Annotated in this window: 44 protein-coding genes (2 of these 44 only partly in view); 3 read left to right on the top strand and 41 right to left on the bottom strand. The window is 40.1% G+C overall.

What is annotated here, in order from left to right:
- The 10 genes from I2I04_RS02915 to I2I04_RS02870 all read right to left on the bottom strand — a co-directional run.
- Nucleotides 1-142 carry the 5' portion of a Fur family transcriptional regulator gene (locus I2I04_RS02915; protein ID WP_195470858.1) on the bottom strand. 287 nt of this gene lie to the left of the window's left edge, so only the first 142 of its 429 coding nucleotides appear in the window; it begins with the start codon at nucleotides 140-142; its stop codon lies off the left edge, out of view.
- 199 nt (nucleotides 143-341) lie between these two features.
- The gene (locus I2I04_RS02910) at nucleotides 342-836 is read right to left on the bottom strand and encodes a lipocalin family protein (RefSeq protein ID WP_143257325.1); all 495 of its coding nucleotides are present in this window, start codon (nucleotides 834-836) and stop codon (nucleotides 342-344) included.
- Between the two features lie 27 nt (nucleotides 837-863).
- Nucleotides 864-1,670 (bottom strand): DUF1573 domain-containing protein, encoded by an 807-nt coding sequence (locus I2I04_RS02905; RefSeq protein ID WP_195654250.1) that lies wholly within the window; start codon nucleotides 1,668-1,670, stop codon nucleotides 864-866.
- A 19-nt stretch (nucleotides 1,671-1,689) separates the two neighbouring features.
- A complete protein-coding gene (locus I2I04_RS02900) occupies nucleotides 1,690-3,774 on the bottom strand; it encodes a S8 family peptidase (RefSeq protein ID WP_195654249.1) in 2,085 nt (694 codons plus the stop codon).
- A gap of 2 nt (nucleotides 3,775-3,776) precedes the next feature.
- Complete coding sequence (locus tag I2I04_RS02895; protein ID WP_195654248.1) at nucleotides 3,777-5,549, bottom strand: hypothetical protein; 1,773 nt, start codon at nucleotides 5,547-5,549, stop codon at nucleotides 3,777-3,779.
- Nucleotides 5,550-5,580: 31 nt separating this feature from the next.
- A complete protein-coding gene (locus I2I04_RS02890; RefSeq protein WP_195654247.1) occupies nucleotides 5,581-8,283 on the bottom strand; it encodes a DUF4458 domain-containing protein in 2,703 nt (900 codons plus the stop codon).
- A 43-nt stretch (nucleotides 8,284-8,326) separates the two neighbouring features.
- A complete protein-coding gene (locus I2I04_RS02885; RefSeq protein ID WP_195654246.1) occupies nucleotides 8,327-9,808 on the bottom strand; it encodes a DUF5003 domain-containing protein in 1,482 nt (493 codons plus the stop codon).
- 30 nt (nucleotides 9,809-9,838) lie between these two features.
- Nucleotides 9,839-10,726 carry a DUF4984 domain-containing protein gene (locus tag I2I04_RS02880; protein WP_143257319.1) on the bottom strand — a complete coding sequence of 296 codons (888 nt, stop codon included), beginning with the start codon at nucleotides 10,724-10,726 and terminating at the stop codon, nucleotides 9,839-9,841.
- A 23-nt stretch (nucleotides 10,727-10,749) separates the two neighbouring features.
- Complete coding sequence (locus tag I2I04_RS02875; RefSeq protein ID WP_143257318.1) at nucleotides 10,750-12,270, bottom strand: RagB/SusD family nutrient uptake outer membrane protein; 1,521 nt, start codon at nucleotides 12,268-12,270, stop codon at nucleotides 10,750-10,752.
- A gap of 11 nt (nucleotides 12,271-12,281) precedes the next feature.
- On the bottom strand, nucleotides 12,282-15,215 hold the full coding sequence (locus I2I04_RS02870) for a SusC/RagA family TonB-linked outer membrane protein (protein WP_143257317.1): 2,934 nt from the start codon (nucleotides 15,213-15,215) through the stop codon (nucleotides 12,282-12,284).
- A 649-nt stretch (nucleotides 15,216-15,864) separates the two neighbouring features.
- Here I2I04_RS02870 and I2I04_RS02865 point away from each other — a divergent pair.
- Nucleotides 15,865-17,790: an NAD(+) synthase gene (locus tag I2I04_RS02865; RefSeq protein ID WP_195654245.1), complete on the top strand. Its 1,926-nt coding sequence runs from the start codon at nucleotides 15,865-15,867 to the stop codon at nucleotides 17,788-17,790.
- Nucleotides 17,791-17,906: 116 nt separating this feature from the next.
- Here the strand turns inward: I2I04_RS02865 and I2I04_RS02860 are convergent, their stop codons facing one another.
- From I2I04_RS02860 to I2I04_RS02770, 19 genes are all read right to left on the bottom strand, one after another.
- On the bottom strand, nucleotides 17,907-18,467 hold the full coding sequence (locus I2I04_RS02860) for a dual specificity protein phosphatase family protein (protein ID WP_143257315.1): 561 nt from the start codon (nucleotides 18,465-18,467) through the stop codon (nucleotides 17,907-17,909).
- A 29-nt stretch (nucleotides 18,468-18,496) separates the two neighbouring features.
- Complete coding sequence (gene hisB, locus I2I04_RS02855) at nucleotides 18,497-19,621, bottom strand: bifunctional histidinol-phosphatase/imidazoleglycerol-phosphate dehydratase HisB (RefSeq protein ID WP_143257314.1); 1,125 nt, start codon at nucleotides 19,619-19,621, stop codon at nucleotides 18,497-18,499.
- A 3-nt stretch (nucleotides 19,622-19,624) separates the two neighbouring features.
- Complete coding sequence (gene hisC / locus I2I04_RS02850) at nucleotides 19,625-20,689, bottom strand: histidinol-phosphate transaminase (protein WP_317190149.1); 1,065 nt, start codon at nucleotides 20,687-20,689, stop codon at nucleotides 19,625-19,627.
- Entirely contained in the window at nucleotides 20,682-21,971 is a 1,290-nt protein-coding gene (gene hisD / locus I2I04_RS02845) for a histidinol dehydrogenase (protein ID WP_195654244.1), read from the bottom strand. Before hisD ends, hisC begins: the two co-directional genes overlap by 8 nt.
- Before the next feature lie 82 nt (nucleotides 21,972-22,053).
- Nucleotides 22,054-22,905, bottom strand: coding sequence for an ATP phosphoribosyltransferase (hisG, locus tag I2I04_RS02840; protein WP_195654243.1), 852 nt, complete (start codon nucleotides 22,903-22,905; stop codon nucleotides 22,054-22,056).
- A 245-nt stretch (nucleotides 22,906-23,150) separates the two neighbouring features.
- The gene (locus I2I04_RS02835) at nucleotides 23,151-23,642 is read right to left on the bottom strand and encodes a PaaI family thioesterase (protein WP_143257310.1); all 492 of its coding nucleotides are present in this window, start codon (nucleotides 23,640-23,642) and stop codon (nucleotides 23,151-23,153) included.
- 73 nt (nucleotides 23,643-23,715) lie between these two features.
- Nucleotides 23,716-25,620: a fimbrillin family protein gene (locus I2I04_RS02830; RefSeq protein WP_195654242.1), complete on the bottom strand. Its 1,905-nt coding sequence runs from the start codon at nucleotides 25,618-25,620 to the stop codon at nucleotides 23,716-23,718.
- Nucleotides 25,621-25,945: 325 nt separating this feature from the next.
- Entirely contained in the window at nucleotides 25,946-26,599 is a 654-nt protein-coding gene (locus I2I04_RS02825) for a DUF2490 domain-containing protein (protein WP_143257308.1), read from the bottom strand.
- A 360-nt stretch (nucleotides 26,600-26,959) separates the two neighbouring features.
- Entirely contained in the window at nucleotides 26,960-28,336 is a 1,377-nt protein-coding gene (locus I2I04_RS02820) for an MFS transporter (RefSeq protein ID WP_143257307.1), read from the bottom strand.
- 12 nt (nucleotides 28,337-28,348) lie between these two features.
- Nucleotides 28,349-29,248, bottom strand: a complete 900-nt coding sequence (locus tag I2I04_RS02815) for a glycerophosphodiester phosphodiesterase family protein (RefSeq protein ID WP_143257306.1) — start codon at nucleotides 29,246-29,248, stop codon at nucleotides 28,349-28,351.
- A gap of 21 nt (nucleotides 29,249-29,269) precedes the next feature.
- Nucleotides 29,270-30,328 (bottom strand): MBL fold metallo-hydrolase, encoded by a 1,059-nt coding sequence (locus I2I04_RS02810; protein WP_195654241.1) that lies wholly within the window; start codon nucleotides 30,326-30,328, stop codon nucleotides 29,270-29,272.
- Nucleotide 30,329: 1 nt separating this feature from the next.
- Nucleotides 30,330-31,211, bottom strand: coding sequence for a sugar phosphate isomerase/epimerase family protein (locus tag I2I04_RS02805; RefSeq protein ID WP_195654240.1), 882 nt, complete (start codon nucleotides 31,209-31,211; stop codon nucleotides 30,330-30,332).
- A gap of 6 nt (nucleotides 31,212-31,217) precedes the next feature.
- The gene (locus I2I04_RS02800; protein WP_195654239.1) at nucleotides 31,218-33,191 is read right to left on the bottom strand and encodes a PQQ-binding-like beta-propeller repeat protein; all 1,974 of its coding nucleotides are present in this window, start codon (nucleotides 33,189-33,191) and stop codon (nucleotides 31,218-31,220) included.
- Between the two features lie 27 nt (nucleotides 33,192-33,218).
- Nucleotides 33,219-34,610: a RagB/SusD family nutrient uptake outer membrane protein gene (locus tag I2I04_RS02795; protein ID WP_143257302.1), complete on the bottom strand. Its 1,392-nt coding sequence runs from the start codon at nucleotides 34,608-34,610 to the stop codon at nucleotides 33,219-33,221.
- 23 nt (nucleotides 34,611-34,633) lie between these two features.
- A complete protein-coding gene (locus tag I2I04_RS02790; protein WP_195654238.1) occupies nucleotides 34,634-38,077 on the bottom strand; it encodes a TonB-dependent receptor in 3,444 nt (1,147 codons plus the stop codon).
- A 208-nt stretch (nucleotides 38,078-38,285) separates the two neighbouring features.
- Nucleotides 38,286-39,275 carry a FecR family protein gene (locus I2I04_RS02785; protein WP_195654237.1) on the bottom strand — a complete coding sequence of 330 codons (990 nt, stop codon included), beginning with the start codon at nucleotides 39,273-39,275 and terminating at the stop codon, nucleotides 38,286-38,288.
- Nucleotides 39,276-39,361: 86 nt separating this feature from the next.
- Nucleotides 39,362-39,964 (bottom strand): RNA polymerase sigma-70 factor, encoded by a 603-nt coding sequence (locus I2I04_RS02780; protein WP_143257299.1) that lies wholly within the window; start codon nucleotides 39,962-39,964, stop codon nucleotides 39,362-39,364.
- Between the two features lie 149 nt (nucleotides 39,965-40,113).
- A complete protein-coding gene (locus tag I2I04_RS02775; RefSeq protein WP_195654236.1) occupies nucleotides 40,114-42,168 on the bottom strand; it encodes a protein-disulfide reductase DsbD family protein in 2,055 nt (684 codons plus the stop codon).
- A gap of 15 nt (nucleotides 42,169-42,183) precedes the next feature.
- On the bottom strand, nucleotides 42,184-42,483 hold the full coding sequence (locus tag I2I04_RS02770; RefSeq protein ID WP_008021731.1) for a Dabb family protein: 300 nt from the start codon (nucleotides 42,481-42,483) through the stop codon (nucleotides 42,184-42,186).
- Between the two features lie 107 nt (nucleotides 42,484-42,590).
- On the opposite strand from I2I04_RS02770, the gene udk reads away from it, so the two are divergent.
- Together udk and I2I04_RS02760 are read left to right on the top strand one after the other, a co-directional pair.
- The gene (udk, locus tag I2I04_RS02765; RefSeq protein WP_032811829.1) at nucleotides 42,591-43,202 is read left to right on the top strand and encodes a uridine kinase; all 612 of its coding nucleotides are present in this window, start codon (nucleotides 42,591-42,593) and stop codon (nucleotides 43,200-43,202) included.
- A 44-nt stretch (nucleotides 43,203-43,246) separates the two neighbouring features.
- Nucleotides 43,247-44,638 carry a transglycosylase SLT domain-containing protein gene (locus I2I04_RS02760; RefSeq protein ID WP_143257297.1) on the top strand — a complete coding sequence of 464 codons (1,392 nt, stop codon included), beginning with the start codon at nucleotides 43,247-43,249 and terminating at the stop codon, nucleotides 44,636-44,638.
- Between the two features lie 57 nt (nucleotides 44,639-44,695).
- Here the strand turns inward: I2I04_RS02760 and I2I04_RS02755 are convergent, their stop codons facing one another.
- The 12 genes from I2I04_RS02755 to I2I04_RS02705 form a co-directional block, all read right to left on the bottom strand.
- A complete protein-coding gene (locus tag I2I04_RS02755) occupies nucleotides 44,696-46,249 on the bottom strand; it encodes a sodium:solute symporter (RefSeq protein WP_143257296.1) in 1,554 nt (517 codons plus the stop codon).
- Nucleotides 46,246-46,371 (bottom strand): symporter small accessory protein, encoded by a 126-nt coding sequence (locus I2I04_RS23610; RefSeq protein WP_004296931.1) that lies wholly within the window; start codon nucleotides 46,369-46,371, stop codon nucleotides 46,246-46,248. Before I2I04_RS23610 ends, I2I04_RS02755 begins: the two co-directional genes overlap by 4 nt.
- Before the next feature lie 68 nt (nucleotides 46,372-46,439).
- A complete protein-coding gene (locus I2I04_RS02750) occupies nucleotides 46,440-47,042 on the bottom strand; it encodes a nitroreductase family protein (protein WP_195470772.1) in 603 nt (200 codons plus the stop codon).
- Nucleotides 47,043-47,054: 12 nt separating this feature from the next.
- Entirely contained in the window at nucleotides 47,055-49,802 is a 2,748-nt protein-coding gene (metH, locus tag I2I04_RS02745) for a methionine synthase (RefSeq protein WP_195470771.1), read from the bottom strand.
- An 86-nt stretch (nucleotides 49,803-49,888) separates the two neighbouring features.
- Nucleotides 49,889-50,341 (bottom strand): SsrA-binding protein, encoded by a 453-nt coding sequence (gene smpB, locus I2I04_RS02740; protein ID WP_004310798.1) that lies wholly within the window; start codon nucleotides 50,339-50,341, stop codon nucleotides 49,889-49,891.
- Between the two features lie 9 nt (nucleotides 50,342-50,350).
- Complete coding sequence (locus I2I04_RS02735) at nucleotides 50,351-50,896, bottom strand: Yip1 family protein (protein WP_143257293.1); 546 nt, start codon at nucleotides 50,894-50,896, stop codon at nucleotides 50,351-50,353.
- A gap of 32 nt (nucleotides 50,897-50,928) precedes the next feature.
- Nucleotides 50,929-51,693, bottom strand: a complete 765-nt coding sequence (locus I2I04_RS02730; protein ID WP_143257292.1) for a hypothetical protein — start codon at nucleotides 51,691-51,693, stop codon at nucleotides 50,929-50,931.
- A gap of 82 nt (nucleotides 51,694-51,775) precedes the next feature.
- Entirely contained in the window at nucleotides 51,776-52,276 is a 501-nt protein-coding gene (locus I2I04_RS02725; protein ID WP_008021714.1) for a DMP19 family protein, read from the bottom strand.
- Nucleotides 52,277-52,751: 475 nt separating this feature from the next.
- A complete protein-coding gene (locus I2I04_RS02720) occupies nucleotides 52,752-52,907 on the bottom strand; it encodes a hypothetical protein (RefSeq protein WP_229126908.1) in 156 nt (51 codons plus the stop codon).
- 147 nt (nucleotides 52,908-53,054) lie between these two features.
- A complete protein-coding gene (locus tag I2I04_RS02715; RefSeq protein WP_143257284.1) occupies nucleotides 53,055-55,331 on the bottom strand; it encodes a GH92 family glycosyl hydrolase in 2,277 nt (758 codons plus the stop codon).
- 101 nt (nucleotides 55,332-55,432) lie between these two features.
- Entirely contained in the window at nucleotides 55,433-57,337 is a 1,905-nt protein-coding gene (locus I2I04_RS02710) for a GxGYxYP domain-containing protein (protein ID WP_195654235.1), read from the bottom strand.
- Between the two features lie 18 nt (nucleotides 57,338-57,355).
- On the bottom strand, nucleotides 57,356-57,671 hold the 3' end of the coding sequence (locus tag I2I04_RS02705) for a RagB/SusD family nutrient uptake outer membrane protein (RefSeq protein ID WP_195654234.1). The gene runs 1,328 nt beyond the window's last position; only the last 316 of its 1,644 coding nucleotides appear in the window; its start codon lies beyond the right edge, outside the window; the stop codon is at nucleotides 57,356-57,358.

Raw genomic sequence — 57,671 nt, 5'->3', positions numbered from 1 at the left:
GTGTCGGCATTGAAGGAGACAATGCTGTGTAAATATCATCAGCCGATGGATGAATCGGATGCCCCATCAAATATTCCATGATAGCGATACGTTGCATGGAAGGCTTGATATTATGCTCTAATAATCGATCGTATGGTTTCATCATCTTTCCTTTTTCAAAGTTGTATTCATTACAATTATAAATCCAATGCAAAGATAAGAAGTTCTTTAGAATAAACAAACAAATTATGAGAAAAAATTATCTAAATAAGTAATCATCGTTAGAATGATATACATAAAAAAAATCGGATGACAAACTCTATTCAGCTTATCACCCGAGTTTCTATAATACAATCCGATGCTTATTGAAATAAAGCCCGAGTTCCAGCTACAATATCAGCCGGCACCTCACTACAACGAGTGTAGATACGTACTTCTTCAACATCATCTTCAGCAATCCAAGTCATCGATTTATCATCCAATCCAGTAATCACATATACATGTTCCCACTCATCATCCGTGCTCAAGGTATAATCGTATGTTCCACTGATAATATCTTTTGAATCATCATTAATAGCTAAATCGAAAGCACCACTGACGCGTTCTGACACAGCACTGTTTAAATTGGTATACATCATGAACGCACGTTTTCCATCTTCCGCTTTACGACTAAACGTAATATACGAATAACGTGGTTCATCTATTTTCTCACCATTCCATTCGGTAAGACGCCATGTTCCTGCTATATTAGCATAATTCACTTCCATTGATTCAATAGTTATTTCATCATCATCCCCACAAGAGGACATGCAAAATAGAAGTGTAAAAAGCGCCATCATTCTGAAAAGAGTTTTCATATTCTTCTTTTTTATTAGTTCATTATATCATTCATTTTGTAAGGAGACCTTCACATAAATAGTACGTTCCGAAGGTTTAGAATCAATACCTTTTATAATAACAGGAAATGTAAATTCATTTTTCACCACAGGAGGTAGTAGCCTGCTATCTATTGTAATGACAATATCAGCCTCTTTACCCGGTTCAATTATTTCTGGTTCCGTACGAAACATTGCATATCGAGGAATAATCATAGCTGAAAGGTGCAAAGAAGTCCGACTACTATTAACACAAACTAAACGCTCAACACGGGTAGCGTTGCGTGGTAGTTCATTAAAAGCAACAGTCGATTGCCTCAATCTCAATACATTTCCCATTGAATAAGGATATTCCCTCCACTCATTAGAGGTAGGAGTTACCTCCCCAGACAATGTGATTTTCTCTGTAGGATATCTTTCTGAAAGATTGGTGTAAAGAAATGCTCTTTTATTCAATTTTCCAACCTGTTCGAACGGATTAAAGGTCAATTCTATTATTCCTTTTTCTCCCGGTTTTACAGGCTTTTTAGTAAATGAAGCCGTTGTGCATCCACATGAAGTGGAAACTCTTGTCAATACAATCGTTTCTTTACTTGTATTACGGAAATAAAAACGGTAACTGACAGGCTTATCATCTTCAGACAAACGTCCAATATTAATTGTTGTCGTCTCAAAGCATAAAGCGCCTTTCCCATCTAATAAAGGCGGGTTCATTATCGAATCTATTTCTGCACGGGATGCTAACCTCCCCTGTGCCGTCACTGACACAGGGATTGTTAGTAGCATCAAGCTATATATCCACATTACTGCTTCCATAATATCCATTTACTATATTCTACATCCAACTACTATTTTTGCGTACCGTGATATAGAATTCCTTTGTTTTTCCTCCTCCTGTTACAGTTGCCTTCGTTGAACCAGCTTTCAAACCTGTTATAACGAATGTTTTACCATCCGTACTCTCCATAGTTGCTACTGTTTTATCGGCCACATCACTAGTAAATGAAAGACTCTCCCCATTTTCAAAGAAACGAATATAATTTACTGTAGCTGTACTATTTATCAGGACAAAAGTATTAGGAACTTTCTGATTCATATCAATTCCGGCACCACCAGCAATGGCATTCAGCAACTTGGCAGCACTAATTAACCCGGAGCCCATTTTACCAATATATGCACCCCGTTCCATCTGCATCTGCGACATAGAACCAGCTGCAGAGTAATTCATCCAGAATGTTTTTGTTTCTTCAGTAAAATAGTCCTCTATTTTTGCACTTACAGATTTATACACTAAGTCACGAAAATCCTCTGCACGGAAATGACGATGTTGTTGAGCAGCATACGAAAGCCCTAACGCAATAACACCAGAAACATGAGGACAGGCCATAGAAGTACCTTCCATATATCCGTATCCTTCTTTTTCTCCATCCGAATCATGCTTATCTCTGTCAACTGCTAATGGAGGTAAAGTCGAATAGATCTTACCAAAATCACTTCTATGATATTCACTATCTCCACCAGGAGCTGAAATGTTAATTGCATCTCCATAGTTTGTATATGCAGAAGGGGTACCATCAGCGGCTATAGCAGCTACAGAAACATAATCAGAATAAGCCCCCGGATATCCCGGCATCGCAGCATACTCATTACCACCGGCAAAAACAGCAATACCACCATCAATTACTCCATTGGGAGAACCTGCATTGTGAATAAAATAATCCAATGCTTCCTTTTCAAGCGGACAAGCAGTTAGCCATTGTTTATCAGTTGTATATCCGGGAGAGTAATTCAACGGATTGGATAATCCTGAATTATATCCCCAGCTACACTGCAACACTACCGCACCATTATCAGCAGCATATTTAATGGCTTTCGCTTCCTGATACAAGGTAGAACCTGCGTCTCCGGCAAACACTTGGCATGACATGATTTTCACCCCGCTATCAGGAGTCCCGTCACCACCTGCGATACCACAAACACCTATACCGTTATTATTCACTGCGGCAATTGTTCCAGCTACATGTGTTCCATGTCCGGTATCATTTACATCATCATAGGAAATGAATCCCATATCGTTCACAAAGTTATAACCATATTTATCACCATTATAACCATTATTATCAGCGTCAGTCCGTGCCCCAAATGTTTCTCTCGGATTCTCCCACATATTAGCATGTAAGTCAGCATGATCCCACATTACACCTTCATCCAATACAGCAACAATAATTGATGGATCACCAGTACATTTTGCCCATGCATCTTTGCAACCGACGTCTACCCCCTGTTTAGCTTGAGCTACAAGATCACCATTATCAGCTTCCACTCCTTCAAGAATCTTTCCATCATTAATGTAGCCCCATTGTAAATCCAGATAAGTATCAGAAAAAGTTCCATTTGAAGCAACAGCGCGTGTCATTGCTCTCTTTCTAAGTACATCAGCTGTCAAAAACGTAGGTTTATCCGCAGGATCATAAGCTCTCTTAATGCAATGGCTATATTCTATTTTTGACACTTCATTCAACTTTGACAGACTCTGAGCGACCTTTTCTATGTCAACAGCTTTGTCAAAATGAATCACATACCAAAGATGTAAGCCGGATTCACGAGTAAGATCCTCTTTCCGGTTATCCACCGGAAAGATTCTTTCAAATTTATAAGTACCGATATTATCAAGTACATTGTCTATTGAGGAAATACCGGAGCGAGTTACCACCCCAGCCCGCATAGCAGATTGATCTAACGTGGTAGTTACTTCCTGTTTAAATTTCACCATAATCTCGCCTACATTGGCACCATCAGAAGAATTGATAACCGGAGCCTCCGGTCCTTCGAGAGTAGCATCTCCTACAAGACCGTTGTCCGTACATGCACCAAATGTTACTGCAAATGCAGCCATTAAAATCAAATATATCTTCTTCATACTTATTCTACTTTTTCCGGTCTACGCATAGGATACCACTCATAATATTTATCCAGATTCGCAGGAATAGCATCCGAATCAAATCCGACAACCTTTCCTGTCTTATCTATTTTTCCATCTTCTTGAGTATAAATGAAAGTAAAAGGATCCCATTTTGAATAATAAGGATGGTTTTTAATCCAATCAGGCACAGTTCCACTCAAGAAATTCAGGTTAATTGCAAATACTTTAGTATTAGGCAACACTCTTGGAGTCTTTGCCAAAATACCCATCTCACCTGTCGCATCCTCAAAGCCCAGTTCTCCTCCCCAAGCAACTTTCAACGTATCGCCTAGAGCAGATGCTGTAACATCATTCAAAGTATAACAAGGAACATCTTTCATATCAGGCAATTGTCCATAAATCAAGTTACCTGTCAATCTGAGTTTTTCCAAATTATTCCATCTTAATAAATTCTTAAATGCAATAGCATTTCTATCATAACTACTATTCAGATTAATCACCAATCCTAAATGCTCCCTCGTATCAGTCTGCAAATTAGTAGTAACAGAATAACGTTGCATATTAGTAAAACTTAATGATTTTAAGTTCGGGAAGTTTTCAGGATTCAACACTGTTGGTATCTCCTCAAAATTATTACTACTCAAATCCAGCTTCTCTAACGATTCCAGATTTTTAAATTCAACCGGTAATTTAGATATACCGTAAGCCGCCACCGTCAAATTCTTCAGATACTTCAAATCACACACCGAAGAACCTAACTCCAAATCATATAATAACATCGTATTCTCATTACCATAGAAAGTCAATGACTCTACATAAGTCAATTTGGCAACTTCTGCCGGAAGACTTTCTTTAGTTGCCAGCATTCGGAATTCTGCAGAACGTACACGACCAAGCAATTCCGGTTTCGTTTTCACTTCCGGATCTTTCTTCTCCCATAATTTGACACCCGTCCAATAATCCAGCTTTTCACTTGTATCCCAAGTTGTCATACTGCGTACCTTTTCACGAATAATGATCAATGCTATTGAATCTCCCTCGCGAGTATCCTTGATTTCAGGAGAAGCTTCCTGTCTAACCAACAATTCTGCTGTTTGCGTTTTCTCCTTGTCCTCCTCGTTCAATGGCAGGAATTTAACCTTCATATTTCTTTTTTGAGGATCCGTATTCATATTCCAGGTAAAACGAACCTTAGTGGTACGAGGACGGGCACCGGCAGTCAAATTTTGCTCATAGTTATCATTCTGGACCCATGTCTTAGCGGTAGCATTCAATGCAAATGTATTCACTCCTCCTTCTATATCTTCTTCATACTCAATCTTGAAAGGAACATTTGCTGTAACAGATACATAGAAAACACGTTTGTCTAATGCCGCCATATTTGGAATTTCGACTTCCTCTTTACTAACGCCAATCATTTTTCCGTAACCAGTCTGGTGTACCTCTAATTTCTGAGCAGCAGCACCTTCCGGCATAAATGTTATTGCAGCATGCCGCACTTTGTTGCTTAGTGTTGTGTCTACCACAATTGTACATTCAGCAGCCCCCACTCCGTTTGCCGGCATAACTTGTACCCAAGGCTGATCCACCTTAGCAACCCATTTTGTCCCTGCAGCGACATTTACTTTTTCAGTTCCTCCTTCAGCACCCAAAGTTATTTCTTCGGTGTCAATTGATAAACCGGAAACAGTATTATCGTCAGAGTCATCGCAAGCAGCAAATATACACATACTGGCAAAAATGCTGAAAGCTATCTTTAATAACGATTTCATATTCAAATTTCTTTTTATTATCATAAATTTATCATTCTAAATCCAAAGCATCGCAACCACGAATAGCCTGTGTACGATCATAGATCAATAATAAATAACCAGCCTTGATATAATTACAAGCAGCTGATACGTCGATCATTATGTTCGGGTTATCTTTGATTTCAACGATTCTAAACCCAGTCAGACTTTCTTCCACCTTCCGGAAATCATTACCACCTAAATACACCGCAAGCAAACTCGGACATTGAGATATACCTGACGGCCAATCAGAGACAGTACGATTACCTTGTTCATCACGTTGATTCCTAAATGCATATACATTCAAATGATCTATATTCAACGGACCTGTAGCAACTTTTTCAAAATGATTATTACTCAAATCAATACCATAGAGATAAGGCACCTTTGTCGCATCAAAATCTTCGGGTAACTTTTTTAATTTATTATAGCTTAAATCCAAACTTTGTAAATAATTAGTATACTTTCCATCTAAAGCTCCCTTGGGAAAATCTGTAATACCATTACCGGCTAAGGCCAATGTAGATATCTGCGAATTTGTCTTGAACAAAATGCCGGGGAAAGTCTTTAGTTTATTATAAGCTAAAGATAAAGTCGATGCATTGATTCCCTTAAAGGCATTATCCCCAGTCTCATTTTCTCCTGCAAATTCTGTAATTTCGTTGTATGAGAAGTCTACTGAAGACATAACATATACAGATTTTGCATTGAAAATATTCGGGAATTTCGTTATCTTATTGTGAGCAAACGAGAAAGATTCGACATCCTCATATCCACAAAAATCATTCGGAACCTCCGTTATCTGGTTATAGTCCATTGTTAACTGAACCAGATTCACATCCTTACCCAATGGATGTACCTTGGAAATTTTATTGTTATTGCAATCCAATTTACCGAGTTTCTTCAGGTTTTTAAACTCTTTCGGAATTTCAGTTAAATTGTTATTACCCAGATAGAGCATCTGAACAGTCTTTGCAGTAGCAGACTTTTCATCAGCCAATCCTTTCAATCCATTCAATAATACATCTGATTCGAGTTGAGGATTATTAGCCAAATTTAAAAGTTCCAAATTCGGTAATCTACAGATCTCTTTCGGAAACTCCTTCATTGAAGGACAGTTATAGATCTCAACATCTGTCAAAGATTCGAGTTTAGATAAATCTGTTCCTTCCTCAAAACCTTCAAATTTACCATTAGCAATAAAGAACTGACGTAAATTAGTTAATTTCCCAATTGCTGCCGATATTTTGCGAATACCATTCGTTAGTCTTCCCGGAGAAACATCTTTCAAAGAAATACCGGAACGATTCAGAATCTGACTGTTAGTTGCCTGGACCGGATATCTAAGGTTGGGTTTCTGCTCTGTATTCACTTTATCGATAACCTGTAACAAAGGTTCCGAGAAGCCCATTTTTTTCCAATCTCTCTTCAAGTCCTTTCTTAAGAATGTTTCATAATAATCAGCACGAACCGCCTTTTTCTCTTCAACACTCATATATGCCTTCAAACTCTTTTCCAAATACCCACCCACTTGATCCGAATGAGTACCAAATGTCAGAACCTGTAATTTTTCCAAGTCACCGATTTCATCAGGGATATCTCCTTCAGGACCAAATGAACCTAAATTCAAAGATACAACACGACCTTCCGTATCTAATTCCACACCCGGTTGATCACCCCACAGATCCATATCCTTATCAAAATTCCAATTGCACCCAACAGTATGAGAAATACCGGTATAGCTCCAGTGCTCTCCATCCAAGGCATCCCAGATAGCTTTCAAAGCTTTATAATCCTTCAACTTTGGTGAATTAGTCCGCATATAGACAGGAACTTCAACTTCTATTGTTTGATTATCTTTCACAACAAACTGGTTTTCCCTGATATTAGTCACATTCACTTCTATCGTTTTTTTATTTCTATCCAGTAAGGTGTATTTTGAAATCTTGTAGGTCCCGGCCTTCAAATAAAGCAAAGAATCACTTACAGAAACCGAGTAAATATATGTTTTTTTCTCACCATCTGCCGTGGTAATCTCCTTCCCTTTCTCTTGATAAGTAACAGGAATCTCTTTTAAAGGAGGAATAATTTTCCCTGTCAGATACAGATCTTTGACCTCTATCGTCACATATTTGACATTCTCCAACAAATAAGCAGCATCACCAGCAGCACGAGTCGCATTAGCAATATCCTTCACTAAAGTAAATTTCACACTACCGCGTTCTACTGCATTCACTGTGATATCCTGTAAAGACAATCCACCATCAACTACCCGAATAACTGTTTCTTTTTCTGGTTCGCCAGAAATAACAGGTACTAATTCTTGTCCTTCTATTTTATAAAGATAAAAACCTACAACTGTATATTCTCCTGCCAACATTTGCATTTTCTCACTACGCATACCAAATTCTGCGTCTTGATCATTAATGGCATCCAAACCTACAGTTTGTGAAATCTCCGTTCCATCTTCATTGTTTATAAGAACAATTTTCATTTTTTGCGCCTCACGCAAATATTCCAATTCATTGGTTCCAGCACGAGTTTTTCCTGACTCACCGTTTCCGTACGATGCGCTCTTATATAGTCTGAATTGAGCGTAACCGTAGCCAGATTGCAATTCATCGTCATCATCAGAACATCCGGTTACAGATATTCCCATAGCCATAAGCAGGCATGAAATGAAAAGCATCTTTGTGAATAATATTGTATATTTCATAAGTTGAAAATATTTTTATCTTCCTGATTATATTGATCTATTCTTATTCCAATGGCCGTTCTACCAAAAGTACACCTATTGTCTCTCCTGAACGAGAATATAAATAAATTGTTATTGCATCACCACCTGGTTCCATCAAATACGCTTGGTATATCATAATCGTACTTCCTTCTGTCTCAACGACTACACTTTCTCCTTCACCTTCATATGGATTTTGGGGAACAACAATAGCATTCGCAAATTTACCATTCATGTTTACGGTTACAGTACCATACAGATGCATACCTTCCAGACTAATTTGATAAACCTGATCCGTATTGTATTCTCCCCACAAAATATCAGGATCCTCCACAACCGTTTTCATATCTATTATTTCTAGTTTTCCGCCATATTCGCTACTAGCCGTAAATCCATCTTCAGCACCTCCAATTCCACTCTGCTTAAACGTTATGATATAATCATCATATTTAGAAGCAACCTCTCCATCAGGAAGTACCAAGTCATCAAAGTTATTTTTCACTTCATTCCAAACATCCATTGGAAATACGATCACAGCTCCCCCTCTTTCTATACCATCATTATTATCGACTAATAATTCTATTGTTTCATTTTCTTTTTTCACATGAAACCAATTTGATTCAATATTTTCATCCTCTACACGAGAATAAGTATATTCTGTTTCATTAATGAGACAAACTACTTTATATTGATCATCTTTAGCTATTACATTAAATGTAAATGGCGCCTCTTGCTCTTCTCCCGAAGATGACGAATAAGTTGATCCATCTGATGAAAAAGTCCAATTCCATTGAGATGAAATTATAATCTCAATCGCATTACTTGGTATTCCTTCATACTTCACCGGAACCGTAGCCACCTTATCACCAGCCTGATTCATAAAAGTAAGAAAACCGTCATTAGCATTCTTCGTATGTCCAGACTGTATGTTTATATAAAGTTTATTAGTGCTTTGCTCACCTGCTTCACCGGAAGTTTTATCAGCATCAATCCAATCAGGCCACTCAGTTAATTGCCAGTCAAAATTAGCACGTATATAAAAAGAAGAAGATTTATAAGCAATAGTTGCCGGATTATTTTCGGTATAAGGATTACCATTTTCATCTAATAAAGAAACTTCATATCCGGTAGATGGACGAGTAATCTCATAAACAACCTTTTTATCCCCGCCCATCCATAAATAGATTTCCGCTTTATAAGATTTATTCAAAGCAGTAGCATCATCTCCTATGCTGACCGTTATTGTCTGTTCACCGGCCTCACCGGAACAAGAATTACCTTGTCCGCCATCAACGACAAACTTACACCAAAGAGCGGACGAACTCAATTTCCAATTCATATTTGCATTGAAGGTAAGCGTCGCTGTTTCTCCAACCGCACAAGATATTTTTTGCACTTCAGGAAATACAGGATTACCTTGTCCCTTGTCATCGTCATCCGAACATGATGCAAAGGCAAGACAGAATACCAACACCAAAAATTTTAAATAATATATTTTATCTTTCATATAATCAACATTTTAAATTCTCAAAAGATATCAGTTCTGACCCGCTAGCAAACGTTCTGCTTCTTCATCACTAATCCACTCAAGAATATTAATATAGGTACCAACAGTATCTACATCCTTCACATAAACAGTGATATACTGCAAAACAAAAGTCTGACAAACATTGTAATAGGAAGTATAAATCGATGGTTGTTTTACCATTAACTTCCCATTCCCGTAAATAGTGCCAAAAGCCTCAGAAGTACTACCCAATACTTGTTCATCCATTTCTACAAAAGGTTCCATTGGATCAGACGGATCAAATTTTAATTTTAAATCATACCCTTTATAAAAGAAGTCATGCATGATAATCGTATTTTCTTCTTTCTTATCTATTTCAGTCTGTATAAGACGAAAGTCGATATTATTCATATAATCCTGATAAAAAGATGAAGTCACTTTACACCATCCAGTAAAGACATTCAAATCGAACGGACAAGATTTCATCATTTCTATACGTGTCTTCGTTCCATACAAATCCCACCGTGTTTCATCATTAGAAACAAGACGTAATGTAATCGAAAGTGAATCTGTTTTTCCAATATTCTCATAAATACCCCGGATCTTCAAATCTGCCGCACGTTCACCAGCCTTAATAGTCACTGTATTTGATTCAATGACATAATGCTTCTTTTCAATTGCATTACTTGCTTTTTCGTCTACTTCAACAGCAAACGTACGGTCATAATCGCAAGCTACAGTAGATGCCACAGGTACTGTAAAATAGTCTTGACTATTCTGTACCGGAAAAAGCGACATCGTATCGGCGAACATTACATAGTCGGGACCATTATACGTAGTTTTAGCAGCATCACCACAACCGGATAAACCAACTGTGAGCGCCATCACTACACCCATTCCTATAAATAATCGTTTCATTATCGTATTTTTTTCTTTATACATTATTTATTGCTATCATTTGGTTCGATATCAGCTCCCGGAGCTTCTAATTCATGCTGTGGGATAGGCCATACAAAATATGGGGCATCCTTGTCGACTTTCAATTTATTACCCGGTGATACGGTGAGTTTCTGCTCCTTACGCTCAAATCCTTCATGCCAACGTTTCAAGTCGTTAAGCCTGAATCCTTCCATATAAAGTTCTTTCACACGTTCTTCACTGATTGTTTTCAACCAATTATCTTTAGTGATATTTGTAGCACCGCCATAAGAAGAATAACGAGATATCCTCAAAGTAGAAATATCTTTCCCGGCTTTTCCATAATAAGCAGCTCCCATCTGACAATAAGCCTCAGCACGGATTAAATATTGCTCAGCCAAACGGAAAGGTTTCGGCATATTAACAAACAGAATCTGTTTTGCTATAAAATTCTGATTTCCTGCATATTTTATCAGAAGCGGGCAAGTCAGTCCATGACTATAACCAGTAGTAGCATTAGCAAAATAAGCATTATAACGCAAATCTGCTGATGCATAGGCATTAAGCACCCATTGAGCAGGTACATAATCCGGTCTATAAGAGGTATAGTCATAATTAAGGAATATAGAACCCAATGCACCACCATAAGAAGTTACTTCAAATTTGACTTTCCAGATAATTTCTGTTGCATCATCATATTGCCACATATATTGGAAATCATTATAAGTAGTTGAATAGTTCTTTTTTGTCGCATCTGCCAGATAATACTTCTTACTATCAATCACTTTACTAGAGTATTCAACAGCTTTATCCCATTTCCGCATATACAAATACAAACGAGCATAAAGAGAGTTAACAGTACCGATAGAAAAATATCCAGCATTATAAAGTGTAGTATTATCATCTTCATCCAATGCCAAATACTCGGTAGCCTTTTCCAAGTCATTCATCACAAACTGATAGGAATCTTTCAGAGACGCACGTTTTAATGGTTGCGGATTAACATAGCTGGACTTCAAAACCAATCCCAATTCATTGGCAGCTTGTTCATCACTCTCATACGCTTTGCAAAAACACTTCAGTAATTCAGAATAAGCCAAAGCACGAGCAAAATAAACTTCTCCCTTGTAGTTTTCCAACCTTTCCAACTTCGTGTCATCAGTAGTTCCCGCCTCCACTTGATCAACATTATCAAGTATGAAATTACAGCGACCAATGATGGTATACAAAGTACCATAGACATCTTCAATCTCTGGGTTTGTCGCCAATATTTCATTACGCCATATATTGCCATATACATTTGTATATCCTTGAACAGCATATACTAAGTCCGTCTGAATATCCGGAAGCAAAGTTAGATATCCGCTATATAGCGCAGTCGTTTTAAATCCGGCATAAATACCAATCACAGCTTGATCCACATCCTCTACTGTTTTAATGGCATCCCCTTGCAAAATAGCATTTTCCGGATACTTATCAAGGCAAGCCGTCGACGAAAGTACTACGGCAGCCAAGCTTATGTATAATTTTATTTTTCTTATCATTGTTGTATCTTTTAAAATGATATCTCTAAGCCAAATGAGAATTGGCGCGACATAGGATATTGCGCCTTATAGATATTGTTACTAGACTCAGGGTCCATACCTGTAAACTTCGTAAATGTCAATAGGTTCTGCCCTTGAGCATAAATGCGGGCATTATTCAAGAAGTTTGTTCTATGCAACCATTTTTGTGGAAAGGTATAGCTTATCATTACATTCTTTAAACGCAGGAAAGATGCATCCTCCAGAAAGCGTGAGTCCATCTGCGGAGACACACCATGACGTGGAATATCTGTTAAATCTCCCGGCTTCTTCCAACGATCATAAAGTAAACGTTTTGACTGATTGTAGCCATTAAAAAGTCCGTTTCCTTCTTCAAAATAACGGTCATTATTAACCATCCAGCGATCAGCAACCCAACTAAACTGTGCATTCAATGAAAAGCCTCTCCATGAAAGGGTTGTACCAAAACCACCTTGCCATGGAGCGAAATAGGTTTTACCCATCATCACTTTATCATTTTCATTATATTCTGTAGTAATCTCTCCGTCTTTAGTATACCATAAAGCATCGCCATTGGCAGGATTTACTCCGGCATAGCGATTCATATAGAATTCTCCTACAGGATGTCCAACAACCATTTTGCGTGCAGTAATACCATCTTCATATTCAGTTACCCCATTATAAAGTTCTGTTATCTTATTCTTATTATAAGAAATATTAGCACTTATATTCCATATAAAATCTTTAATCTGGAGTATATCTGCATTTACAGCCAATTCGACACCACGATTCACCATTGCGCCGACATTATCCCAACGATAACCAAAACCTGTATCCGAATAAGAACACGGCACACTCATCAACATATCGGTTGTCTTCTTATTATAGAATTCAAGATCTACATTAAAACGATTAATGAAGCCTAAGTGTAAACCGACATTTGTTGTCCATAATTTCTCCCAACCAAGTTTCTCATTACCAATTTGGGCAGGCGCAATACCTGCATCTCCTCCGTAGTTCAATCCGCTAGACACAAGAGCCAAATGTTCATAATCTTTAATAGATGAGTTACCGGAAGTACCTGTACTTAATGTAATCTGCGCATTTGTTAACCAGGAATATTTTTCCATAAACTTCTCTTTACGCAGATTCCACATTAAACCTATCGACCAAAAAGTTCCCCAACGCTCATTACTACCAAAACGGGAAGAACCATCTGCACGAACTGAAAAGTCTGCATAATAACGATCATCATAATTATATTCACCACGAGTAAAAAAAGACAGATAAGAATATGCAGTACTAGTATCACTCCAAGAAGAAGCAGTGGTTCCAGAACTGATATTTGTTAAGAAATCATTTGTTTGTCCCCGTGATGTCACATGGAAAGCTTCATAACGATAATCTACTCCTTCTTGCCCAATCATAAAGTTGAACGAATGTAAATCTTTCAACATAAAACGATAGTTTGCGATATTCGTAATAGTAAGATTCAGCATATCTGTTGAAGTCCGTCTTGCCGCACCATAATTATTATTAGGTTTATAGCTAGGAAAAGATTGAAGAAAGGAAGTAGAATGTGAATAATCAGCGCCTAATTGCGTACGAACCGTCAATCCCTCTATCGGATTAATTTCCGCGTAAAAAGTAGATATTGCTTTATATTTTTTATTGCCTAACGGATTGTTTGTCATCCAACCCAAAGGATTCTCACCTGTACCCGTCCAACTTCCGTCATCCTGCAAAGCTAAACTCCCATCTTTTTGATAAGGATCCCAATATGGCATCATGAAATGTGCTGCCGAGATAGGAGCCCACAATGCATATTCTCCATCATCACTCTGTTCCACTTCTTCATAAGCTAACATAGAGTTCGTTCCTATTTTCAGCCATTCATTTGCTTTTGCCTCGACATTAGCACGGAAATTAAAACGTTCAAAAGTGGAACCAACTGCAATACCATCCTGATTGTAATATCCACCGGAAACAAAATAGTTTACTTTCTCTGTCGCTCCACTTACTGATAACTCATAATTCTGCAAAGGTGCACTACTATTATAAACTTTATCAAGCCAGTTAATATTCGTCTGGCCCAGCTTATCATAATTCTTCCCAGCATCCAACCCTACTTCTTTTTCATATTGGATTCGCTCAGCCGTATTCATCAGGTCCCAATTTTCATTAGCGAGCTGTGAAAAACCAAGTTGTGTACGGAATGTAATCTTGGCAGCTTCTGACATACGTCCACGTTTCGTTGTTATTACAACCACACCATTTGCAGCACGAGCACCATAAATAGAAGTGGAAGAAGCATCCTTCAATACAGATATATGTTCAATATCACTCGGACTAATCGTATTAAAATCCGAATTTGAGATAGGAACTCCATCTAGTATAAACAAAGGTGCAGTACCTGAGTTAATAGAATTAGTACCACGGATCTGAAAGGTAGCAGCTTTACTTGGCTCACCTGAATTAGACAATACCATCAACCCCGGTGTCTGTCCTTGAAGAGCCTGATCAAAACTCGGCGCTGGTACATTTTCCATTTTTTCAGCTTTTACCGTAGAAACAGAACCTGCAATGGTTCCTTTTTTACGTACACCATACGCTACCACCACCACTTCATCCACTAATTGTGCGCTACTTTCCATCGTCAAATCAATACGAACAGATGCTGTAACCTGCTTTTCCACCGTTTTCATTCCGATATAAGAAAACTGCAAAATGGCGGGGGATTTCGTCACTGTGATACTGTAATTACCATTCATGTCGGTAATTACCCCATTCGTCGTACCTTTCTCCAAAACAGACACACCAATCATCGGCTGATTGTCTTCCAACGAAATAATATGTCCTGTTACCTGATATCCACCCTGTGCAAAAAGCAACAGGGGGATACTTGTCAGAGTAAAGAGTACAAACAAGAGAATTGATTTTCTCATCTTTGATACTTTGAGTTTAAATTAATGAAATTGATTTATTTTTATAGATTTATCTACAATAAGGAATACGCGATCTTCGCATAGAATAATACACTCCTTTCCCTAAATCGGTTTATGCATATTCTGCACCGACTGGGGATAGGCTATTATTATCTATAAATATAGAAATAGGAATAGACTAACTTGGCAAATTCTTAATATTGCGCCAAATATCCAAATAGATTTTTCGTGTTACCGCTGCTGTGTAAACTAAATGTATGACCATCTGCTCTCTTAAGTTATAAATTAAACACTAATATCGCTTGTTCCGTTTAGGTGTTATACACTTCTAATATTGTTATATTTTGGCTACAAATATATATATTATATTTAAATAAAAGAAACAATATGTCGCATATTTTATACCAAATTTCCACTTATATCTTTTTGATACATATTTAAGTACACAAAACCCCTAAATGAAATAAATCCACAACAGATTTCAAGGATAGTTGAATATAAACGTTCATTTTGACAATTACTTTAATTGTTTAAACAACAATATCGTAACTCATACAAAATAGCTTATTGAGAGGATTCAATACAGAAAAGATAATTATTCAAAACTATTTTCTATTTTTGCATCCATTATATATAAATAAGGTATAAGATGAACTACGGATTTGTTAAAGTAGCCGCAGCTGTGCCACACGTAAAAGTGGCAGACTGTAAATTCAATGTAGAGAAGATAGAAAGTTTGATTGCAGTAGCCGAAGGAAAAGGAGTGCAGATCATTATATTCCCGGAAATGAGTATTACCGGATATACCTGTGGTGATCTATTCGGACAACAACTTTTGCTGGAAGAAGCAGAAATGGCCCTGATGCAGATTCTGAACAACACCCGCCAATTAGATATTATTTCCATTGTCGGTATGCCTGTAGTAGTCAACTCAACAGTTATCAATGCAGCCGTAGTGATTCAGAAGGGAAAAGTGCTAGGCGTTGCAGCCAAAACATATCTCCCGAATTATAAGGAGTTCTATGAACAACGCTGGTTTACCTCGGCCCTCCAGTTAACAACCAATAATGTGCGGCTATGCGGACAGATCGTTCCCATAGGTGCCAATCTACTTTTTGAAACTTCAGATACCACCTTTGGTATTGAAATATGCGAGGACCTTTGGTCTACTATACCTCCTAGTTCTTCGTTGGCACTACAAGGTGCAGAAATTATTTTCAACATGTCCGCAGACAATGAAGGTATTGGCAAAAATAATTATCTTTGTTCGCTTATCAGCCAACAATCTGCACGCTGTATTGCCGGATATGTATTCTCTTCGTGCGGCTTCGGAGAGTCTACTACTGACGTAGTCTTTGCCGGAAACGGATTGATTTACGAAAATGGAAGCCTTCTAGCGCGCAGTGAACGTTTCAGTATGGAAGAACAGCTTATTATCAGTGAAATTGATGTCGAACGTATCCGGGCAGAACGCAGGATAAATACAACCTTTGCAGCTAATCAAGCAAACTTAGAGGATAAAAAGGCGGTTTCTATTGTGACTGAATTTGTCAACAGCAAAGAACTAACCTTAACCCGGAAGTTTAATTCTCATCCTTTTGTACCGCAGGGAATGGAACTAAATGAACATTGCGAAGAAGTGTTCTCCATTCAGGTAGCGGGACTGGCACAAAGATTTGTTCATACAGGAGCTAAAACTGCCGTAATAGGTATCTCCGGTGGGTTAGACTCAACACTGGCATTACTTGTTTGCGTGAAGACCTTTGATAAACTGGGATTGTCTCGGAAAGGTATTCTCGGAATCACAATGCCTGGTTTTGGTACAACCGACCGTACCTACCATAATGCAATCGACCTAATGAAATCATTAGGTATATCAATCCGTGAGATTAGTATTAAAGATGCCTGCATCCAACATTTTAAGGACATCGACCATGACGTGAATGTGCATGACGTTACATACGAAAATTCGCAAGCGCGCGAACGTACACAAATACTGATGGATGTGGCCAATCAGACTTGGGGAATGGTTATCGGCACAGGGGACTTATCGGAACTTGCATTGGGATGGGCTACTTACAACGGTGATCACATGTCCATGTACGGGGTAAATGCGAGTGTTCCCAAAACACTTGTGAAATATTTGGTGCAATGGGTGGCAGAAAACGGTATGGACGAAAACTCGAAAGCTACTTTACTTGATATTGTAGACACTCCTATTAGCCCGGAATTGATTCCGGCAGATGAGAACGGAGAAATTAAACAGAAAACAGAAGACTTGGTAGGTCCTTATGAACTACATGACTTTTTTCTTTATTATTTCTTACGCTTCGGCTTCCGTCCTTCCAAGATATTCTATCTGGCCAATATTGCATTCAAGGATACATATGATGAAGAAACTATCAAAAAATGGCTTTCCACTTTCTTCCGTCGTTTCTTTAATCAACAGTTCAAGCGTTCTTGCTTACCGGACGGACCTAAAGTAGGAAGCATTTCTATCAGCCCGAGAGGAGATTGGAGAATGCCGAGCGATGCCAGTTCAGCCATGTGGCTTAAAGAAATAGAGGCCTTATAAGGGTAGCCTATCGGTAGACTTGTGCCACCGTATTGTCACAACTGCGCCAACGGTATGGCATGGTTGTGCCAATGCAGTGGCACAGTTATGACAGAGTGATGGCAAAGACTGGCATATTATAGTGCTCCGCCCGCCATTACTTCTTCTCTTATTTGCTCCACATTGGCTTCCTTAATTCTTCTAATAATATTCTTATAAATTCGATGAAAGCCATAGCCTCCTTCTGTCATTTCATGGATGGCATCTTCTTTCGAAACATTTTGAAAAACGATGCGATAAAACGCACAAACAGCCCCTGTACGATCAGAACCGTGGTGACAATGGAAAACAATAGGAGCTTTACGATTTTTAATAATGCGTAATGCTTGTATCAATTCCTTTTCGCTAATTGAATGAGCTTTGGTTTTTACACGGTGAAGCTTTATACTTGTTCCTTTTGCTTCGTCATTATCACTATGTCTGTTCCGTAGATTAAGTACTTCTCCAATACCATACTTTTCTAAAGCTTTAAAATCCTCCTTTGAAGGTTGCTCCGAACGATATACACCCGAATCTATTTTATACAAATTTGTTAAATCACTATCGGGCAAAATAATCTTATCCGCTTTCTGATTTTGACCGAAAAGAGAAACAGATAAGACTATCACCAATAAGCATAATAGGATTCTTTTTTGCATAAGCAACATGAATATGATTCTACCCTCCATTAAAGAACACCCTTACTAGATGGAAGTTCAAAATGGTAGATATCTCTCTTGATTGCCATTTTCAAAGCACGGGCGAGGGCTTTAAAAATTCCTTCTATCTTATGATGTTCATTCTGTCCTTCCGCCTTGATGTTCAAATTCATCTTTGCTGCATCACTTAGTGACTTAAAGAAATGGAGAAACATTTCCGTTGGCATCTCTCCTATCTTCTCACGCTTGAATTCGGCATCCCAAACCAGCCAGGGACGACCACCAAAGTCCAGACAAACCTGACAAAGACAATCATCCATTGGTAAAGCATAACCATAACGTTCAATTCCACGTTTATTACCTAAAGCCTGGTAAATGCATTCACCCAATGCAATAGCAGTATCTTCAATTGTATGATGTTCATCCACTTCCAGATCTCCCTTTACATGAATCGTCAGATCCATACCGGAATGTTTTCCAATCTGCTCAAGCATATGATCAAAAAAGCCAAGGCCCGTAGAGATATCACAAGTACCGTTTCCATCCAGATTCAAAGCCACATAAATATCCGTTTCTTTCGTTGTACGACGTACTTCTGCTTTCCTCTCTCCGGCAAAAAGGAACTCGGCTATCTGATCCCAGTCAGTCGTTGCAAGGGTGCAGAATTCTTCCAATCCTTTTTCTTTCAAGGTTTCGGCTGAATTTTGCAGATAAATTGCCCGGCAACCCAGATTCTTGGCTAGTTCTACATCCGTAGGACGATCACCTATTACAAAACTCCCGGCAAGATCATATTCCGGATTATTCAGATACTTCGTCAACATTCCGGTACGTGGTTTGCGGGTGGGCGCATTATCTTCAGGAAAACTACGGTCTATCAGAATCTCGTCAAAAGTAATCCCCTCTCCTTCCAATGTTTTAAGCATCAGATTATGGGCAGGCCAAAACGTTTCTTCCGGAAAAGAAGATGTACCCAATCCATCCTGATTAGTGACCATCACAAATTCAAAATCGAGTTTGCTGCGGATAAAACCTAAATTACGAAATACTTTCGGGTAGAATTCCAGTTTCTCCAATGAGTCGAGTTGGTAATCTACAGGAGGTTCGATCACCAACGTGCCATCTCTATCTATAAATAACACTTTCTTCTTCATAAATTATCCCTGGTATTTTTTAAGGGTGGCTAATAGTGTATTATTCTCTACACGGGTACCGACAGTCACACGTAAACAGTTGCAGCAAAGTGAAATGTTATGGCGATTACGCACAATAATTCCTTCACCGACCAAAAAATTGTAGATTTTCACGGCATCTGTCACTTTTACCAAAAAGAAATTCGCATCAGACGGGAACAGTTTAATAGTACATGGAAGCTTTTCAAATTCCGCTTCCAGATAGTCACGTTCTTCCTTCAACGTTTTCACCCAGCGCTCTATCTCATAATGTTTATGCAACATGGAAATAGCCTGTTGTTGGGTTAATTGGTTGACATTATAGGGATATTTGATTTTACTAAGGATGTCAATAATCTCTTTGGAAGCAAAAGCCATTCCCAAACGAATAGCTGCACATCCCCAAGCTTTAGAGAATGTCTGGAATACGACGAGATTGGGATATTTATCCAACTCTTCGAGGAAAGACGAAGCTTGCGAGAAATCATTGTAAGCCTCATCCAACATTACCAATCCTTCAAATTGGTAAAGAACCTTTTCTATTTCAGAACGGAGCAAATCATTTCCCGTCGGATTATTAGGTGAGCAAAGGAAAATAAGTTTGGTATGCTCGTCAGTAGCTGCCAGCAATTTGTCAGCGGAGAACTGGAAGTTATCATCTAACAATACTTTTCGATATTCTACATCGTTCACATCGGCACAGACCTGATACATTCCGTAAGTAGGATCGATAGCTACTACATTATCTTTACCCGGTTCACAGAAAGCACGAAAGACTAAGTCGATGGCTTCATCACTGCCGTTTCCGAGAAAAATATGTTCGGGAGATACTTTCTTGATTTTCGATAACAATGCTTTCAATTCACATTGCATAGGGTCCGGATAACGGTTGTGAGGCGTATTATACGGATTTTCATTTGCATCCAGAAAAACAGAAGCGGTGGCTCCTTTATATTCATCACGTGCCGAAGAGTATGGCTTTAATTTCCAGATATTCGGCCGGGTTAATTCTTGTAATGATTTCACTTCTTTAAATTTTAAGTTATGAATTTTGAATTACTTTGAGACGAACTGTAACCGCATTTTTATGCGCATCCAGATGTTCATTAGCCGCCATCTCTTCAATAGCAGGACCAATGGCCTTTATTCCTTCCGGGAGAATTTCCTGGAACGTAATCTTGCGGATAAAACTATCCAAACTAACGCCACTATATGCTTTGGCATAACCGTTGGTCGGCAGGGTATGGTTCGTACCTGAAGCATAGTCACCGGCACTTTCGGGAGTTAACGATCCAAGGAAGACAGAACCGGCATTTGTCACACGCTCTGCTACTTCCATGTAGTGTTCCGTTTCTATAATTAAGTGTTCCGGCGCATATGCGTTAGTCAGTTCCAATGCTTCATCCAAATCCTTTACCAAAATCAGTTTACTATTCTCCAATGATTTGGCAGCAATTTCACGACGGGGCAATTCGGCTAATTGACGGTCTACTTCTGCCATTACTTCTACCAAAAGTTTTTCGGAAGTGGTAATCAATATAGCTTGGCTATCTATTCCGTGTTCTGCTTGTGACAAGAGATCCGCCGCAACGAAAACCGGATTAGCAAAGGCATCAGCCAACACTTCCACTTCTGAAGGACCGGCGGGCATATCAATAGCTACATCACGCAGACTTACCAACTGTTTGGCAGCTGTCACATATTGATTGCCCGGGCCAAATATCTTATATACTTTAGGTACACTCTCCGTTCCATAAGCCATAGATGCAATAGCCTGTACTCCACCTGTTTTGAATATTTTGCTGACACCTGCCAGTTGGGCTGCAAAAAGAATAGCCGGATGAATGTTTCCATTTTTATCGGGAGGTGTGCAAAGTATGATTTCTTTGCAGCCTGCAATCTTAGCCGGAACAGCCAACATTAATACAGTTGAGAAAAGCGGTGCTGTTCCACCCGGAATATATAACCCGACCTTTTCGATTCCCACTGATTTCTGCCAGCAAGTCACACCGTTCATTGTTTCTACCTTCTTTCCGACAAAACGTTGGGAAGCGTGGAATGTTTCAATATTCTGTTTTGCCAGGGAGATGGCTGCTTTCAGTTCATCGCTTACCAATGTTCCGGCAACCTGTATTTCTTCAGGAGTCACAGCAAGTGCGGACAGAGTCACTTTATCAAAAGTAGCTTCATATTCCAATACAGCTTTGTCACCTTCTGCCCTTACCTTATTTATAATAGTACGAACAGTGTCGAACAAATTTTCCGTATTCAGTGCCGGACGTTCCAAAAGTTCCGTCCACTGTTCTTTTGAGGGGTATTTAATCAATTTCATAGTTTATATCTTATTAGACACGGATTACACGGTACCTGGGATTAGCGACTACATTATCTGTATAATCCGTGCCTATATATATTTATACAATCATCTTTTCAATTGGCAGTACCAAAATACCTTCCGCTCCCAGTCCTTTCAGTTTTCCAATGATTTCCCAAAAACGTTTTTCATCAAGTACTGTATGAACAGAGCACCAGCCTTCCTGTGCCAACGGCATCACCGTAGGACTCTTCATACCCGGCAATACAGCAATGATTTCTTCCAGTTTATCTTTCGGAGCATTCATCAATACATATTTTTTATCTTCGGCTGTTTTTACTGCATTCATGCGGAACAGCAGTTCTTCAAGCACTTCTTTTTTCTCGTCACTCATGTTCTTGTTGCCAATCAACAACGCTTCCGACTTCATTACGACTTCTACTTCTTTCAATCGGTTACTCACCAACGTAGAACCGGAGCTTACAATATCAAAAATAGCATCAGCCAATCCAATTCCCGGAGAAACTTCCACGGAACCGGTAATCACGTGAATTTCAGCATTTACACTATTTTTCTTCAAGAAGTTGCGAAGAATAACCGGATAGGAAGTAGCGATCTTCTTACCATCAAACCATGACAAACCAGGATATTCAAGATCTTTCGGCATAGCCAGTGAAAGGCGGCATTTACTGAATCCCAAACGTTTGATGATTTCCGCATCTTCTTCCTTTTCCATAAATTCGTTTTCGCCGACAATTCCCAAGTCTGCTACACCAGTAGCCACTGTCTGCGGAATATCGTCATCACGAAGAAATAAAACTTCAATAGGGAAATTGGAAGACTGCACCAATAAGGTACGTTTCGTGGTGCTCAACTTAATATCCGACTCTCCTAAAAGTGCCATAGTCTCTTCGAAGAGACGTCCTTTGGCTTGTACTGCGATTCTTAACATGACTTTATTTAATTTTTAATTATAATATGCGTTGAGAAATAAAAAAGGCTTACCGTATTCGGCAAGCCTTAGTTATCGTTTATATAGTTATACACAATATCATCCACGCCCACCGATTATTCGTTAGGAAAATGATGATGATGATGTGTAGTTGTATATTTCATATTTCTTATATTAACTGCGACAAAAGTAAAGCATTTGTTTGAAACTACCAAACATTTATCACAAAAACTTGAGTTTTTATTTCAAATTAAAGGCAGTATCTCCTCCGGTTCTACATCACATTTCGAAAAATGCATTTCGTCTTTCGACTTTTCTTTCGAGAAAGTAAAGTAGGTACAAACAGATTCCGTGCATACTTCTCCATCCTTATTATATAACTTCGCTTCAATAATAACAATGTTCCGTTTTACCTCCTTAATAGAGGCACGCAGTACTATATGAGAATCTTTGGTATCAACAGATTTCCGGTAACGGGTTTCCATCTTCGAAGTCACTCCGGTCGTTTGTAGTTTACGAAGCACCACCCACGCACAGATTTCATCCATCAAAACTGCTTGAATACCGCCATGCAAAGTGTCAATCCAGCCTTGATATTCGGGACGTGGCTTCCAAATGCTCACCACTTCGTCACCGTCCTCATAAAATTCCATTTTTACTCCAGCTTCATTATTGGGAGCACAACCAAAGCAGTTGTACCCCTCCAACCCCTTCCAGGGATTTATTATCTTCTTCATAGTTCTCTCTTTTATTTAGTTTTATTTCCCAAATATAAGCAATTTATGAAAAAGACAATCCCTTTTCACCGATTTACTTTCGTATGCAACGAATAGCAAAAGCTTTTGTATCAACACCAGCATTAGATTCTTCTATGATATTTGTATTACTTTTCAGATAAAAGACTTTAGTGTCGATAGCGGTATTTGTATTGTCCAATGTCCAATATGCGAGATGTTTTTTCTCATAATCTGCTTGAAAAGCTCCTACGTACATTCCCACAGGCATTCCATTAAAACCGGATAAATTAGTTACTGGTTGTATTAGCTCTTCGGATTTTAAAGGCAGCCAAGTTCCTGATTTCAGCAACGAAGCATCTCCTTTCAGATACTCTTTTAGGATATTCCAGTCTTCCCAATTCGGTATACTCCAATGAGCTGGCAAGATTTTACCTGAAAGAGCGATATTAGCGGTATAAAAATAATATTCCGCAGCAGACTGCAAATATCCGACTGTATTCGCCGTCACCGCATCCACTCTGGAAAGCATTTCACCATCTGTATACAAAGAAGCCTCCAAATTATCCCGCATCCAATATTGAGTTCCAATCTTCACTAACGGATAATTATGAATGATTCCTCCACGAACATCACGAACGATATCTTCCTGTGCCAAAACTGGTAACACATCATCTGCCAGTGTTACTGACAAGGAGATTGTTCCATCTGCCAGTACATACACCTTATTACGAACCGGCAGAGCTCCTCCACTATATTCCAATGAGTGATCTTCCACATTCCATGATACACTTCCACCATTCACTTTCCCTAATTTTCCTAATAACTGTACCACAGTTCCTTGAGATAAATTAACGCTACCGTCTTCTTTCATGGAATAAGCAACAATCGCTTGAGAAGAAAAATCCGGAGTAACAAGATACTCTTTACATATTTCGGCTACTTGTTTTCCCAAATGTGTCACTTTATACACATTCGATTTTTCAAAAGTCAGTTTCGATACATCTATATATTCATGCAAAATGCCTGATTCGGTATGGTCCACTTCTGTTCCATCCCAATCCCCTATTTCTCCGTTCACTTTGCTCATCAATACATCTTCGGCTGATACAAACACGATCTCCAGTTCTCGCTGCTTCCCACTTTTTAATTGTAAAGTAGGTGGTAATAAACTGATATATGACTTACCAGCTGCTTTCAACATTATGTATTGATATCCTTCACTAGCTTCTTGAGGAATCAAAATAAGCTCTTTTCCTACTAATCGTCCGTCTCTAATCTCCCATTCTCCTGCAGGAGTAATATCTTCCTCTTCTGAATAGGCAGAAAATATTTGTTGTTGAAAATCATAAACAGCCTTTGTATAAAAGCCACTGACCGAAAGCGTCGGTTTAACAGACAACATTTCTTCTACACTTTCCCCCTCTCCGGGAACAAGAATTATTTTCATGCGGAAGAACTGATGGTTATAGGATAGAGCAACAGCATCTTTACTGGCAAATACATCTCCTTTTAAAGCAACTAGAAAATCCGAATGAGAATAATCATCCGGGTTATCTTGAGTTGTTGCAACGGTCACTTGCATGAAACTTTCCCCCATTGCTACCCCACTATTCTGATATGGATAATAACTGATTAAATTTAATGCAACTCCATCATCCGGATAGTAAACCGATTCATCAGAAACAAACTCTCCAGTAGATGAACGCACAAAATAAAGATTATCTGCATAACGTTCTTCTTGCATTGTAGTGGTTCCTGCAAGTGCAAATAATCCCACTTCATCTCCTTCTCCAAAACTATTATTTACTACACGGGTATTCATAATCTCATGAATGTCGGCAACAAATTTCAATGGAATATCTCCATTATTAACGATTTCCCCTTCTTCCTCCGAAATATGGTTTACACAAGCAGTAAACATAGTACAACAAAGGATAAAAGAACCTACTCCCACAAATAGGCTATGGCATGTTTTCATTTTGTTTTTCTATTAGTTCAAAAAAAAGAAATTCTTGATTGGGCAGAAAGAATGCCATAAGAGGAAGTATTCACTTTCGGTTATGAAAAACCATACAACACGTCTGTTGCAACTGTAAAATCTTAAATTTCCACATTACAGTTTGAAATGTAGAAGCGAAAATACACATTATAGTTAAGAAAAAAAATATTTTCCTTTAAAAAGATTAACCTTTTATATAGAAGCCACCTAATCAGCCATTTACATTATACATGCAAATACAAGACATTCTGAACTCCACATTATTATATTAGCATTAGTTATTATTTACTATTCGTCATTTATTTCAAAAAGAATACCCCACTTCTATTCCGGCAATGTGTTTGCCTTGCGAAGATGCATATTGATAACAATAAAATGCATCCAATGACCAACGTTTGGCTAAAGCAATCTCCACTCCGGGACGATAGCGCATACGGTCTGCTCTCCAAAAAGAAGTATCATCCAGACTTTGATAAATTTCAACAGAAAAATAAGGAGAAACGATTCCTTTTGTAGGAGCATAGGATAACTTCAAACGAGAACGTAGACAAGTTTCAGAATCACCACGGTCAAAAGTCTGCTGAAATCGCTCCCGCAAAGACACTTTCAACCATTGATAACGAAAGCTGGCAATGGCAGATATATGATAACGATGTCTCAATTTCCAGTCTGAGTCACCCAGATTCCGAAGATGGGTCTCATATCCCACCCCCAGATTCAAAAAAGAACAAGGGCGATAACTTCCGCCAACAGTCAATCCCCAACGATCCAACCGGCTTACATCATCTTTCATGCGCAACTCCAAATCACCAGAAACCGAGAAACGGGAATCTATCTTATGATTTACCTTGAATTTAGTCCATGTATTTAAATCATCACTTTGTGCCCATGCGGAAAACGACATTCCAAGCAACAACACAAACAGCCAAATCTTAGTATTTAATATTATTCTACTCATTGATTATCGGATTAAAGTTACAAAGGTAATAAATTATCTCCGGCAAAAGAAAGGCATAAAACTGAATTTATTCTGAAAAGACAATGTTTGTATTCTGCCTAAATTCTCATTTGCATATCGTATAACTCTAAAACCATCGGATATGGACAACTTAATGCGTAAACTTCCTATTGGAATACAAACATTTGAAGGAATACGAAGGGGGAATTATCTTTATGTAGATAATTGAATGATAAAAACATTTCGGGAAGAATCGCAGCAACGAACTTCCCGAAATAAAAACCGACACCATTGAAAATAAACACTTGTTATCCTCTTTGGAAAACAAGTGTTTTTCAATCTAACCTAATATATCAGAAACTAATCTGTTTTTTTTGATTTTGCATTCCAAACCAATAATGCAAAGAGTACCGAAAGCAGAGCAGCCCCAATCCAGAACCAATTGATATATGTGAAATCATAAACATCGACTCCGTTCTGAACCGTCTTCTGACCCTCTATCAAAACACCACTCATCACATCCTGCAAACCGGCTCCAATGTAACTGGCAATACCCACCACTCCCAATGCTGCGCCGGAAGCATTACGAGGGGCAATATCGACTGCCATCAAACCACCCAGAAAACAAATGAGAACTCCGATACCCAACCCGAAAAGAACCATGGCAAGCACATCTATCCAGAAGTGTACACCCGGAACCAACAGAAACAGGCAAAGCGCAAAAACATTCATCAATCCGAATATCAGTGCAGGCACATTACGACGACCGCCAAACAGCTTATCAGAAATGACTCCCGAAAACATGGTACCGATAATTCCACAGACCGGACAGATAGAAATAATAAAACTGGCATCCAATGTGGAGTAACCCTTTTGGGCCTCTAAATAGAAGACACCCCAACTATTGATCGCATAGCGACTGATATACATAAAAGCACTCGATAGAGCCAGTATCCAAATAGCGGGCATCAATAGGACTTGTCGCTGCGCCTTATTGAAATCAGCCGTTTCTATGAAACTCATCTCTTTTTTCTCTTTGGGTGCATTCACAGGAGGAAAGCCCAGACTTTCGGGAGTGTCATGGAAGAACTTCCAGACAATCAATGCGCCAATCAAGCCCACGACACCCGCCCCGAAGAAACCGTAACGCCAGCCCAGCACACTGACGATGGAGGCAATAATCAGAAAGGTCAACGCTTCACCAATATTGTGGCTGGCAGACCAGAATCCATAGTAGGACCCCCGTTCCTTATCCGTGAACCAACGGGAAAGACCTACCACACAAGATGCGGCTCCCATAGACTGAAACCAGCCGCTGATCCCCCAAAGTATAGCGAACAAGAGGAAAGAATTAGTAAAACCTAAGCAAAGGTTGACCAAAGCTGTAACCAATAAGCCGGTAGTCATAAAGCGATTGATATTACTACGGTCGGCAAGGAAACCATTCGTGAATTTCCCAATGGCATAAGTAAAGAAAAGTACAGAGCCAATGATTCCTAGTTCTGTTTCAGAGAAAATCCCTTCATCTACGATGGGCTTCTTCACGACATTCAGGCTAAGACGGCAAACGTAGTACATACCGTAACCGAAAGTAGCTGAAAGGAAAGTAGACCATTTCAAGTATTTCAGGCGACGGGCATCGGAATGAAGATACTGTGAGTCGGATGAAGACAAAACTTCCCCGTTACAAGGTCTCGGTGAAGAGACCTTGTAAAAGTTTATAAGTTGTTTCAACATGAGAAAGTCTATTTAGTCGTGAAGCTTCTTTTTGCGTAGATACTCCAATAAGAGGGCAGGACGATCGGTTTGAATTAGTTTTGCTCCATGATTAATAATCCATCCCCAGCTTTCATCCGGTTGATGAAGTTCTACTGCACGGTCATCATCATGACCACCACACAGTTCGGGCCAAAGAGAATTAATAAACAAGTTAGAACCTGTATCACGCACCTTCTTTATCAAGTTAAGAACCTCCGGACTATCATTATCAAATACTAACTCATAAGCTGCAGGCTTCATGTGAGTCTGGTAACTGTCAATAACAGCTTCAGCTCCTTCTTTGTGCAACTGTACAATAGGCATAAAAATTACTTTATCCAACACAGCACCATTTTCAATTTTCACTTGTTCATAAGGAAGCCCGGCTTTGATGACACACTGGTCGACTGTTCCTGTCTTCTCGAGTACGGCATAAGCCTCCTGAAAATAATCATAGCCCTTATCAATATTTACCATTATCTTACCTTTGCAGAGCAACATGACTTCCTCCAATGTAGGAATCTGATGTCTTGTTTTACAAGCTACCCCGTTTTTTAGACGCATGGCTTTCAATTCCGCTAATGTATAATCTTCTACCAGCCCTTTTCCGCTCATGGTGCGATTGATTGTTTTATCATGCATCACTACCAAATGTCCGTCTTTGGTTCTTTTCAAATCGATCTCTACCATATCGACTCCCATATCAATGCAATTTTGTATCCCTTGCAATGAGTTTTCCGGAGCATTACGCCAGTCGGCCCGATGTGATACAACCAATATTTTATCAGGATGATTTCCTAACAGGTTTTCTCTGATTTCAGTTATTCTATTTTGGGCAACAGCCAGTTGTACCAAACATAGAAGAAGTATGAAGTTACATATCCGTTTCATAAAGTTCAAACATTAAGTATTTTAATTCAATTTATTGTTTTTCCAAACCATTTTTTCTCCCCACATTGGTACATAGGTCTGTTCACAGTTAATCTTCGAAGCCCGTTCGAGTGCCATATCCAACGACCATCTCGATTCGTCAACACCAGCATGAGCCAGCTCCAGAATATGTGACAACAAGACATAATCCGGCTCTACCTGTCCCGCACCCGAACCCAGAATATTATTTTCAGTCAGTGCATTGGGAGCGTAACGTGGTATCAGTACATTCACATGAGAAGCCAGATTCGTATATTGTTCCGGTTTATAGTTGGAGTCTCCTACATGCATAAAGACGAAGTTGCCGGTATCTTCACCGCAATCAATTGAGAATACAGTCACAAAATTAGATAATCCGGAATTGTTGTGATCGGTGATACAAGTTTTAATCTTGAATTTTCCTATTTCATAATCTTTATCTCCTTTTGCGGTATAAGGATATGTCGTATCCTTCAGGTAGTTGGACAATACCGGTTTGCCTAAATCAAACATAGCCTGAATCAGATCATTGTTATAATGATCAGAATGCTTATGAGTGACGCAGAGAAAATCAATATAAGGCGCCAGTTCTTTTGCCCAACGATGAGAAATGTCTATAGCAAAACATCCTGACGGAGTCTTAACCACATATCCCATATTATAGAGTGCCCAAATCTCTGCCGTACCATTTTCCACTTTTGAACTTTTAATTCCATCCATCACACGGTCAAATGCGCTCCGATAAAAATAGATAATAGGATCACACTTTTCCATACTTGTACTTGCCTGGTCGAAACCATTCAGATAACTGATGAAATAATCATCTTTACATTTATCCGCATACCCCTGAATTTTGGTCAAAGTAGCAGTACGTCCGGCATTGACAATCAAAGGAGAAGAACTCCACAACTGTTGTGCTGTGGCATCCACTTCCTCTGCCAATTGAGTAAGGATTCCTTCATGACCTGTTTCGGTACTGTTGTTGTCATCATCATCGCAAGCAACAAAGCCTATTGCCAAAAGGCAAAACAGTAAATATTGAATTTTTCTTATTATATCCATCTTATTTCAGTGTTTTATAATCATTAATTATTTTATTGAAAGTTTCAACGACCCGTTCCGGTGTTGGACGTGTATCATGGCTTTCATGATCTTTAGTCGCTTCATACATGAAAACTCCTTCATAACCGACTCCTTCGAGTGCGTGCATTAACTTTCCCCACTTAATATCGCCTTGCGTAGGAAGCCAGTGGCACTCGTTGACAAAATCAAAATCCGAAGCATGTATGGTGCCAATACGTTCACCAATGGTTTCTACAAAATGTTCCGTCGTTCCTTTTGTATAATGATTGGTATCAAAACAAACCTTCACACCGGGAATGTCTTTGATTATCTCCCAAAGCTCTTCAGGAGTATTTCCCAAACAAGTCCGCGGCAGATTCTCTATACATAACTGTGCTCCTATCTGATCCGCATACTTCTTCAGATAAGCGATAGACCTGGAAGCATTGGCTATTCTTTGTGCCCGAATACTGTCGTCAATCGGTTCGGAACTTGGGTGCAGAACTAAACATTTCGGTTGAAATTGAGCGCACTGTTCGATCATCTCCGCCATAAAATCTACATTTTCTTTCCTTTTCTTTTCATCGAGAACCGATATATCCAATGTGCGGGAAAAAGGAAGATGTATAGACCAGACTTTGATACCGGCACTATCAATTTTTGCTTTCATACCCCGAACACGAGAAATGACCTCATTTGCCGGAACGCCTCTATAACACTGGTTAAATGCAACTTCCACATACTCTAGCCCCACAGACCGGGCTTGAGAAAAGTCTGTGGAAGCAGGTACTTTCCACAAAGCTGTAGTCGTACCTACTTTATATTTCTGTGCATATACCCCCATTGTCATCGCCATAAATAAGATAAAAACAGAAACTCTCATGATTGCTTACTTTTGACGGTTTGTACCTTGAATATCACCACCACGAATACCCCAGGAGTCTGTCTCCAAAGTCTTATTAATATCAAATGCTTTGACGGAACCAATCTCACTAGTTCCGATCGTTCCGCAATAAAGCCGTTTGTCCGGACCAATAGTAACAGCTGCCATGACTTGTTGTCCTACAGTTTCTTCAAAAACGATGTTTCCATTAGTGATATCAAGTCCCAACACTTTGTTATTCGATTGAGTACCTATATAAAGAATACCATCCGTGCTCAAGGCACCTCCACTGTAATTCAAATTGTTGCCTACCTTTTTCTCCCAGATTTTAGCCCCGTTGGCATTTACTGCATGAACTGTCTGCGATCCTTTCTCTGTAAAGTAGATATTACCATTTTTATCTACAATCGGAAAATAGGCATCACCTTTCGTAGTCGGATACGTCCATATCTTTGTCCCGTTTGTCATATCGACAGCAACAAGTCCGCCTCCTTTCAACGTCGCATAAAGCATATTACCATTCAACGCAAAAGTTCCTCGTTCTGTAACTTTATTATCTCCCTCTAATGTCCAAAGCGGTTCACCCTTGGAGTTGAAGGCATAAATAGTTGCATTCGTACCAGCGTAAACATTGCCCTTTTTATCAAGGACAACAGCACCTCCCGTGTCACCATCTAACTGTTTTTGCCATTTGATACTGCCCTGATTAGCTACATCAAGTGCATACAATATGCTTTTATTAGTCAAACAATAAAGGATACCATCTGCAGACAATGCAGGGAAAGCTCCTATTACGCCATCCAATTTAACCGCCCATTTTTGTTTACCATTAGTAGGTGCTATTGCATATACATTATTTACGGAAGCATTACTTACACACTGATAAATAGTGCCATCAGAACCGACTAACGCTCCTCCGCCATAAGTCACCTTATCAATAGCAAACACCCATTTGAATTCACCGCTCACTACATCAATAGCAAATAAATGCCCTGCAGGAGTAGATGTTGGAATGTACATTGTTTTTCCATCCGGAGAGAACACCGGATTGGAAGTCTTTACATATCCGGTAAGTCCGCCAAAGTTCAAATCGACAGAATTCCATTTATAATTGCCGACTGTAACAGCCAGACTACCCGACTCGGTTGTGTTATTTACATAAGTCACCGTAACAGCTACTGTATAAGTTCCGGTAGTAGCAAATGCATGTACAGGGTTGTTTTCTCCTGATGTCGTACCATCACCAAAATCCCAGCTTACCGATTTCACTTCACCTGCCATAAAATACATATCGTTATAAGCAAAGGCGCAAGGTTCCCACACGACCAGTTCCGTATTGGCAAGAATAGGATAGATCAATCCCGGAGTAGCTGAAGTTTCCACCGGAATAGAATTGCCTGTGGGATAGACACAGACTATATTGAACGTATATTCCTGATCGTTAGTCAGCCCGTCAACAATGTATTCTTCCAATGAAGTATCATCCAGATTGATAATCTGATTGCCCGGATTAACAGTAACCTGATAACGGGTAAAACGTTCACTGGCAGGTTTTGTCCATCTCAAGCGCACTCTTTCATTGCCGGCTGCTGCCGTCAAACCAGAAATCGGGTATCTCGCATTCTTCGGCGTACAGGCAGCGGTCGTTTTACTGGCCAGTCCTCCTGTATAACGAGGCTGTACAGAAAAAGTGTAAGCAACATCATTCACCAGATTATTGATTGTGGCAGTCATTGTTTTTGCATCCACAGTCATCTCACCTCCTTCCGCGTCTGACGATCCGGAAGTCCAAAGAATCAAATATTCATTAGGCCGGGCATTTTCGTATGCCTCCCAAGAAAGAGTCACATTCATATCTCCGGCTGTTGCCGCCAGTGACTTCAGTTCATATAAATCGAAACTCGCTTTTGGCAGATCTTCTTCACAAGCAGTAAAAACTACTGTAAGAATAAACAACAAGCTATATATTATTTTTTTCATTGTCTGAATTCTTTTAGTTTAACCCTATTAATATCCCGTATTCTGCCACAACAATTCTGTGTTGTTTATTCTTTCCAATTCCGTTTTGGGAATAGGATACAGGAACTGGTAATCCTGAATAATATGTCCTTCTGCTTTCATGGCCTCCTTAGCACCTCCCATACGTACCAAATCAAACCAACGCTGTCCCTCATAAGGAAATTCCTGTTGACGTTCCAGCATAATCGCATTACGGAAACTATCCTGATCGGGTAATTCCGTAATCAGAATCGGAGACAAGCCGGCACGGGTATGTACGGCATTCAAAGCAACCAGGGCTTCTGAATTCTGCAAATTACTGTAACTGATTTCATTCAAAGCTTCCGCATACATCAACAAGACATCGGCATAACGGAGAATAACCTGGTCATTACCAACAGTGTTATAAGTCGCACTCTTGACATCCTTAAATTTATTCATGACACAGACTTTATCTTCCACCTTTACATAAGTAATCAAATCTTTGCGCTTATCCCCGTCTTTATAACATTCTTTCAGCGCCTTTGTCTGATTGGTATCATCGGTCAGGTTAATGATAGAGAACCAGTATCCATGCCCTTCTCCTTCAACATCTTTATTAAAACGAACAGCAAAAATAATCTCATCATTCATTTTATTATTTACATCAAAAACCTGGTCCGGAGTAGTCATCAAAGAATACTTACCTATTAATTGAGATAATACATTGCGAGCTTCCGTCCATTTATGGAAGGTGAGGTAAATCTTGCCAAGCAGTGCCATTGCAGCACCGGAAGTCACTCGTCCCATATCCGTACTTGTATAAGAAGACGGCAACATACTTTCATTAATAACCTGATTCAAATCACCGACAAGGAAATCATAAACCTGTTGGTCTGAACTACGCCCGATTTTTAGAGCTTCGGCCACTGTCACTACTTTATTAGTCATCGGTATTCCTCCCCACAGACGGTACATATTAAAATAGGTAAGTGCACGAATGAAAAGGGCTTCTCCTTTATATTGTTTTTTCAGAGTAGCGTCAAAGTTGGCTTCATCAATCCTATCTAATATAAGATTACAACGATAGACTCCGTTATTAAAATTCGCCCAAGCATCTTCCAGAATGCCGTTAGAAGCTTTATCTGCAAACTGATCAATATCATAACGGTCCTGCGTTCCGGCAGTAGGTGCGCTCAATGTCAAATTATCACTCCGATATTCGCAACACTCCGTAAAATAAGAAACCTGCGTCTGCAATTTAGAGTAACATCCCATCACAGCTACATTAAAATCGTCTGCTGTCTTATATACCTTATCGGTAGGCACACTGCTACTTGGTTCCAAATCGAAGAAACTATCTGTACAGGCAACTGATAAAAAAGCAGCTGACAAGAATAGTATTAGTTTATATTTTTTCATACAACGTGTATTTTAAAGGATGATTAAAGAGTTATATTCAATCCGAATAAGAATGTTTTAGCCAATGGATAAGTTCCATAGTCCTCACCCGGTGAAAGAGAATTAGTCGGCCGGGCATTCACTTCCGGATTATATCCGCTATAATTAGTTGAAGTCCAGAGATTTTGTCCGGAAACGTATACTCTCAACTTTTCTACAAAAAAGCGCTGGGTCAGATTCTTCGGCAAAGTATATCCCAGTGTCACATTCTGCAACCGTAGATAAGAACCATCTTCCAAATGCCAGGTTGACGTACGTCCATTATAACCTTTTGATTTACGATTGGCACGATTCACCTGACCGTTTCCCGGATCTTCCGGACTCTTCCAACGATTCAAGGCGATGGTAGTACCATTGGTATTGCCTTCCAGATTATCAATGTATCGGCGATTCAAGTTCAGAATCTCATTACCATATACTCCCTGGAAATTAAAATCAAGATCAAATCCCTTAAACCATACTTTTCCACCGAATCCATAGGTGAAATCAGGCATATAGTTACCTACTATCGTACGGTCTTTATCCAAGTCCATTACACCGTCTCCATCTACATCCACAAACCGGAAATCTCCAGGTTTGGTATTGCTGAAATGAGGATATTTCTTCAATTCTTCTTCATTGGAGAAAATGCCATCCTGCACCAACAGATAATAACAACCGATAGGTTCACCAACTTTCGTTATGTAATACGCATGATCTACACTACCGGTAGATATGATAGGAGCATTACCCGGCCCCAGTGCTTTTACTTCATTTGTATTCGTAGCATAATTGGCATTGAATGAATAACCGAAATCTTTCGTTATATTCTTCTGTGAGGTCAATGCGATTTCCCATCCCCGATTGTTTACTTTACCGATATTCATCAATGCAGTGCTATATCCGGTCAGATGAGGAACAGGTACGTTCAACAACATATTAGAAGTGTTGGTATTATAATAATCCACAGTCAGCCCCAACAATCCTTTGAACATTTGTAAGTCGATACCCACATTCACCATCGCATTCTTTTCCCAACTCAAATCCTCATTCTTTATGGTACTAGGCTTATATCCATTCACCAACTGGCCATTACCTGTACCGAGTATATAGTTATCGGAAGCCATCAGAGACAGGTGGTCATAATTACCAATCTGGAAATTGCCGGTAACTCCATAACTGGCTCTAAGCTTCAAGTCATCGACAAACGACAGAAATTTTGCTTTCGTGAAAAAGTCTTCTCCACTTATTCTCCACGCAAAAGAAGCAGAAGGGAAATATCCCCAGCGGTTGTTTTTTCCGAAACGGGAAGAACCGTCCGCACGGATCGCTGCAGAAGCCATATACTTACCTTTATAACTATACTGTATACGCGCCAGATAAGAAGCAATTGTCCACTGTGTTTTATCAGATGAACCTTTCGTTACCGTACCTCCGGAAATTGTTTGTATGTAGTCATTCGGGAAATCGGTAGCCGTCACATTATCCCCTTTATATGTTTCTTTTTGAGCCGATTGCACTAAAACGAGATTGATAGAATGAGCATCTTTGATTGTCGTATTATAATTGATTTTATTCTCAACCAACCAGTTGAAGTAAAAACCGGATGAACTGTATGCAGTAGGATTCGACTTCACATCATAATATTTCTGTCCCAATAACGGAAGTTCCGATGAACGGTATTGATCGTTATGCGAACCATAATAATCACCACCAAAAGAAATGTTATAGGTTAGTCCTTTATATAACTCCAATTCCGCAAAGACTTTTCCTACAATAGCCATACGGTCTACAACATCCGATTGCAGGTTTGCCATGGCTACCGGATTTAATACGGCATTGTGCTGATAGTCATTTCCAATTCTCCAATATCCGTTTCCCTGATAATTATAACTTCCGTCCGCATTATACACCGGCCATACCGGAGGCATCATCAAGGCCGATTGCACAATACCATTGGACCCGGAAGCATCTACCCGGTTGGAAGTAGAATAAGAAGGAGAAAAATTCAGACCAAATTTCAGCCTTTTATATTTCCCGTCCAAATTCATACGCATACTATATTTCTTAAAATCGGAATTAATGATAATACCTTCTTTATCATAATAGTTGGCTGAAATAAAATAACCAACTGTTTTTCCTCTGCCGGAAATAGAAAGATTGTGGCTGGTAGTAGCCGCAGTACGAAAAATAGCATCTTGCCAATCCGTATCGGTCAGTCCCTTGTCCCCATTCAGATAAGGAAAAAGTTCGGTGGGGATACGTTCCCATGAGTTAGGACGCATTCCATTCGGATCATCCGGTGATCCACCGGGATTGGCATCCAGATAGGCGTTATCATGCCCATCTTTTGCAAATTCGGCAAACTGATATGCATTCATCATTGAAAGTTTCTTCGAAACACTCTGGATACCATAATATCCATCATACTGCACTTTCATCTTCTCCGACTGCCCTTGTTTGGTCGTGATAATAATTACACCATTCGATCCACGACTACCATAAATAGCTGCCGAAGAAGCATCTTTCAAAACTTCTACAGATTCAACATCATTATTATTCAAATTAGCAAACCCACGTTCCACCGGTACACCATCGATAATATAGAGAGGATCACTACCTGCATTCACTGTGCTGATACCACGAACACGGATACTTACGCTTCCTTCCGGATCACCACTAGGCTGCGTCACCTGTACTCCCGGCATTTTTCCTGCCAACGCCTGACGAAAATCGGAAGCGGAAACTTCTGCTATTTGTTCGGCTTTCACGGAAGAAATAGAAGTAGAAACATCGCTTTTTCTCTGAACGCCATAGCCTACCACGACTACTTCATCGATCATCTTACTATCTTCCACCAACGTGATTTTTGCCGTATTCTTATCTTTTGCAGGGATATTCACTGTTTTATATCCAATATAAGAAATAGTCAATGTGGCAGATTCCGGTACATTCATGATTGAATAACGCCCGTCAATATCGGTAATGGTACCACTGCCTTCCCCTTTAATCTGAACACTGGCACCAATCACCGGTTCTCCTTTATCATCTGCAACAATTCCTTGGATAGTGCGTGTACGTTGAGCTGTTTCTTCCTTTTTAAGCGGCTGTTTGCTGACAGCAATTGTATGATCAGTCCTATTGAAATAAAGTTTGGCCTGGGTAGTTATCTCCCCCAGAATCTGTTTTAATGAAGCATTTTTAATGTCGAAAGAAACTCTCGGAGCTTTGTTCACTGTCTCCTGGTCATAGAGAAATTTAAAATTAGTCTGTTTGCTGATTTTATTGAAAACACTTTCTACCGGCTCATTTTGCACGCGAAGCGTTATATCATGCTCTTTCAATGTTTGGGCAGCAGCCGGAACAATTAAAATGAAGGTGAATAGTAAAAAAGCTAAAAACGAATAGCTATTTTTACTTATCCCTTTACAAATAAGAAGATTATTCATAAATTTGTGCGTTTTAGTAATTGACTAAAGTTATTAAAAACGAGCAATGCGCGATACGTTATTCATTTGGGTCGAAGCTTATGAATATCCGTCCGGATTGCGGATAGGAGCATTCCTTTGGAGTGCTTCTATCATTTTAGGGAGGTTCATGAAGGGGCTGTTTTCATCTATTATTCTTTTAAAGGTTGAACATTATCTATTCTTCATCTCATTCTTTATAAAGAAGGACATTAATGCCTTCTTTCTTATATTTGATATCACCACTGATAAATTCGATGGATTTAAGCACGGCCTCCAGACTCTTATTATCGTGCTCACCGGTAATCAAGTTGTTGAAATCCTGACCGGGAGCAAAAGTAATCCGGCAATTATATACACGTTCCAGTTCTTTTGCCACATCCCGAATCGGTGTACTGTAGAAACGTAAACCTCCTTTCATCCAGACAGCCACTCCCCTATCTTCTGTTTGCTTGCTATATTCTCCGGAAACTGTATTGATAAGCACCTGTTCTTTTGCAGTCAGCCTCATCATCGCTTCCGGCAAATCAACCTGCACCTTACCACTCTCCACACTCACAGATACAATTTCATCCGTTGAATAAGATTTAACGTCAAACCGGGTACCTAACACCTGAACATCCAGCCGCTTCGTCTTTACAATAAATGGCATCTTTTCATTACGAGCAACACGGAAATATCCCTCACCTTCAAGTTCTATTTCACGGCTATCTCCCACAAAACGATCCGGATAACGCACTTGAGAACAAGAATTCAATACCAAAAGAGTTCCATCCGGCAAAGTCACTTGTCTTTTCTCACCAAAAGAAGTGGTAACTTCGGCAAGTGTGACTTGCTGTTCATTCATATACCGGAAAAAGTTGATACTCCCTATTATAATGACTATGACAGCCGCCGTACTAACCGCCACCACAGACACCCGGCGGAACCAGGTACGTTTTTTGTGTTCAATACGTTTCAATAATTGACGTGCCTCTCTCTTATATTTTTCCCGTTCCAAATCAGTAGCTGGCTGCAAGTTTCCGGATTCTTCCCAAACCTCTGCTGCCAGTTCATCCAATAAATCTTGGTTTTCTGTATCTTTTATACTTTGCAAAAATTGCGAAGCCTCTTCCCGGGTATAAAAATCATCCAAGTAACGATGCAACTTATCTTTTTCTGTTTTAGTATCTTTCATCACGCATTCAAAATAAGGATATTAATTTCCTTCCCTTTGTATAAGTAATACACAAAAGTAAGAAAGAGCTAGGGTATGATTAACATTTATTATAAATTCAAACAAAATAGAATCAAAAGTATATCAGCCGATGTACTTGAATATTTAGTCAGATAAGAGCGAATCACTTTCAGAGAGACTGAAATATGCTCCTGTACAGTATGAACAGAGACACCCAATGCTTCGGCTATTTCTTTATGAGACATCTGTAGCTCACGGCTCATTTTGAACACTTCCCGTTGACGGGGTGTCAATTGTTCCAATGCACGGTCAATAATCTCTTTCAAATCATTGAGCAAAATATGGTTATTGGTTTCGTTAGTTGAATCGATCGCTTGAGAAAGAATCTGTTCTTTCAGCTGATCTTCATTAGCCATGTCACGCAACTGATTCAGAATACGATTACGTACGATGGTATAAAGGTAGGAAGAAAAAGAGGCTTCGGGATTGATGAAACGACGAGTTTGCCAGACTACCGTAAATGCATCCTGAAAAATATCTTCAGCAAATTCACGCGATTTGACGAACTTCAGGGCGAAGTAGAGCAAACGATTCTTGTAAGCGGCATAAAGTTCGCAAAAGGCCTCTTCATCTCCGTCTATCAGACGGAGAACCAATTCCCGTTCATTTACAAGAGTGTCTGTTGCGTACATATTTTCTTTATTTTTGGGCACAAAGGTATTGTTATGATGTTACAAACGTATGTATTTTTTCTGAAATAAAAAAATAAAAGCGATCTCACCGAAAAGATGAGACCGCTTTTATTTCATTTATCATTCAAGACAGTGCCTTATCAAAGATATTAATTTTTCTCTTTCTTATAATTCTCCAAGCCGGTCTGCAAGAATTCGATATACTTAGGAATATCTTCGTTATAAGCATACGACTTATTCAACGGCTTGCCCTGATTGTCCAGCAATACATAGAAAGGCTGGGCGTTGGCTCCGAATTTCACACGTTGCAGATAGCTCCATTTATCGCCGACAGTACGCAAAGTACGTTCTGTTTCATTCTCGATTATCTTTACGGGTTCTGTCAACGGAGTCTTATTATCCACATAGAGAGTAATCAGTACATAATCGTTATTAATCAAATCACTCACTTTCGGATCAGTCCACACTGCTGCTTCCATCTTACGACAGTTTACGCAACCATATCCGGTAAAATCGAGCATGACGGGCTTTCCGTTCAGACGGGCATATTCCATTCCTAAATCATAATCATCGAATTTCGCATGTACCTCATTCTTATACAAATTGAAGTCTTGCGTCTGCATAGGTGGAGCAAATGCAGATACGGCCTTTAATGGTGCTCCCCACAAACCGGGAACCATATATACGGCGAACGCAAAAGAAATTAATGCCATAAAGAAGCGGGTGACTCCCACCTTATTATCATCGTCATCATGCGGAAACTTGATCTTACCCAACAGATAGAATCCAAGCAAAGCAAAGATTACAATCCACAGAGCCAGGAATGTTTCGCGGTCAAGCAGTCTCCAACCGTAAGCCAAATCAGCTACCGACAAGAATTTAAGCGCAAACGCCAATTCGAGGAAACCCAGCGTTACTTTGATTACATTCATCCATCCGCCGGACTTTGGCATAGATTTCAGCCAAGACGGGAATAGGGCGAAAAGTGTAAATGGCAATGCCAAAGCAATGGCAAATCCCAACATACCGATTGCCGGAGCAACCACACTTCCGGTGGTAGATACCTGTACCAGCAGGAACCCGATAATCGGCCCCGTACAAGAGAAAGATACCAGTGAAAGCGTGAAAGCCATCAGGAAAATACTCAGTAATCCAGTCGTAGATTCCGCTTTGCTATCTACTGCGTTTCCCCACTTCGAAGGTAGTCTGATTTCAAACGCTCCAAAGAATGAAGCGGCAAAAATCACCAGCATCAGGAAGAAGAGAATGTTGAAAATAGCATTAGTAGACAAAGCGTTTAATGCGCTGGCACCGAAAATCAACGTGATGGCCAAACCTAATGCTACATAAATCACGACGATAGATGCACCATACGTCCACGCATCACGAATTCCTTTCTTTTTGTCTTTACTACGTTTCAAAAAAAAGCTGACTGTCATCGGAATAATCGGCCACACACAAGGAGTGAACAAAGCCAATAACCCTCCAAGGAATCCTGTAATGAATATATATATCCAGGACATATCCTCCTGACCGTGCTCTTCTCCTAATGCTTGCAGATCACTGATAACGGGTTTCCAAAGTTCACTGGAAGCAACTGCCGGCTGAATATCCGTGACAGCTTCCGTTGTAGTTGCAGGAACCAACTCCATCATAGCAGAAGAGTCTTTCGCGACAACAGGAGTCGCAGCTTCTTTTTCCGCTACCTTTTGCTCCGGTTGTTCTGTTTTCGCTGCGGCAGCATTTCCGGCTTTCGCTACTCCCGAAAACTTGAATGGCACTTGAGTAGGAGGCAGACAACTCTCGTCATCACAAGCTCCATATTCCAGATAACCTTCTATCTCGTAAGCTCCACCCGTAAATTTCACTTTCTGCACAAACTTTGCTGTATTCTCGAAATAACGTACCTTCATTTCGAACAATTTATCGAAAGTAGATACTTCTTTGCCCACAGGCTTCAGTTTACCAACAAGCTCGACACCCGATTTATTATCAACATTAAATGTTGCAGAAATAGGACCGCCATCTCCCAGGTCGGTAGAATAAACATGCCAACCATTATCAATGGCAGCTGTAAACACCACCTCTGCCTCCGTATCGGAGAGAGAGGTCAGCTCTGTTTTAAACTTTACCGGATCTTTGATCTGCGCTTGCAATGCATATACAACAAAGCTTAAAAGCAGGAAAGAGATTATTTTTCTCATCTTTATTTTTTAGGTTTATAATTCATAGTCTACACATGCACGACTTTCCTTCGTTTCAGCCAGAATCTTGCCGGCAGCTACATGGTCGGGATGTGTTGCGTAGTATTTCACATCTTCTAGTGTATCAAACTCACTGTAAAGCGCAATATTCCATGTTTCACCAGGATTCATATTCAATCCGACTTCCACTTTGCGAATGACAGAAATTTTAGCAGGAAGAGCTTCTATCGCTTCCTTGAATTTAGTCATGACTACCAGTTTCTCTTCAGCAGGAACTTCGTCTTTTAACTTAAATAATACAATGTGTTTTACCATTACGTTGTTATTTTAATGAATTGTTTCTATATTTGTCATGTTAATGCAATATCGCATTAATAGTAATGCAAAAATACTCTATTTGGTTCAAATATACATTTAAAGAGATGTTAATTATAGGAATAGCAGGCGGAACGGGCTCCGGAAAGACCACCGTCGTACGGAAAATTATAGAAAGCCTCCCCGCAGGAGAAGTAGTACTCTTACCACAGGATTCATACTACAAAGACAGTAGTCATGTCCCGGTTGAAGAACGCCAGAATATCAATTTTGACCATCCCGATGCTTTTGAATGGAGTCTACTTTCCAAACATGTCATGATGCTGAAAGATGGAAATAGCATCGAACAGCCTACCTATTCTTATCTCACTTGTACGCGCCAGCCCGAAACGATTCATATCGAACCTCGTGAAGTGGTTATCATTGAAGGAATCCTTGCCTTATGTGATAAAAAGCTGCGCAATATGATGGACCTCAAAATTTTTGTAGATGCCGATCCCGACGAACGCCTGATACGTGTTATCCAAAGAGATGTTATTGAACGCGGACGTACTGCCGAAGCTGTAATGGAACGCTATACACGGGTTTTAAAGCCTATGCACCTGCAATTTATCGAACCTTGCAAACGATATGCCGACCTCATTGTACCGGAAGGCGGCAGTAATAAGGTAGCTATCGATATACTGACTATGTACATCAAGAAACACTTGAAAAGTTGAGAGTGGAGAATGGAGAGTTGAGAGTTAAAAGCAAAATGTCAGGTATGAATGTCAAGACACTGATTATCCCTTTATTCCTTGTATTGCTCTGTTGTGTGTTCGGATGCCGGAACAAGCAACATAATACAACGGATGAATCCACACGTGATCTTCCACAAATAAAAGATAGTGGAGAACTGGTTGTATTGACATTATATAGCTCTACTTCCTATTTTATTTACCGGGGACAAGAAATGGGATTCCAGTATGAACTTAGCGAGCAGTTTGCCAAAAGTCTGGGATTAAAGCTTAGAATTGAAGTAGCCAACAGTGTTGACGAAATGATCCAAAAATTACTGGCAGGTGAAGGAGATATGATTGCCTATAATCTGCCTATCACCAAAGAATGGAAAGACAGTCTTCTTTATTGTGGTGAAGATGTCATCACTCATCAGGTGATTGTTCAGCAAGGAAGAGGAAAACAGAAACCATTAGAAGACGTAACCGAACTGGTAGGAAAAGATATATATGTAAAGCCGGGAAAATATTATGACCGCCTCGTCAATCTGAACAGCGAATTAGGAGGCGGCATCCGGATTCATGAAGTAACCAATGACAGTACAACCATTGAAGATCTGATAACGCAAGTGGCGCAAGGAAAAATTCCGTATACGGTGGCCGACAACGATTTAGCAAAACTGAATAAGACCTATTATCCTAATTTAAATATCGATCTGTCTATCAGTTTCGATCAACGGTCTTCATGGGCAGTGCGAAAAGACAGTCCCGAACTGGCAGCCGCCGCTACTAAATGGCATCAGGAAAATATGACTTCTCCTGCCTACACTGCCAGTATGAAACGTTATTTTGAGAATAGCAAAATGATGCCCCATTCTCCTATCCTTTCATTGAAAGAGGGGAAAATATCTCATTATGATGATTTATTCAGAAAGTATTCCAAAGATATCGGATGGGATTGGCGTATGCTGGCGTCACTGGCCTATACGGAATCTAATTTCGATACCACAGCTGTTTCCTGGGCTGGTGCCAAAGGACTGATGCAGTTAATGCCTGCCACCGCCCGGGCAATGGGAGTACCTCCCGGCAAGGAGCAGAATCCGGAGGAAAGTGTGAAAGCGGCTATTAAATATATCGCCGCCACCGACCGCAGTTTCAGTATGATTCCCGACAAACAGGAACGACTCAACTTCATTCTGGCATCTTATAATGCCGGCTTGGGACATATATACGATGCCATGGCACTAGCCGAAAAATACGGGAAGAACAAACTGGTATGGAAAGATAATGTAGAAAACTTCATCCTGCTCAAAAGCAATGAAGAATACTTTACCGACCCTGTCTGCAAAAACGGATATTTCCGTGGTATTGAGACTTACAATTTCGTCCGTGATATCATGTCGCGCTACGAATCCTACAAGAAGAAAATAAAAGCATGAGATAAGTATTAAATATTATGCCATGCGAATAAGCATACCAAAGGCTACGGTTAATACTTAATACTTATTTTTACAGGTCATTAAGCTGATTATGATGATAGCCAATACAGATAATGGTAAGGCAAACAATATAGGGTCAATCACCGGAAAAGGATAAGTGGTAATCAACACATCCCGTCCAAATAATGCTTTGCAGATACCCAATGCCGCAGATTCTTTCTGATGAAGAAACACAAGAGCAAACAGGCTACCGATTGTTCCGACCCAAAGACTTGCCATGACACCTTGCTTAGTAGCTTTCTTCCAATATAATGCACAGAAATAGGACGGAAGGAAAGCTGCCGCACAAATCCCCATAAAAATAGAAGTTCCACGGGCAATAATATCATGAGGCAACATATAACAGATTATGTAGCTGACCAGGATAGAAAACAATACTCCCAGACGAATCACATTGGTTAGTTTATTCCGCGAACGGGGTTTATAAGTTCCATAAATATCAGAACCTACCGAAGCCCCCATCGTATGGAACTGTGAGCTTAGTGTAGACATACTGGCTGAAAGGATGCACAACATAAAGAGTGCGGCAAACCAGTCGGGCATCGCTTTATTAATAAAATATGGAATAATCTTATCGATATCCTGCACTACTTCGGTAGCAACCGCTCCTTCTGTTTTCAGGAAGAAAAGGTTACTCAAAGCTCCGGCATGATAGATAGCTCCTACTGTTATAATCAAAAAGAAACAACCGATAAATACACCGCGATTTAATTGTTTGCCACTCTCGACAGTCATAAAACGAACCACCAGCTGGGGTTGCGCAAGACATCCGATTCCTACTCCCAAAATAAGGGAAGTTACAAGTGAATACCATTGCGGTGAACCTGTAACAGGCATTGTAGTCCATCCCTGATGTCCTAATGCTTTGAATTTTTCCGGGACTAACGGAGCAATGGCAGTCAACTCTTTATTCGCTTCAGTAAAACCCATACCGAGCACCTGGTATAGAGAGAATAACAGAAACAGCATACAAGCAAACATGATAACTGCCTGTAAAGCATCTGTATACATGACTCCTTTCATACCGCCTGCAATAACATAAGCGGCAATGACCAATGTAAATATCAACAAAGAGATATTGAAATCAATCTGAAAAATCTGTTCGATAAATACAGCTCCCCCTTTCATCACGACTGCTGCATAAAGTGGCATTCCGACAAAAATAACAGCAGCAACAAATACCTGTATATTACGGGAACGGAAATGACGGCCTAATAATTGGGGGAAAGTGCTCACATTCAGCTTTGCTCCCATACGCCGGGTGCGCAAACCGAAAAAGATGAAAGCAATGACAACTCCGATAAACATATTCAGGAAACAGAGCCATTGAATCCCCATTCCGAAAGCCGCCGCCACTCCTCCAAAACCTACAATAGCCGATGCGGAGATAAACGTAGCACCGTAAGAAAGTGCCATAACAATAGGATTCATCTGACGTCCGCCTACCAGATAGTCGCTGGTATTCGTTGTTTTCTTATATCCCAGAAAGCCGAGGTAAGCTAGTGACAGGAGATATCCTATCACAATCAAGCCGAGTGTAAATGTATTCATCGAGTTTCGTCTTTTTCGTCGTCCTTATTCCAATACTTCAGCCCAAACCAGGCAGCAAAGATCACACATACCACCGAAAGAAGGTAAGGCAGAATTATAAAAGGGTCGTCTATTCCAAACATTTGCGTATCAGATTTTAATTAGCGTTGCAAATGTAAGGAAATTATTGAAAAGACAAAACTTTTGCTTACTAATACTGATTATAATGTATCTTTTTCTCGTCAAATTTCTGTTTCGGGTTCTCTTTTGTAGCCGGGTAGCCGAAAGGAATGACACAAAGCGGAAGAATGTTATCAGGTAGATTAGTATATTTGCGTACTACTTGCATACGGTCTTCATAAGGATAGGCAGCTGTCCATACAGCCCCCAGTCCCAGACTTTCGGCAGCCAGCAGAATATTTTGCGCTGCTGCTGAACAATCCAAATACCAATAAGACGAACGTACAGAATCTCCGCAAACGATGATAGCGTTACGGGCCTGGGTTAACATCTTTGCATAAGGAAGCGCAGCAGCCATTGAATCCAGTTTGGCACGATCGGATACTACTATAAACTCCCAAGGACGGACATCTTTGCCCGAAGGTGCAGCCATTCCGGCACGAAGCATCAAGTCTATTTTCTCTTTCTCCACTCCCTTATTCAGATAAGCACGCACACTTTTACGCGCGAAGATATTATCCAAAGCAGCATTTCCGGTTCCGGACGTTCCTTTTTCTTCTTTGGCAGAAGAACATGCACTCATAGCAACAACTATTGCCGCAATCAGACATAAAAAAGAGAAAATCTTTTTCATTAGTGATACTATTTAAAACAGATTCAACTTATTTTTCTGCGCCTCTTCCAATGAAACAGTTTCACGTTTCAGCAGACCGCTTTTTTCACGAAGTGCCTCGTATTCGCTATTCAGTTCATTCACCAATTCAGCTTTCAACTGTGGATTCAACAATTTAGAAGCAACACTTGCATTCTGAGAAGCATCTTTCAGATGTACCACCGGAGCGTGATAGACAGGAGCAATCTTCAATGCCGTATGCATTTTCGATGTAGTAGCCCCACCAATCAGAAGAGGAATATCCAGTCCTGCTTTTTCGAGTTCCAAAGCCACATGCGCCATTTCTTCCAAAGAGGGAGTAATCAAGCCACTCAATCCGATCATATCCACTTTTTCTTCAACAGCACGCTGCACAATGGTTTCCGCCGGCACCATCACTCCCAAGTCTACAATATCATAACCATTGCAAGCCATCACTACCGCTACAATATTTTTTCCGATATCGTGCACATCTCCCTTTACAGTTGCCAGCAACACTTTTCCAGCCGCAGCGCTTCCTTCCACTTTTTCCGATTCGATAATCGGTTGCAGGATAGCTACGGCTTTTTTCATCGTACGGGCAGTCTTCACAACCTGGGGAAGAAACATTTTACCGGCACCAAACAACTCGCCTACATAATTCATTCCATCCATCAACGGCCCTTCAATCACATCAACTGCTTTATCATAAAGCGGCAATGCTTCCGCCAAATCCTGTTCAAGGAAATCTCCAATTCCTTTCATCAAGGCATATTTCAAGCGTTCCTGAACGGATTCTTCTCTCCACGCATCTTGTTTGGCGGCTGGTTGTCCGGCATTTCCGCTCATAGTTGCTTTCAGAGACTCCGCCAATTCTATCAGACGTTCCGCTGCGTCCGGACGACGATTCAAGACGACATCTTCTATCTTTTCCAATACATCGGTCGGAATATCACTATATAACACGGAAGTACCCGGATTCACAATCCCCATGTCCATTCCTTGCTGAATGGCATGATAAAGGAATACAGCGTGCATCGCCTCACGGATATAATTGTTGCCACGGAAAGAGAAAGAAAGATTACTGACTCCTCCGCTAATATGAGCACCCGGAAGGTTCTTTTTGATCCATGCGGTAGCTTCAATAAAATCTACAGCATAGTTATTATGTTCTTCAATCCCTGTGGCTACGGCAAGTACGTTGGGGTCAAAAATAATATCATGAGGATTAAAGCCTACTTTATCTACCAAAAGACGGTAAGCCCGTTCGCAAACCTCTATCTTACGAGCGGCTGTATCTGCCTGACCTTTCTCGTCAAAAGCCATTACGACGGCTGCAGCTCCATATTGACGGATGATACGGGCATGTTCGAGGAAAACCTCCTCACCTTCTTTCAGAGAAATGGAGTTAACGATTGACTTTCCTTGCAGACATTTCAAGCCGGCTTCAATCACTTCCCATTTGGAAGAGTCAATCATTACCGGAACACGGGCTATTTCCGGTTCGGACATGATAAGATTCAGGAAAGTAGTCATCTCTGTTTTTGCGTCCAACAGTCCGTCGTCCATATTGACGTCAATCACCAAGGCACCGTCTTCCACTTGTTGACGAGCGATGGAGAGGGCTTCATCATATTTCTTTTCGTTTACCAGACGGAGAAACTTACGTGAACCGGCTACGTTGCAACGTTCACCGACATTTACAAAGTTAATTTCCGGTTTGACTTCCAATAGTTCAAGTCCGGAAAGCCACATACAATCCGGCGCAAGAGCAGGGACGTGTGGTTTAGCACCCTTCACGAGGGCGGGATATTCGGCAATATAGGCATCTGTCGTTCCACAACAGCCACCAATGATATTGATTAGTCCTTCTTCGATATATTCTCTCACTTCATGAGCCATATCGGCAGGTGTCTGGTCATACTTACCTAGGCTATTCGGTAATCCGGCATTCGGATAGGCACTAATATAATAAGGTGCACGAGCTGCCAGTTGTTCCAAGAATGGTTTCAACTGACGGGCACCGAATGAACAGTTCAAGCCGACAGAAAAGATATTGGCATGTTGCACAGAAGCAAGAAATGCGTCCAATGTCTGGCCGGACAATGTTCGTCCGCCAATATCAGACACCGTTACAGATAACATGACAGGGACTTCGACACCCGTTGCTTTCATTGCCTGTTCGGCTGCAAAAATAGCAGCTTTGGCATTCAGGGTATCAAAGATTGTTTCGATCAGAATGGCGTCTACGCCACCTTCAAGCATTGCTTCCATCTGTTGCTGATAGGATGCAGCCAGTTCGTCGTAACTCAAAGCACGATAAGCCGGATTGTTCACGTCCGGGCTCATAGAGCAGGTCTTATTGGTTGGGCCTACAGAGCCGGCTACAAAACGCGGTTTATCGGGATTCTTTGCAGTGTACTCGTCGGCAAGGTCACGGGCTAGTTTTACGGCAGCCAGATTCATCTCACGCACGTATTCTTCTACGTGATAATCAGCCATAGAAACTGTAGTCGAACTGAATGTATTGGTCTCGATGATATCCGCGCCTGCTTCCAGGTATTTACGATGAATATCCTGAATCACGTCGGGACGTGTGAGACACAATAAGTCGTTATTCCCTTTCAACTGTCCGGGAATATGCGCAAACCGTTCACCACGAAAATCTTCTTCCTTGAGGTTATATTGTTGAATCATTGTCCCCATTGCTCCATCCAGAATAAGGATGCGCTCGGATACAACTTGAGAAATTGTCTTTTTCATTACCCTATCACATTAATACCTAATTACCGACTCTGCCATCTTCTGCCAGACTCTTCGCAGTCCGGCGTTATCTTATTGCGGTTTACTTACCGTTTGAACATTCTTGCCATATCTCTACGATCATCTTTCTCCTTTATAGATTCTCGTTTATCATATTCTTTCTTACCTTTCGCCAAAGCGACGACTAGTTTCGCCAAACCTTTTTCATTGATAAACAAGCGTACAGGAACAATCGTAAAGCCGGGATTTTTCATCTCCCGCTGAAGTTTCTCCAATTCTTTTTTACTAAGCAACAACTTCCTCTCTCTACGTGCCGTATGGTTATTGTACGATCCATAGAAATATTCGGCGATGTGCATATTCTTCACCCACAATTCGCCTTTCGTAAAATAGCAAAACGTATCTACCAGACTGGCTTTTCCCAAACGAATGGACTTTATTTCCGTACCGGTCAATACGATACCTGCTGTGTAGGTATCTATCAGCTCGTAATCAAACGTAGCCCGTTTATTCTTTATATTTACAGGAGGTTGTTTCATCTTTACTCATTAATTAAGTATAGCCGTCAGTCTATTAAACACGATCTGTATCACCACCGGACATAGTATTAACAATGCAGACGACAAAAGGGTGTATTTTAATCGTTGTTTTTCTTCTACTCCCATCAGTACAGGAACTCCCTCCCATACCACATAGACGATGTAGAACTGCAGCAACCAAGCAATAATTCTAAAATCAGGTAATAGTCCGGTTACTATCTGAAGCAGGAAAGGCACAACCAATGCATATCCTGCAAACTGTTGCGTCAACGGCATATTGCTATGCATGCCAAACATCCTTGTTCCCATTTCATTTATGGCATAAGCTGCCAGAAAATAGCCACCGAACAGGGCTACAGCTACGGCGCAACAATTGGTCATAGCTATCTGGAAACTTTGCGGACCTCCCCATCCATTCGTCAATAATGAACCGACGAATACGGACAGACCGCATAAACCAATCATAGGATAGACAAAAGCCATATATACTTTTCGCCTATCCTCTTCCATAGAAATTTCCTCCCAGGCCTTGGCCGGAGAGGAAATCAATTTCATTGCTATGTTAAATAGTTCTTTGTAGTTCAATGTTATTCTGTAAATGCGTAATCATATTCAACCGAAGTTTCTCCATTCTCTTCTTTCAACTCATCTTTCGAATTATTGGTTTGAGCTTTCAACACCAGATATTTCGGTAACTTACCTTCTGTTTTACTACTAAACGCATTAAGAGCTGAACTAATTGAATATGCTCTATATGCATATGTAAAATTAGAACGAGTCACACTCTCACCTTCTTCATCACTTACACGATGACTAATATATAAATTCAACTTTGTATCAGTACTCTTTATTTCATCAGGATTATAGTAAAGAATAAATGAGTGTTTTTTTACTTCTGATTCTTCAACACTGGAATTGGTAACTTTCACCCAATATGGCATTGTCAAAACAATCGTATTTTTGTCATAATATACCAGACTTGACTGTTGCTTATCCAATGAATAAAGAGGATTAGTAGGCTCTGATTTAGTTGCGCTTAATCTCTCATTGTCTTTAGGGTCAATACAAAGCGGAGTAGTTAGCAAAGTAACTGGTATGCTAGTGCTGTTTGCTGTCACCTGTGATTGGTCATATTGGCATGAAATTATATACATATTTCCATCCAAGAAGCCCAATTCTGTAGTTGGAACCAACTTCGTAGTTGCATCCCCCATCAGAAATGATCCAAAATTATACTTAACAGGAACAGTCATTGTAACATTGTGGTTATCATCTCCATTCATACAAGAAGTAACTGACATACCCATAACCACAGCCATCAAAGCCACCAAGAAAAATTTCACTTGTTTCATAAACATATTTTTTAGATTTTGCAAAGATATAAATTCTAATTCATAATTAATAAATGCAAGTACTTAAAAAATACTGCATCCGTTACTTTATTATTTTTGCAAAAAGTTCCAAATGATCATCTACGTAGCTTGCAATCAATGCTGTGACTTGTTCTTCCATCTCTAAATAGGCTTCTTCCAACTCATCAAAAGCTTCATATTGCTCGTACATAGCCATAAATTCATCATCCGTCCGTTCCTTTTCCAAATCTTTCCGGTTGGCATCAAAGATTTTCTTAGCCTTATAAACTAATTTCGAAAACTCTTCCGCTCCCCACAAACGCATCACTTTCGCAAACGGATTATCAAAGATATAACCACCATAGCCATTCTGAATCAATTGGCAGAACCCACCAACCATCATCTCATCACGAAAAATCTGATAAGCCAGCAAAGAATGTTGTTCTCCCGTCAGCAAAGGCATTGTCTCCGCAGTCAATTCACCACCGATTACCTCTTTATATTTATCTGTAAACGCCTGGATAAATTCATCCATTCCTTCACCCGCAGCCTTTTGTAAGGCTGATTCTACAACTTCGATCATAATCTTCTTTATATAATGATGCAGCAAAGCTACGAATTTTATTCTACATCCAGTAATAATCCCTCCATAATCTTGCCAATCTTAACTTCATTATCCGTCCTCCACGTTCTTCACACAGTCCATATCATCTCATTTACAGACGTTTCCGGTGAACGATTCATATTAAATACAGTATTCACCTCTATTCACCCCTTCACAAGATATGTATTTTACAGTCTAACAATACAGTGAGAGCTACTATTTGCCATATTATAGAAACAGGCAAATAGTGTATATATTCCGAATAGGAAATATTTGTTCAACAACAGCCGACTTCAGTTGGCTACCTAGCTGACTCTAGTCGGCTTATTAGCCAACAATAGTCGTCTAATAGGACGACTAGAGTCAGCCGATAAGATATTAAAGCCAAATGCTTACTAAGACAGTTTTATCAAGTTCTATTCAGACCGCTTATCATACATGCAAATCTTTTCCGTTACTTAATAATAGAAATCGCATTAATCTCTGCCACAGCCATAGCCCCCACATAAAGAGAAGCAAAACGCACTAAACGGGCATAATAAGAAACATAAAGCTTAGAAAAAAGCTTTTGCGCCGTTTTAGAGTCGGAAGAATTTAAAGAATGTATCATAAATCTCGTATTAGCTCCACAAAGGTAACAAAAGAAATAGCAAAGACAAAGCCTATTAATAAATTCCTATAATAGGACCGATACAGATCAAGTCCTTCCGGATTCTTTCTGTATCGGTCAATAAAAAGGAACTAAAACCTCCTGAAACTATTTGGAATAAGAATAGGGTAAATCTGTCGGTTGGGTACCTCGCCGCAAATTCGGCACACTATCCATCGACAGAGTTAGTTCGCCACCTTGTTTCAGTTCATCATGCGTTAAATAGTTGTGGGTGTATTCTTTCCCATTCAACAAAGCTTTCTTTATATAGGGACGATCCGCCGCATTATCTTTTGCCGAAACGACAAAAGTCTTACCTTCAGGAAGGTGAAGGGTTACTTTGTTAAATAACGGAGAGCCTACCGCATATTCAGGCATTCCAGGGCAAACCGGATAAAAGCCCATTGCAGAAAACACATACCAAGCTGATGTTTGTCCGTTATCTTCATCTCCACAATAACCTTTGCTTCCGGAGTTGTAAAGTTTATCCATCACCTCCCGAAGATGATACTGCGCCTTCCAAGGCTGACCGATATAATCATACAAATAAATGCCATGCTGTATCGGCTGATTACCATGTGCGTATTGCCCCATATTTAAAGCAACCATTTCAGCTATTTCGTGGATAACAAAACCATAAGTTCCATAATTGTAAGTGTTCGGGGCTACAAACATAGAGTCAAGACGAGCACTCATCGGTTCATGTCCACCCATCAATTGCGACAGACCTTCCGGATCGTGGAATACACTCCATGTCCAATGCCAGGAGCTTCCTTCAGTAAAAGGACCTCCCCATTCCGTCGCATCAAAGTTATCACGCCATTCGCCTTTAGCATTTTTCGTCCACATAAAGCCATGTTCCGGATAATAAAGATTACGGTAGTTTTGGGCTTTCTGATAATATTTGTCTGCAATATCTTGTTTGCCCAATGATTCGGCAAAACGGGCTATACACCAGTCTGCATAGGCATATTCTAATGTTTTGGCTGTAGCTTCAGGTATTTCCGGATAAGGTACATAACCAAGTTTGTCATAATATTCAAAACCATCACGCCCAACAGAAGCAATTTCTGCATGACGGGCTTGTGTCTGATGAATCATTGCTTCCAGTGCTTTCTCCGCATCTACTGTCCGAATACCTTTCATCCATGCATCTACCAATAAAGATATAGAATTATTACCAATCATACAACCGCGGTGACCGGGACTAGCCCACTCCGGCATAAAGCCACTTTCATTGTAAGCATTAATAATAGATTGAGTGACGCGCTCCGAAACCTCCGGATAAAGTAACGTGAATAATGGATGAACCGCACGGAACGTATCCCAGAAACCATTGTCTGTATACATATAACCATCATGTACATTACCGTCATAAGGACTATAATAAACAGGATTTCCCTGTGAATCAAATTCATAGAATTCACGCGGAAAGAGTAATGTCCGATACAAACAGGAATAGAAAGTACGAAGTTGTTCGTCCGTCCCTCCTTCTGCGTCTACACGTCCCAAGTAGGTATTCCACTGCTCACGGGCTTTGTTACTGACGAGTTTCACATCGGCATCAGCAACTTCACGATTAAAATTAATGACGGCCTGTTCAGGACTGATAAAAGAAGAAGCTGTACGTATAGTCAACTTTTCCCCTGCCGGAACATCAAATTTCAGATATGCACAAGTATAATCGGCTGCAACATCAGTTTGATGATGCAACAAAGTATCTCCATTGTACGTGCCGTATTCTATGACAGGATGACTAAATTCCATCATAAAATAATTAGCGAAGCTATCGGGTACACCTCCATTATTATAACGTGACGCTCCCTTTACCCTTCGTTTTTCCGGATCAATCGTTATTGAACTCCCCCCACTGTAAGCATCCACTACTACATACTGACCTTGCTTCTCGGGGAAAGAAACTTCCAATACAGCTCCACGGGAAGTAGCTGAAAGAGAGGTTTGCAAACCATTCTTGAACGTGACACTGTAGTTGTAAGGAGTCGCCTTCTCCTGTTCATGAGAGAAAGGGACCTGACGCTCTTTATGACTCATTTTGAGTTCCCCGGCAAGTGGCATTATGGAGAATGTACCATAGTCATTTATCCAGGGACTGGGTTGATGCGTTTGTCTGAAACCTCGCATCAGGCTGTCAGTATACATATACATCCATCCGCTACCATTCTCTCCCGTCTGCGGACTCCAGAAATTCATTCCCCAAGGCACCGCTACGGCAGGATAAGTATTACCGTGCGAAAATGCAAAAGTAGACTCGGTACCCATCAGAGGATTCACGTAGTCTACGAACTCTACAGCCTTCTTTGACTGCTGGCACGAAGTGAGCAGAAAAGGAAGACAAATTGATAAGAAAAACAATCTTGTAACCATGATCTATTGTTGTTTGCTTAAGTTTCACAAGCTTTCCACATGACTGCCATTTTATACTAAAAAGGAAAAGCTATGCAAAAAGCTTGTGAAAACCAGATTAATTAAAATACTTCAGTCAGATACTTCTTGGTCTGTTCCGGACGCTGGCTCATGCGTAAACGCCATACCAGTTCCTGCATATTTACCACTTCAAAAGTATCATTCAGATGTCCTGCACAGAGTTTAGCCGCTCCAGCTCCACGGATATCACCGGATTGGTTCTCTATCAACGGATCTTCTGTTTTTCCATGATCTGAGAAATTACTCCATGCGTGTACACATACTACAGAAAAACTTTCCTGTTGTGCTTCCTGTTTCAACTTTCCGGCAATATATGCAGGGGTTCCTTCACGTTCTGTGTTCCGGTTACCGAAATTCCATAAAGAATATTTCACTGTAATAACCGGAATATCATAGCCCGCCTTATTTGTTACCCAGATAACATCTCCTTCACCACCTGCGTAAGGGCTATACTGAAGTGCCACGATACCTTCCAACTGATCATTCGCATCTACATAAGCCTGAAATGCTTCTTTAGCAGCTTCAGATTTCACATTCATAGCCATCACTCCCAAAAGTTTCACGCGGTGTTGACGCATATGAGCGGACAAACGTTCGGCTACAACTTTCAAATTCTTCGCCCGATCGCCATTCTCGCTATAGTTGTCTACATAATAGTAACCACCTCCCAACATTTCCAAAATAGAACAATTTGGTTTTTGCTGGCTCAACAGATTATCAAATTGTGCCGGTGCCATCATTGGAAGTACCGAAGCTGCCATACCATACGTCATTCGTACTTCTTCCGACTCTGGCGCATTATAGAAATCTTTGAAGTCATTCATCATCCATTGTATGTTGTCACCATCTGAAAGGAAAAAGGAAACGAAATTCTTTTTCTTTGTATAATCAAGAAACTGCGGATTCTTAACATGTGCCAATGTAGATTTTTGTCGTTGAGAATAGAGTAAAGAAGTCAACGAATGATTGTAACTCCAGTCACAAGGAATCATTGGATGTCCGCTCTTGGAAACCAAATCAACAAAAGCATCTTCGCTCACTCCTTGTTCCCATCCAAAAACAGGAGCATTCGGTTCCAACCATGCTAAAATTTCTTTCAGCAATGCTGTATTTTGTCCGCCAAGCGAACTGCCCTGACGCTTATTGAGGTTGAGCACGAAAAACTCGTTCTTGATGGCAAACTCACGCAACTCACCGGTCTGAACGGGCATGATTACCAACGCTTTATTACTACACTTATCTTTGAACTCAGCCCATGCTTGAACAGTAGTTTTGCTTCTTGCATCATACTTCATGGTGTATCCGGCTTCTTCATAATATTCTTTATCACGAACATCTACGATTATTGAATTATAAACATGAGAAGCTACGGAAGCTACCACTCCACTCTCCGGATTATTCTCAATATCCGTTAAAACATATCCATCGAACATTCCTTTTAACTGAATAGTTACTCCATCAGATGGGCCATAATCATTACGCGCCAGCTCCAATCCGCTCTGCCTTCCCTGTTCATGAATACCCATATCTTTAAGCGCTTGTTCGGAGAGTTTATAAGAGTCACTGCCACCGTGATCGTGCAGCCATACGGCTATTTCGCTTTTTCCCTGTTCCACGGCACGGTTGGTCAATCCTGCCAATGACTGGCACAGCAGGTGATACTGCAATCCGCGCATCTTATCCGTCTGCCCCAATTCGTTGCGACTGCCTACCGTCACTACTTCCACACAGTTCCAGTATTTTTTCGGCTTCACTTTCATTTCGGGCATATAGTATTGACCTACATTACTGATCGGGTCATAGGCATCTGCATAAAGGGACGTGTTATTTTCTTCATTCAACCCCTGATTGATTTCCGGTGATTCGTACACTTCACAGCTAGCCATCGTAAGGCTCAACAGCAGTGCGGCACCACATATAGTTGTTTTCATCATTAATTCTTTCATTTGTTAGTTAACTATTAATCAATAACCTTCATTCTGCGTTAATCCGTCTACCTTGTTCCGCTCATCTTGTGGAATGGGACGTACCAAATGATTTTCATTCAAATTATCATATTTCACCACAAACGGATTGTACGCAGGTACACGCGTCAATAATGTTTGAGTACGTTTCAGATCAAACCAACGATCGTGTTCTCCCATCAATTCGCGAGCACGTTCATCCATAATTACGTTTATATCCAGATCCGTCAATTTCATTGCCTCATAAGCAGCCGCATCTTTAGCAGCACGTTTACGTATACTGTTGATACGCTCCAAAGCTAGTTTTTTGTTTCCG

The organism is Bacteroides sp. 1001136B_160425_E2 (assembly GCF_015559655.1).
GTDB lineage: Bacteria > Bacteroidota > Bacteroidia > Bacteroidales > Bacteroidaceae > Bacteroides > Bacteroides luhongzhouii.
This window is presented reverse-complemented; position numbering and strand designations above follow the sequence as displayed.

Excerpts from the sequence above, each read along its gene's own strand:
- I2I04_RS02830 (WP_195654242.1), bottom strand. The coding sequence starts at position 25,620 with ATGAAAACATGCCATAGCCTATTTGTGGGAGTAGGTTCTTTTATCCTT.
- I2I04_RS02715 (WP_143257284.1), bottom strand. The coding sequence starts at position 55,331 with ATGGTTACAAGATTGTTTTTCTTATCAATTTGTCTTCCTTTTCTGCTC.
- I2I04_RS02775 (WP_195654236.1), bottom strand. The coding sequence starts at position 42,168 with ATGAGAAAAATAATCTCTTTCCTGCTTTTAAGCTTTGTTGTATATGCA.
- I2I04_RS23610 (WP_004296931.1), bottom strand. The coding sequence starts at position 46,371 with ATGTTTGGAATAGACGACCCTTTTATAATTCTGCCTTACCTTCTTTCG.
- I2I04_RS02820 (WP_143257307.1), bottom strand. The coding sequence starts at position 28,336 with ATGTTGAAACAACTTATAAACTTTTACAAGGTCTCTTCACCGAGACCT.
- I2I04_RS02770 (WP_008021731.1), bottom strand. The coding sequence starts at position 42,483 with ATGGTAAAACACATTGTATTATTTAAGTTAAAAGACGAAGTTCCTGCT.
- I2I04_RS02865 (WP_195654245.1), top strand. The coding sequence starts at position 15,865 with ATGAACTACGGATTTGTTAAAGTAGCCGCAGCTGTGCCACACGTAAAA.
- I2I04_RS02860 (WP_143257315.1), bottom strand. The coding sequence starts at position 18,467 with ATGCAAAAAAGAATCCTATTATGCTTATTGGTGATAGTCTTATCTGTT.
- smpB (WP_004310798.1), bottom strand. The coding sequence starts at position 50,341 with ATGAAACAACCTCCTGTAAATATAAAGAATAAACGGGCTACGTTTGAT.
- I2I04_RS02900 (WP_195654249.1), bottom strand. The coding sequence starts at position 3,774 with ATGAAGAAGATATATTTGATTTTAATGGCTGCATTTGCAGTAACATTT.
- metH (WP_195470771.1), bottom strand. The coding sequence starts at position 49,802 with ATGAAAAAGACAATTTCTCAAGTTGTATCCGAGCGCATCCTTATTCTG.
- I2I04_RS02795 (WP_143257302.1), bottom strand. The coding sequence starts at position 34,610 with ATGAAAAAATATAAACTAATACTATTCTTGTCAGCTGCTTTTTTATCA.
- I2I04_RS02810 (WP_195654241.1), bottom strand. The coding sequence starts at position 30,328 with ATGGATATAATAAGAAAAATTCAATATTTACTGTTTTGCCTTTTGGCA.
- I2I04_RS02710 (WP_195654235.1), bottom strand. The coding sequence starts at position 57,337 with ATGAAAGAATTAATGATGAAAACAACTATATGTGGTGCCGCACTGCTG.
- I2I04_RS02750 (WP_195470772.1), bottom strand. The coding sequence starts at position 47,042 with ATGAAAAAGATTTTCTCTTTTTTATGTCTGATTGCGGCAATAGTTGTT.
- I2I04_RS02730 (WP_143257292.1), bottom strand. The coding sequence starts at position 51,693 with ATGAAACAAGTGAAATTTTTCTTGGTGGCTTTGATGGCTGTGGTTATG.
- I2I04_RS02800 (WP_195654239.1), bottom strand. The coding sequence starts at position 33,191 with ATGAAAAAAATAATATATAGCTTGTTGTTTATTCTTACAGTAGTTTTT.
- I2I04_RS02725 (WP_008021714.1), bottom strand. The coding sequence starts at position 52,276 with ATGATCGAAGTTGTAGAATCAGCCTTACAAAAGGCTGCGGGTGAAGGA.
- I2I04_RS02890 (WP_195654247.1), bottom strand. The coding sequence starts at position 8,283 with ATGAAATATACAATATTATTCACAAAGATGCTTTTCATTTCATGCCTG.
- hisB (WP_143257314.1), bottom strand. The coding sequence starts at position 19,621 with ATGAAGAAGAAAGTGTTATTTATAGATAGAGATGGCACGTTGGTGATC.
- I2I04_RS02755 (WP_143257296.1), bottom strand. The coding sequence starts at position 46,249 with ATGAATACATTTACACTCGGCTTGATTGTGATAGGATATCTCCTGTCA.
- I2I04_RS02910 (WP_143257325.1), bottom strand. The coding sequence starts at position 836 with ATGAAAACTCTTTTCAGAATGATGGCGCTTTTTACACTTCTATTTTGC.
- I2I04_RS02905 (WP_195654250.1), bottom strand. The coding sequence starts at position 1,670 with ATGGAAGCAGTAATGTGGATATATAGCTTGATGCTACTAACAATCCCT.
- hisD (WP_195654244.1), bottom strand. The coding sequence starts at position 21,971 with ATGAAATTGATTAAATACCCCTCAAAAGAACAGTGGACGGAACTTTTG.
- I2I04_RS02825 (WP_143257308.1), bottom strand. The coding sequence starts at position 26,599 with ATGAGTAGAATAATATTAAATACTAAGATTTGGCTGTTTGTGTTGTTG.
- I2I04_RS02735 (WP_143257293.1), bottom strand. The coding sequence starts at position 50,896 with ATGAAATTGATTTCCTCTCCGGCCAAGGCCTGGGAGGAAATTTCTATG.
- I2I04_RS02835 (WP_143257310.1), bottom strand. The coding sequence starts at position 23,642 with ATGAAGAAGATAATAAATCCCTGGAAGGGGTTGGAGGGGTACAACTGC.
- I2I04_RS02870 (WP_143257317.1), bottom strand. The coding sequence starts at position 15,215 with ATGAGAAAATCAATTCTCTTGTTTGTACTCTTTACTCTGACAAGTATC.
- I2I04_RS02885 (WP_195654246.1), bottom strand. The coding sequence starts at position 9,808 with ATGAAAGATAAAATATATTATTTAAAATTTTTGGTGTTGGTATTCTGT.
- I2I04_RS02760 (WP_143257297.1), top strand. The coding sequence starts at position 43,247 with ATGAATGTCAAGACACTGATTATCCCTTTATTCCTTGTATTGCTCTGT.
- I2I04_RS02815 (WP_143257306.1), bottom strand. The coding sequence starts at position 29,248 with ATGAAACGGATATGTAACTTCATACTTCTTCTATGTTTGGTACAACTG.
- I2I04_RS02895 (WP_195654248.1), bottom strand. The coding sequence starts at position 5,549 with ATGAAATCGTTATTAAAGATAGCTTTCAGCATTTTTGCCAGTATGTGT.
- I2I04_RS02790 (WP_195654238.1), bottom strand. The coding sequence starts at position 38,077 with ATGAATAATCTTCTTATTTGTAAAGGGATAAGTAAAAATAGCTATTCG.
- I2I04_RS02880 (WP_143257319.1), bottom strand. The coding sequence starts at position 10,726 with ATGAAACGATTATTTATAGGAATGGGTGTAGTGATGGCGCTCACAGTT.
- I2I04_RS02875 (WP_143257318.1), bottom strand. The coding sequence starts at position 12,270 with ATGATAAGAAAAATAAAATTATACATAAGCTTGGCTGCCGTAGTACTT.
- hisG (WP_195654243.1), bottom strand. The coding sequence starts at position 22,905 with ATGTTAAGAATCGCAGTACAAGCCAAAGGACGTCTCTTCGAAGAGACT.
- I2I04_RS02720 (WP_229126908.1), bottom strand. The coding sequence starts at position 52,907 with ATGATACATTCTTTAAATTCTTCCGACTCTAAAACGGCGCAAAAGCTT.
- I2I04_RS02780 (WP_143257299.1), bottom strand. The coding sequence starts at position 39,964 with ATGTACGCAACAGACACTCTTGTAAATGAACGGGAATTGGTTCTCCGT.
- I2I04_RS02805 (WP_195654240.1), bottom strand. The coding sequence starts at position 31,211 with ATGAGAGTTTCTGTTTTTATCTTATTTATGGCGATGACAATGGGGGTA.
- udk (WP_032811829.1), top strand. The coding sequence starts at position 42,591 with ATGTTAATTATAGGAATAGCAGGCGGAACGGGCTCCGGAAAGACCACC.